50 protein-coding genes, 1 tRNA gene and 1 pseudogene (1 of these 52 cut by a window edge) are annotated in these 55,348 nt (G+C 68.4%); 24 read left to right on the forward strand and 28 right to left on the reverse strand.

Annotated elements, in window-relative coordinates; all coding sequences use genetic code 11:
• Window positions 1–142, forward strand: a pseudogene (locus AC1DJ5_RS11805) (IS30 family transposase); the annotation flags it as partial.
• Between the two features lie 179 nt (window positions 143–321).
• On the opposite strand, the gene AC1DJ5_RS11810 reads toward AC1DJ5_RS11805, so the two are convergent.
• Window positions 322–398 (reverse strand) — tRNA-Met (locus AC1DJ5_RS11810).
• Window positions 399–593: 195 nt separating this feature from the next.
• On the opposite strand from AC1DJ5_RS11810, the gene AC1DJ5_RS11815 reads away from it, so the two are divergent.
• A complete protein-coding gene (locus AC1DJ5_RS11815; RefSeq protein ID WP_477020719.1) occupies window positions 594–1,811 on the forward strand; it encodes a PQQ-dependent sugar dehydrogenase in 1,218 nt (405 codons plus the stop codon).
• 21 nt (window positions 1,812–1,832) lie between these two features.
• Here the strand turns inward: AC1DJ5_RS11815 and AC1DJ5_RS11820 are convergent, their stop codons facing one another.
• Complete coding sequence (locus AC1DJ5_RS11820) at window positions 1,833–2,420, reverse strand: hemerythrin domain-containing protein (RefSeq protein ID WP_477020720.1); 588 nt, start codon at window positions 2,418–2,420, stop codon at window positions 1,833–1,835.
• 294 nt (window positions 2,421–2,714) lie between these two features.
• Between AC1DJ5_RS11820 and AC1DJ5_RS11825 the strand changes: the two genes are divergently transcribed.
• Together AC1DJ5_RS11825 and AC1DJ5_RS11830 are read left to right on the forward strand one after the other, a co-directional pair.
• Complete coding sequence (locus tag AC1DJ5_RS11825; protein WP_477020721.1) at window positions 2,715–3,920, forward strand: acetyl-CoA C-acetyltransferase; 1,206 nt, start codon at window positions 2,715–2,717, stop codon at window positions 3,918–3,920.
• 16 nt (window positions 3,921–3,936) lie between these two features.
• Window positions 3,937–6,108, forward strand: a complete 2,172-nt coding sequence (locus tag AC1DJ5_RS11830; protein ID WP_477020722.1) for a 3-hydroxyacyl-CoA dehydrogenase NAD-binding domain-containing protein — start codon at window positions 3,937–3,939, stop codon at window positions 6,106–6,108.
• Between the two features lie 219 nt (window positions 6,109–6,327).
• Here the strand turns inward: AC1DJ5_RS11830 and AC1DJ5_RS11835 are convergent, their stop codons facing one another.
• The 3 genes from AC1DJ5_RS11835 to AC1DJ5_RS11845 form a co-directional block, all read right to left on the reverse strand.
• Complete coding sequence (locus AC1DJ5_RS11835; protein ID WP_477020723.1) at window positions 6,328–7,149, reverse strand: TIGR02186 family protein; 822 nt, start codon at window positions 7,147–7,149, stop codon at window positions 6,328–6,330.
• On the reverse strand, window positions 7,149–8,072 hold the full coding sequence (locus AC1DJ5_RS11840) for a sulfite exporter TauE/SafE family protein (RefSeq protein WP_477020724.1): 924 nt from the start codon (window positions 8,070–8,072) through the stop codon (window positions 7,149–7,151). Before AC1DJ5_RS11840 ends, AC1DJ5_RS11835 begins: the two co-directional genes overlap by 1 nt.
• A gap of 131 nt (window positions 8,073–8,203) precedes the next feature.
• Window positions 8,204–10,978 (reverse strand): SEL1-like repeat protein, encoded by a 2,775-nt coding sequence (locus AC1DJ5_RS11845; protein WP_477020725.1) that lies wholly within the window; start codon window positions 10,976–10,978, stop codon window positions 8,204–8,206.
• A gap of 220 nt (window positions 10,979–11,198) precedes the next feature.
• Between AC1DJ5_RS11845 and AC1DJ5_RS11850 the strand changes: the two genes are divergently transcribed.
• Window positions 11,199–11,411 (forward strand): hypothetical protein, encoded by a 213-nt coding sequence (locus AC1DJ5_RS11850; RefSeq protein ID WP_441454654.1) that lies wholly within the window; start codon window positions 11,199–11,201, stop codon window positions 11,409–11,411.
• A gap of 170 nt (window positions 11,412–11,581) precedes the next feature.
• Here the strand turns inward: AC1DJ5_RS11850 and argF are convergent, their stop codons facing one another.
• The 4 genes from argF to AC1DJ5_RS11870 form a co-directional block, all read right to left on the reverse strand.
• The gene (gene argF / locus AC1DJ5_RS11855; RefSeq protein WP_477020726.1) at window positions 11,582–12,499 is read right to left on the reverse strand and encodes an ornithine carbamoyltransferase; all 918 of its coding nucleotides are present in this window, start codon (window positions 12,497–12,499) and stop codon (window positions 11,582–11,584) included.
• Window positions 12,500–12,667: 168 nt separating this feature from the next.
• Window positions 12,668–13,843, reverse strand: coding sequence for an acetylornithine transaminase (locus AC1DJ5_RS11860; protein ID WP_477020787.1), 1,176 nt, complete (start codon window positions 13,841–13,843; stop codon window positions 12,668–12,670).
• A gap of 147 nt (window positions 13,844–13,990) precedes the next feature.
• Window positions 13,991–14,914 carry a M28 family metallopeptidase gene (locus tag AC1DJ5_RS11865; RefSeq protein ID WP_477020727.1) on the reverse strand — a complete coding sequence of 308 codons (924 nt, stop codon included), beginning with the start codon at window positions 14,912–14,914 and terminating at the stop codon, window positions 13,991–13,993.
• Between the two features lie 51 nt (window positions 14,915–14,965).
• A complete protein-coding gene (locus tag AC1DJ5_RS11870; protein WP_441454657.1) occupies window positions 14,966–15,790 on the reverse strand; it encodes an ABC transporter permease in 825 nt (274 codons plus the stop codon).
• Between the two features lie 233 nt (window positions 15,791–16,023).
• Here AC1DJ5_RS11870 and gcrA point away from each other — a divergent pair, with 233 nt between their 5' ends.
• Window positions 16,024–16,560 (forward strand): cell cycle sigma 70 cofactor GcrA, encoded by a 537-nt coding sequence (gcrA, locus tag AC1DJ5_RS11875; protein ID WP_441454658.1) that lies wholly within the window; start codon window positions 16,024–16,026, stop codon window positions 16,558–16,560.
• 173 nt (window positions 16,561–16,733) lie between these two features.
• On the opposite strand, the gene apaG is transcribed toward gcrA, so the two are convergent.
• Window positions 16,734–17,141, reverse strand: coding sequence for a Co2+/Mg2+ efflux protein ApaG (gene apaG / locus AC1DJ5_RS11880; protein WP_477020728.1), 408 nt, complete (start codon window positions 17,139–17,141; stop codon window positions 16,734–16,736).
• Between the two features lie 104 nt (window positions 17,142–17,245).
• On the opposite strand from apaG, the gene AC1DJ5_RS11885 reads away from it, so the two are divergent.
• A complete protein-coding gene (locus AC1DJ5_RS11885; RefSeq protein ID WP_441454660.1) occupies window positions 17,246–18,280 on the forward strand; it encodes a 2'-deoxycytidine 5'-triphosphate deaminase in 1,035 nt (344 codons plus the stop codon).
• Between the two features lie 177 nt (window positions 18,281–18,457).
• Here the strand turns inward: AC1DJ5_RS11885 and AC1DJ5_RS11890 are convergent, their stop codons facing one another.
• Window positions 18,458–19,063: a TlpA family protein disulfide reductase gene (locus AC1DJ5_RS11890; protein WP_477020729.1), complete on the reverse strand. Its 606-nt coding sequence runs from the start codon at window positions 19,061–19,063 to the stop codon at window positions 18,458–18,460.
• Between AC1DJ5_RS11890 and argH the strand changes: the two genes are divergently transcribed.
• From argH to lysA, 3 genes are read left to right on the forward strand one after another with little or no spacing between them, the layout of a single operon-like run.
• Entirely contained in the window at window positions 19,062–20,465 is a 1,404-nt protein-coding gene (gene argH / locus AC1DJ5_RS11895) for an argininosuccinate lyase (protein ID WP_441454662.1), read from the forward strand. The genes AC1DJ5_RS11890 and argH overlap by 2 nt on opposite strands.
• A complete protein-coding gene (locus AC1DJ5_RS11900; protein WP_441454663.1) occupies window positions 20,462–20,695 on the forward strand; it encodes a hypothetical protein in 234 nt (77 codons plus the stop codon). The genes argH and AC1DJ5_RS11900 overlap by 4 nt, the downstream gene beginning before the upstream one ends.
• 33 nt (window positions 20,696–20,728) lie before the next feature.
• Window positions 20,729–22,009 (forward strand): diaminopimelate decarboxylase, encoded by a 1,281-nt coding sequence (gene lysA, locus AC1DJ5_RS11905; RefSeq protein WP_477020730.1) that lies wholly within the window; start codon window positions 20,729–20,731, stop codon window positions 22,007–22,009.
• A 362-nt stretch (window positions 22,010–22,371) separates the two neighbouring features.
• Here lysA and AC1DJ5_RS11910 read toward each other — a convergent pair whose 3' ends face one another.
• Together AC1DJ5_RS11910 and AC1DJ5_RS11915 are read right to left on the reverse strand one after the other, a co-directional pair.
• The gene (locus tag AC1DJ5_RS11910; RefSeq protein WP_441454665.1) at window positions 22,372–22,911 is read right to left on the reverse strand and encodes a phosphoribosyltransferase; all 540 of its coding nucleotides are present in this window, start codon (window positions 22,909–22,911) and stop codon (window positions 22,372–22,374) included.
• Complete coding sequence (locus AC1DJ5_RS11915; RefSeq protein ID WP_477020731.1) at window positions 22,904–23,815, reverse strand: DUF3426 domain-containing protein; 912 nt, start codon at window positions 23,813–23,815, stop codon at window positions 22,904–22,906. The genes AC1DJ5_RS11910 and AC1DJ5_RS11915 overlap by 8 nt, the downstream gene beginning before the upstream one ends.
• A gap of 75 nt (window positions 23,816–23,890) precedes the next feature.
• On the opposite strand from AC1DJ5_RS11915, the gene AC1DJ5_RS11920 reads away from it, so the two are divergent.
• Genes AC1DJ5_RS11920 through AC1DJ5_RS11935 form a run of 4 tightly spaced genes read left to right on the forward strand, consistent with a single transcriptional unit; the run spans window position 23,891 to window position 26,835 of the window.
• Window positions 23,891–24,616, forward strand: a complete 726-nt coding sequence (locus tag AC1DJ5_RS11920; RefSeq protein WP_477020732.1) for a cell division ATP-binding protein FtsE — start codon at window positions 23,891–23,893, stop codon at window positions 24,614–24,616.
• Window positions 24,613–25,494 carry a cell division protein FtsX gene (locus AC1DJ5_RS11925; protein WP_477020733.1) on the forward strand — a complete coding sequence of 294 codons (882 nt, stop codon included), beginning with the start codon at window positions 24,613–24,615 and terminating at the stop codon, window positions 25,492–25,494. The genes AC1DJ5_RS11920 and AC1DJ5_RS11925 overlap by 4 nt, the downstream gene beginning before the upstream one ends.
• Window positions 25,495–25,503: 9 nt before the next feature.
• A complete protein-coding gene (locus AC1DJ5_RS11930; RefSeq protein ID WP_477020734.1) occupies window positions 25,504–26,133 on the forward strand; it encodes a YdcF family protein in 630 nt (209 codons plus the stop codon).
• On the forward strand, window positions 26,134–26,835 hold the full coding sequence (locus tag AC1DJ5_RS11935) for a lysophospholipid acyltransferase family protein (protein WP_477020735.1): 702 nt from the start codon (window positions 26,134–26,136) through the stop codon (window positions 26,833–26,835).
• A 6-nt stretch (window positions 26,836–26,841) separates the two neighbouring features.
• Here the strand turns inward: AC1DJ5_RS11935 and hisC are convergent, their stop codons facing one another.
• The 5 genes from hisC to AC1DJ5_RS11960 form a co-directional block, all read right to left on the reverse strand.
• Entirely contained in the window at window positions 26,842–27,945 is a 1,104-nt protein-coding gene (gene hisC, locus AC1DJ5_RS11940) for a histidinol-phosphate transaminase (RefSeq protein WP_477020736.1), read from the reverse strand.
• Window positions 27,946–27,968: 23 nt separating this feature from the next.
• The gene (locus tag AC1DJ5_RS11945; RefSeq protein ID WP_477020737.1) at window positions 27,969–28,649 is read right to left on the reverse strand and encodes a hypothetical protein; all 681 of its coding nucleotides are present in this window, start codon (window positions 28,647–28,649) and stop codon (window positions 27,969–27,971) included.
• Window positions 28,649–29,713 carry a DUF2125 domain-containing protein gene (locus AC1DJ5_RS11950; protein WP_477020738.1) on the reverse strand — a complete coding sequence of 355 codons (1,065 nt, stop codon included), beginning with the start codon at window positions 29,711–29,713 and terminating at the stop codon, window positions 28,649–28,651. Before AC1DJ5_RS11950 ends, AC1DJ5_RS11945 begins: the two co-directional genes overlap by 1 nt.
• Window positions 29,714–30,185: 472 nt before the next feature.
• Complete coding sequence (ybaK, locus tag AC1DJ5_RS11955; RefSeq protein WP_477020739.1) at window positions 30,186–30,659, reverse strand: Cys-tRNA(Pro) deacylase; 474 nt, start codon at window positions 30,657–30,659, stop codon at window positions 30,186–30,188.
• A 234-nt stretch (window positions 30,660–30,893) separates the two neighbouring features.
• On the reverse strand, window positions 30,894–33,569 hold the full coding sequence (locus AC1DJ5_RS11960; protein WP_477020788.1) for an ATP-dependent DNA helicase: 2,676 nt from the start codon (window positions 33,567–33,569) through the stop codon (window positions 30,894–30,896).
• 272 nt (window positions 33,570–33,841) lie between these two features.
• Between AC1DJ5_RS11960 and AC1DJ5_RS11965 the strand changes: the two genes are divergently transcribed.
• The gene (locus AC1DJ5_RS11965) at window positions 33,842–34,801 is read left to right on the forward strand and encodes an alpha/beta fold hydrolase (protein ID WP_477020740.1); all 960 of its coding nucleotides are present in this window, start codon (window positions 33,842–33,844) and stop codon (window positions 34,799–34,801) included.
• A 66-nt stretch (window positions 34,802–34,867) separates the two neighbouring features.
• On the opposite strand, the gene AC1DJ5_RS11970 is transcribed toward AC1DJ5_RS11965, so the two are convergent.
• The 4 genes from AC1DJ5_RS11970 to AC1DJ5_RS11985 form a co-directional block, all read right to left on the reverse strand.
• Window positions 34,868–35,299 carry an SH3 domain-containing protein gene (locus tag AC1DJ5_RS11970; protein WP_477020741.1) on the reverse strand — a complete coding sequence of 144 codons (432 nt, stop codon included), beginning with the start codon at window positions 35,297–35,299 and terminating at the stop codon, window positions 34,868–34,870.
• Between the two features lie 132 nt (window positions 35,300–35,431).
• The gene (locus tag AC1DJ5_RS11975; protein WP_441454677.1) at window positions 35,432–35,860 is read right to left on the reverse strand and encodes a hypothetical protein; all 429 of its coding nucleotides are present in this window, start codon (window positions 35,858–35,860) and stop codon (window positions 35,432–35,434) included.
• 110 nt (window positions 35,861–35,970) lie between these two features.
• Complete coding sequence (locus AC1DJ5_RS11980) at window positions 35,971–36,909, reverse strand: pirin family protein (RefSeq protein ID WP_441454678.1); 939 nt, start codon at window positions 36,907–36,909, stop codon at window positions 35,971–35,973.
• A 199-nt stretch (window positions 36,910–37,108) separates the two neighbouring features.
• On the reverse strand, window positions 37,109–37,597 hold the full coding sequence (locus AC1DJ5_RS11985) for an Lrp/AsnC family transcriptional regulator (RefSeq protein WP_441454679.1): 489 nt from the start codon (window positions 37,595–37,597) through the stop codon (window positions 37,109–37,111).
• Window positions 37,598–37,745: 148 nt separating this feature from the next.
• Here AC1DJ5_RS11985 and AC1DJ5_RS11990 point away from each other — a divergent pair, with 148 nt between their 5' ends.
• From AC1DJ5_RS11990 to lpdA, 5 genes are all read left to right on the forward strand, one after another.
• Window positions 37,746–38,975, forward strand: a complete 1,230-nt coding sequence (locus tag AC1DJ5_RS11990; protein WP_477020742.1) for a thiamine pyrophosphate-dependent enzyme — start codon at window positions 37,746–37,748, stop codon at window positions 38,973–38,975.
• 2 nt (window positions 38,976–38,977) lie between these two features.
• Window positions 38,978–40,099 carry an alpha-ketoacid dehydrogenase subunit beta gene (locus AC1DJ5_RS11995; protein ID WP_477020743.1) on the forward strand — a complete coding sequence of 374 codons (1,122 nt, stop codon included), beginning with the start codon at window positions 38,978–38,980 and terminating at the stop codon, window positions 40,097–40,099.
• Between the two features lies 1 nt (window position 40,100).
• Entirely contained in the window at window positions 40,101–41,783 is a 1,683-nt protein-coding gene (locus AC1DJ5_RS12000) for a 2-oxo acid dehydrogenase subunit E2 (RefSeq protein WP_477020744.1), read from the forward strand.
• Window positions 41,784–41,851: 68 nt separating this feature from the next.
• On the forward strand, window positions 41,852–42,139 hold the full coding sequence (locus tag AC1DJ5_RS12005) for a GIY-YIG nuclease family protein (RefSeq protein WP_477020745.1): 288 nt from the start codon (window positions 41,852–41,854) through the stop codon (window positions 42,137–42,139).
• A gap of 52 nt (window positions 42,140–42,191) precedes the next feature.
• Window positions 42,192–43,586, forward strand: coding sequence for a dihydrolipoyl dehydrogenase (gene lpdA / locus AC1DJ5_RS12010; RefSeq protein ID WP_477020746.1), 1,395 nt, complete (start codon window positions 42,192–42,194; stop codon window positions 43,584–43,586).
• Window positions 43,587–43,783: 197 nt separating this feature from the next.
• Here lpdA and AC1DJ5_RS12015 read toward each other — a convergent pair whose 3' ends face one another.
• Window positions 43,784–44,161, reverse strand: coding sequence for a DUF1801 domain-containing protein (locus AC1DJ5_RS12015; RefSeq protein ID WP_441454684.1), 378 nt, complete (start codon window positions 44,159–44,161; stop codon window positions 43,784–43,786).
• Window positions 44,162–44,282: 121 nt separating this feature from the next.
• On the opposite strand from AC1DJ5_RS12015, the gene AC1DJ5_RS12020 reads away from it, so the two are divergent.
• The gene (locus tag AC1DJ5_RS12020) at window positions 44,283–44,639 is read left to right on the forward strand and encodes a hypothetical protein (RefSeq protein ID WP_477020747.1); all 357 of its coding nucleotides are present in this window, start codon (window positions 44,283–44,285) and stop codon (window positions 44,637–44,639) included.
• Window positions 44,640–44,654: 15 nt separating this feature from the next.
• Here AC1DJ5_RS12020 and AC1DJ5_RS12025 read toward each other — a convergent pair whose 3' ends face one another.
• Together AC1DJ5_RS12025 and clpB are read right to left on the reverse strand one after the other, a co-directional pair.
• On the reverse strand, window positions 44,655–46,154 hold the full coding sequence (locus tag AC1DJ5_RS12025; protein WP_477020748.1) for an AlbA family DNA-binding domain-containing protein: 1,500 nt from the start codon (window positions 46,152–46,154) through the stop codon (window positions 44,655–44,657).
• Between the two features lie 68 nt (window positions 46,155–46,222).
• Window positions 46,223–48,811 carry an ATP-dependent chaperone ClpB gene (gene clpB / locus AC1DJ5_RS12030; protein ID WP_477020749.1) on the reverse strand — a complete coding sequence of 863 codons (2,589 nt, stop codon included), beginning with the start codon at window positions 48,809–48,811 and terminating at the stop codon, window positions 46,223–46,225.
• A gap of 212 nt (window positions 48,812–49,023) precedes the next feature.
• Here clpB and AC1DJ5_RS12035 point away from each other — a divergent pair, with 212 nt between their 5' ends.
• Together AC1DJ5_RS12035 and AC1DJ5_RS12040 are read left to right on the forward strand one after the other, a co-directional pair.
• A complete protein-coding gene (locus AC1DJ5_RS12035; protein ID WP_441454687.1) occupies window positions 49,024–49,470 on the forward strand; it encodes a BA14K family protein in 447 nt (148 codons plus the stop codon).
• 118 nt (window positions 49,471–49,588) lie between these two features.
• Window positions 49,589–50,233 (forward strand): LysE family translocator, encoded by a 645-nt coding sequence (locus AC1DJ5_RS12040; protein WP_477020750.1) that lies wholly within the window; start codon window positions 49,589–49,591, stop codon window positions 50,231–50,233.
• A 21-nt stretch (window positions 50,234–50,254) separates the two neighbouring features.
• On the opposite strand, the gene AC1DJ5_RS12045 is transcribed toward AC1DJ5_RS12040, so the two are convergent.
• Window positions 50,255–52,501 carry a TonB-dependent receptor domain-containing protein gene (locus AC1DJ5_RS12045; RefSeq protein WP_477020751.1) on the reverse strand — a complete coding sequence of 749 codons (2,247 nt, stop codon included), beginning with the start codon at window positions 52,499–52,501 and terminating at the stop codon, window positions 50,255–50,257.
• A gap of 186 nt (window positions 52,502–52,687) precedes the next feature.
• Between AC1DJ5_RS12045 and AC1DJ5_RS12050 the strand changes: the two genes are divergently transcribed.
• A complete protein-coding gene (locus tag AC1DJ5_RS12050) occupies window positions 52,688–54,340 on the forward strand; it encodes a serine hydrolase (protein ID WP_477020752.1) in 1,653 nt (550 codons plus the stop codon).
• 164 nt (window positions 54,341–54,504) lie between these two features.
• On the opposite strand, the gene AC1DJ5_RS12055 is transcribed toward AC1DJ5_RS12050, so the two are convergent.
• Both AC1DJ5_RS12055 and AC1DJ5_RS12060 read right to left on the reverse strand, forming a co-directional pair.
• The gene (locus AC1DJ5_RS12055) at window positions 54,505–54,909 is read right to left on the reverse strand and encodes an SPFH domain-containing protein (protein ID WP_441454691.1); all 405 of its coding nucleotides are present in this window, start codon (window positions 54,907–54,909) and stop codon (window positions 54,505–54,507) included.
• A gap of 79 nt (window positions 54,910–54,988) precedes the next feature.
• Window positions 54,989–55,348: the end of a DUF4893 domain-containing protein gene (locus tag AC1DJ5_RS12060; RefSeq protein WP_477020753.1), read on the reverse strand. The gene runs 363 nt beyond the window's last position; the window shows 360 of its 723 coding nt (coding positions 364–723); its start codon lies beyond the right edge, outside the window — the gene reads right to left on this strand; the stop codon is at window positions 54,989–54,991.

The following is a 55,348-nucleotide window of genomic DNA, read 5'->3' on the forward strand; positions in this document are numbered from 1 at the left end:
GCCCCACGGAACCGACCTGTCCCTCCACAGCCAGGCCCAGCTCAGCGCCATCGCCCGACAGCTCAACGAACGGCCAAGAAAGACCTTGCTCTATCGGACGCCAGCGGAGACCTTCGCTGCGTGTGTTGCAGCGATCAGTTGAGCCCACCACCCATTGCCGATATTCAGCGCGCCCGCTTTCGGCACCGGGCATTGATGAAATCAATGCATATGGCCGTTGCCATCGCAAATAATACCGATCGAAACGCTCGGCCTGTGTGGGTGTAAAGCTGCAGTTCGCCCGAAAAGCTGCACTTCACTGATTTCATTAAAGAAAACCAGTGGTGGTTGGAGGCGGGATCGAACCGCCGACCTGTGGGTTATGAATCCACCGCTCTAACCATCTGAGCTACCCAACCCCTTACGGGACCCCGCGCAAGTCGTTGACGACCGGAGCGCGCGAGAGGCGTGCGTATATCGCCGCCTTCCGTCGGGTTCAAGCCGCTTAAGCGCGGAAATCACGCCGGAGGAACTGTCGCGGGCGGATTCAGCTCGCACGCGGAACCGTGAGGCTTCATTCTGGCGGCGACACATCTGCCGTTCAGGAGAGCCCCATGCGTCCGACCTTCCTCGCCGCTTCCGCCTCGCTCCTCGTTCTCGCCGCCGCCTGCGGGGCCAATGGCCAGGATCGGCCCGGCGCGCCCGTCGAGACCCGTCCCGCCAACAATCCGGAGCAGAAGCCCGCCTTCGAAGGCCAGACCCGGGCGCCGGGCGTGCGCACCGAAGCCGCCTTGACGCACAGGGTGGTGGCGTCCGGCCTCGTCCATCCGTGGGGCCTGGCCGTGCTGCCGGACGGCCAGTGGCTGGTGACCGAACGGCCCGGCCGCCTGCGCGTGGTCAGCAAAGAGGGTCAGATCGGCGAACCGATCACCGGTCTGCCCGCCGTCGATGCGCGCGGCCAGGGCGGTCTGCTGGACGTCATCCTGGGCCCGAGCTTCGGCCAGGACCGGATGATCTACTGGAGCTACGCCGAGCCTCGGGAAGGCGGCAACGGCACCGCCGTGGCGCGCGGCCGCCTGTCCGAGGACCTGAGCCGGATCGAAAACGTGCAGGTCATCTTCCGCGCCCAGCCGACCTACGACGGGGACAAGCATTTCGGTTCGTCGCTGGCGTTTGCGCCGGACGGCAAGCTGTTCATCACCCTGGGCGAACGCTCCGACAAGCCGATGCGGCCCCAGGCCCAGGACCTGGGCTCGCACATGGGCAAGACCATCCGCATCAACGCTGACGGCAGCGTCCCATCCGACAATCCTTTCGTCGGGCAGACGGGCGCGCGGCCGGAAATCTGGTCGCTGGGCCACCGCAACATGCAGGGCATCGCCGTCCAGCCGGGGACGGGCGCCATCTGGACCGTCGAGCACGGCACGCGCGGCGGCGACGAGATCAATCTGGATCGGGCCGGCAAGAACTACGGCTGGCCCGGCGTCGCCTACGGCATCGAATACAATGGCCAGCCCATCCCGGCCGTCACGGCCAAGGAAGGCACGGAACAGCCGGTCTATTACTGGGACCCGGTGATCGCGCCGGGCGGCATGACCTTTTACAGCGGCGCCATGTTCCCCGGTTGGCAGGGCAACCTGCTGGTCACCGGCCTGGGCGGCAAGCAGTTGGCGAGACTGGTGATCCAGAATGACCGCGTCGTCGGCGAGGAGCGGCTGCTGACCGACCTGAACGCCCGCATCCGCGACGTGGCCGTGGCCGCCGACGGCGCTGTCTGGGTCATCACCGACGAGGACGACGGCAAGCTGGTCCGGCTCGCCGTCGCCCGGTAGGTCCGCAACGGTTGCGGGCGGTCAGCGCGCCTCCCGCATCTCCATCCCCGGTCGGCCGCCGGCGCGCATCATCGGCGCCTTGGCCATGGCGAAGGCGTTGTCCTCGCCATGGAAGACATGGGTCTCGGCCGGGATTTCGGGATGCCCCTTAAGCTGAGCCATCGCGCTTTTCTTGCGCGCGCGCATCCGCTCAGCCAGATCGTCCATGTCCAGGCCCGCGGCGCGGGCCTGGGCGAACATGCCGTCCGAGCGCGTCTCCTCTTCCTTGACGTGGTGCTTGATCATCTCGAACAGCACCTTGACCTTGGCGTCGTAGAAGGCCTCGTCCGGGCCGCCCGCCTCGATGTCGTTGATCAGCCTCTTGGCCGAGTCGTGCTCGACATAGGCCTCGTTCATCAGATCCTCTTCGATCCGGCTGCGACAGGCGGGATAGAAGATTTCCTCCTCGATGATGGTGTGGACCTTCAGTTCCAGGCAGACCTGCTCGGCCAATGCCTGCTTGCGGTCCTTGCCCCGCGCCTTCTCGAAACTGGCGAAGATCTCCTCCACCTTGCGGTGGTCGGCCTTCAGCATGGCGACGGCGTCCATCTCTTCATAGGTCTGGGTCACGGCGGTCCTCCTGGGGGTGATTGCCACCTGAGGGAAGGCAACCCGCGCCAGGTCGTTCCTAACGCCCAGCTAGATGCGAGACATTCGCGACAAAGCCTCACGCCGGTTGTTACTTGACGTTGACGTAAACGTAGGGTTTCTGAGCCCCAAGTTTCAATTCCAGACCCGTCCCTCAAGCCGCAAGCCGCCGCCCGGCGAGCGATAGGGACCCTAGAAAGTCCGACCTGTCCCTCATGCAGCGAGCCGCCGTGCGGCAAGCGGTAGGGACCCTAGAAACAAAGAGAGACGCACCTCATGGCCGACGCCTATATCTACGACGCGGTGCGCACCCCGCGCGGCAAGGGCAAGAAGGACGGCTCTCTGCACGAGATCACCGCCCTGTCGCTGGCCAGCCAGGTGCTGCAGGCGCTGCGCGACCGCAACGGCCTGGACACCTCGAAAGTCGACGACGTCATCCTCGGCTGCGTCTCGCCGGTGGGCGAGCAGGGCGCCGACATCGCCCGCACCGCCGTGCTGAACGCCGGCTGGGCCCAGACCACGGCCGGCGTCCAGGTCAACCGCTTCTGCGCCTCGGGCCTGGAAGCCGTGAACATGGCGGCCGCCAAGGTGAAGTCCGGCGAGGCCGACTTCGCCGTCGGCGGCGGCGTCGAGGCCATGAGCCGCGTGCCGATGGGCTCGGACGGCGGGGCCTGGCCGGTCGATCCGTCCAGCGCCTTTGCGACCTATTTCGTGCCGCAGGGCGTCTCGGCCGACATGATCGCCACCAAGTGGGGCTTCAGCCGCGCCGACGTGGACGCCTATTCGGTCGAAAGCCACAAGCGCGCCGCCCAGTCCTGGGCCGAGGGCCGCTTCAAGAAGTCGGTCATCCCCGTGCTGGACCAGCTGGGTCTGGTGCGCCTGGACCATGACGAGACCATTCGTCCGAACACGGACATGCAGACGCTCGGCGCGCTGAACGCCTCCTTCGCCATGATGGGCGAGATGGCCTTCGACGCCGTGATCAACCAACGCTACCCCGAGGTCGAGCGCGTCAACCACGTCCACACCCCCGGCAACTCCTCGGGCATCGTCGACGGTTCGGCCGGCGTCCTGATCGGTTCGCTGGAAGCTGGCAAGGCCCTGGGCCTGAAGCCGCGCGCCAAGATCCGCGGCGCCGCCTCGATCGGCTCGGAGCCGTCGATCATGCTTACCGGCCCGGAGTTCGTGACTCACAAGCTGCTGGGTCGCCTGGGCATGAAGTCGACCGACATCGACCTCTATGAACTGAACGAAGCCTTCGCCGCCGTCGTCCTGCGCTACATGCAGGCGCTCGACATCCCGCACGACAAGATCAACGTCTGCGGCGGCGCCATCGCCATGGGCCACCCGCTCGGCGCCACCGGCGCCATGATCACCGGCGTGGTGCTGGACGAGCTGGAACGCTCGGACAAGGAGACCGCCCTCATCACCCTGTGCATCGGCGGCGGCATGGGCACCGCCACCGTCATCGAACGCGTCTGATCGGGAGCGACTGACCATGGAAAACTTCAAGATCGACGTGGACGCCGACGGCGTCGCCCTGATCACCTTCGACGTCCCGGGACGCTCGATGAACACCCTGACCTCGTCCGTCATGGCCGAGATTCCGCAGCTGGTGGAGCGCATCAAGACCGACGACGCCATCAAGGGCGCGGTCCTCACCTCGGGCAAGACGTCGGGCTTCTGCGCCGGCGCCGACCTGGGCGACATCGCCGGCGGCATGATCGGCGGCGCCAATCTGCAGGACGCCTATGACGCGGGCTGGAAGATGAACGGCGCCCTGCGCGCGCTGGAAACCTGCGGCAAGCCGGTGGCCGCGGCCATCAACGGCCTGGCGCTGGGCGGCGGTCTGGAACTGACGCTGGCCTGCCACTATCGCGTGGTCGAGAACGACAACAAGATCCAGCTGGGCCTGCCCGAGATCAAGGTCGGCCTCTTCCCCGGCGGCGGCGGCACCCAGCGCCTGACGCGCCTGATCGGCGTGCAGGCGGCCATGATGGCCATGACCGAGGGCAAGTCCTTCCGTCCCAACGACGCCAAGGGCGCCGGCATCGTCCACGAGATCGTTGAAAAGGGTCAGTCGGTCGCGGCCGCCAAGGCCTGGATCAAGGCTGGCGGCAAGGCCGTGCAGCCGTGGGACGACAAGGGCTTCAAGCTGCCCGGCGGCGGCCCCTACCACCCGGCCGGCATCCAGAACTTCCTGGTCGGCAATGCGATGATCCGCAAGCAGACCTACGGCAACTATCCCGCCGCGACCAACCTGATGAAGGCCGTTTACGAAGGCGTTCAGGTGCCGATGGATGCGGCTCTGCGCATCGAGACCCGCTACTTCATCAAGACCCTGATGACGCCGCAGGCCCAGGCCATGATCCGCAGCCTCTTCCTGTCCAAGCAGGAACTGGACAAGGGCGCGGTGCGCCCGGCGGGCGTGCCCAAGTCCGATCCCCGCAAGGTTTCCGTTCTTGGCGCCGGCATGATGGGCGCGGGCGTGGCCTATGTTCAGGTCATGGCCGGCATCGAGACCGTCCTGATCGACCAGACCCAGGAAGCCGCCGACAAGGGCAAGGCCCACGTCGCCGAGCTGCTGCAGAAGCGCCTGTCGCGCGGCCAGATGACCCAGGAGAAGTTCGACGCTGCCCTGGCTCTGGTCACCGCCACCACCGACTACGACCACATCAAGGGATCGGACCTGGTCATCGAGGCCGTGTTCGAAAACCGCGAGATCAAGGCCGACGTGACCAAGCGCGCCGAGGCGCAACTGGCTGAAGGCGCCGTCTTCGGCTCCAACACCTCGACCCTGCCGATCACCGGCCTGGCCGAGGCCTCGGTCCGTCCCGAGGACTTCATCGGCATCCACTTCTTCTCGCCCGTCGACAAGATGATGCTGGTCGAGATCATCCTCGGCGAGAAGACCGGCCCGGCCGCCATCGCCAAGGCCATCGACTATGTCCTGAAGATCAAGAAGACGCCGATCGTCGTCAACGACAGCCGCGGCTTCTACACCTCGCGCTGCTTCTCCACCTTCCTGATGGAAGGCATGGCCATGCTCGAGGAAGGCTATGCCCCGGCCCTGATCGACAACGTCGGCCGCATGACCGGCATGCCGCGCGGCCCGCTGGAGATGCACGACGACGTCGCGCTCGACCTGTCCTACAAGATCGCCAAGCAGACCGCGATCGACCTGGGCGACGCCTATGTCCCGGCCGAGGGCGCCGACATCGTCGCCAAGATGGTCGAGGGCGGTCGCTATGGCCGCAAGAACGGCAAGGGCTTCTACGACTATGACAGCAAGCCCAAGACCCTGTGGGCGGGCCTGTCGGAACTGGCCCCGGTCAAGATCGACGACTCCACGCCGGAGATGGTCGAGGAGTTGAAGACGCGCCTGCTCTATCGTCAGGCCGTCGAAGTCGCCCGCTGCTGGGCCGAGGGCGTCATCGACGACCCCCGTGAAGCCGACCTGGGCGCCATCCTGGGCTGGGGCTTCGCGCCCTGGTCGGGCGGCCCGATCACCCTGATCGACCAGACCGGACTCAAGACCTTCGTCGAGACCGCCGACCGTCTGGCCGCTGCGTACGGCGACCGCTTCAAGGTCCCCGAACTGCTGCGCGCAATGGCCGCCAAGGGCGAGACCTTCTACGGCCGCTTCGCGCCGGAGAAGAAGGCGGCCTGATCTTCACATCAGGCTGAAAATGGAAAGGGCGGCTCGCAGGAGCCGCCCTTTCTTCTTTGAGGCGCCCCCTTCCCCTCCCGCTCATCCCGGCGGACGCCGGGATCCAGTCCTTTGGACGACGGGCCTGTGCGGTCGAAGGAGCGAGAAGCTCCACTGCGCGGGCTCGGCTCTTACTGGATCCCGGCGTCCGCCGGGATGAGCGGAGGTTGAGGGTCAGCCCTACCTGCTTCTGAACACCCGCGACGCCGCATAACCCGTCAGCGCGGCCAGGATCACGCACAGCACGCCGTAGGACCACGGCCGCGCGTGGGCGAACTCATAGATGTCGCGCTCCAGACCGACCTTCGCGACCGTCAGGGTCAGGTTGGACACCGACACCGGCGCCCCGTCCTGAAACAGCCAGACCTCGGCGTAGTATGTGCCGGTCGGCGCTACGGTCGGCAGTTTCACCTCGGCGCGGAACAGGCCCCTGTCGACGAACTGGACCCCGTTCGGATCCGTGTCGTAGAGGGCCGCCGCCTCCTTCAGCCGGATCACGGCGCGGCGCCAGTCGAGGTAGTTTTCGCCCAGACGGCTGACCACCACGTCGCGCACGCCGTAGCGGGTGACGGTGCGGCTTTCCTGCGGCGCATCGATGCGCAGGTGGTCGACGCCGACGCCAAGACGGCGCAGTTGGCCGAAGTCCGCCACGTCCGACAGGGGCCGGGTCGAGGCTGTCATGTAGAAGCCGGGCGCGCCCTCGAACAGGACCGGCCGGCTGTTCAGCCAGACGCCCATGTTGCGGGTCTTCTTGACCAGACGCACCGGAGCGTCCGGCCCGCGCACCACCACCACCACGTCGGCGGGGACGTCAGTCGGATTGAACACCGCGCCGTAGAGGACGATAGAGGCGCCGCGGAAGCTGGAATCGACCTGGACCTGGGCGTCGGTCAGGGCGGCGGCGACGCGCACCTCGCCCTCGGTGGCGACCGAACGCTCGACCGTACCGACTTCGGCGGGAACGACGACGGGCGCGGGCGCGGGCGGCAGGGCCTGGAACATCAATCCCCCACCCCCGGCGCCAGGAGGAAGAGATCGGTCGGCCGCACGAACAGCTCCAGCCCCATCTGGATGCCGACCAGCAGGACGATCAGCCCCAGGGCCGCGCGCATTTCCTCGGCGCGGAACCGGCCCGACAGCTTGGCGCCGAACTGGGCGCCGACCACGCCGCCCAGCAGCAGGATGGTCGACAGGACGATGTCCACCGTCTGGTTGCGCCCGGCCTGCAGGACGGTGGTGATGGCGGTCGTGATGATGATCTGGAACAGGCTGGTGCCGACCACGACGCTGGCTCGCATCCGCAGCACATAGAGCATGGCCGGGACCAGGATGAAGCCGCCGCCCACCCCCATGATGGCCGACAGGATGCCGGCGAAGACGCCCAGGCCGAAGGGCGGAATGGCGCTGATGTAGAGACCCGAGCGGGGGAAGCGCATGCGGAACGGCAGACCGTACAGCCACATGGGGCGACGGCGTTCCTTGCGCGGCGGGGTCTCGCCCCGCACCCGATGTAAGATCTGCGTCAGGCTTTCGTACAGCATCATGCCGCCGATGGAGCCGAGGAAGATCAGATAGGACAGGGCCACGACCAGGTCGGCCTGGCCCAGCAGGCGCAGGTAGCGGAACAGTTCAACCCCGGCCAAGGCGCCCAGGGCGCCGCCGCCGGCCATGATGCCGCCGATGCGATAGTCGACCGCCTTCATCCCCGAGTAGCGGATGACGCCGGATGTGGAGGAGGCGACGACGTGGCTGGCCTGGCTGGCGACCGCCACGGTCGGGGGGATGCCCATGAAGACGAGGACGGGCGCCATCAGGAAGCCGCCGCCGATGCCGAACAGACCCGAGACAAAGCCGACCAGCGCGCCCAGCAGAACCAGGAACGGCCAGTTCACCGAAACCTCGGCGATCGGCAGGTAAATATCCACGGCACGCGCCTTCGGCTGGAAGGGAACGCAGAACAGCGCCGGCAAGGCGACTAGGCTCCGGTCTTAGCGGCGGCGGCCGCGAACCGCCACCCCCGCCCTGCCTTTCACCTCGGCCCGTTACGCCAAGGCTGTCAGGCGACCGGCTCGACGGTGAAGGCGTCGGCGGCTTCGCGCGCGACGCGGCGCGTCTCGGCCGAGGTCGCGGGCGTCAGCCGCTGCACCGCCGCCAGCGCCTGCTGGTCGCCGCGCCGGGCCGCGATCATGTACCACTTGAAGGCTTCGGTCGCGTTCGCGGCCACGCCTTCGTCGCCCTTTTCGTAGAGACGGGCGACGTTGTACTGGCTGTCGACGCGACCAGCCTCGGCGGCCTTCTTGAGCCAGGTCAGGGCCTCGACGCGGTTCCGCGCGCCGCCCTCGCCGTCGTACAACTGCATGGCGTAATAGTGCATGGCCCGGGCCTCGCCGCCCTCGGCCGCGCGCCGCGCCCAGGTCCGCGCCTCGGCCGGATCGGGCGCAAGGCCCGCGCCGCCTTCCTGATAGAGGCCGGCCAGACGCAGCTGCGCCCCCGCATGACCCAGGTCGGCCGCGCGCTTCAGCGTCTCCAGCCCGCTGTCGTCGCCGTTGTCGAGCAGTTGCACCGCCCGGGCGAACAGGGCCGCGCCCTCGGTCGCGGCCAGGTCGGGCGACGGCACGGCGTCGGTCGGCGCGGCGTCCAAGGCCACGGCCACGGCCGCCAGAGGCGCCGCGCTCGGCGTCGCGTCGATGGGCGTCCGGCCCGTCCCGGGCAGGGTCAAGGCCAGACCATTGTCCTCGGCCACCTGAACGAAGGCGTAGCCGCCGCCGACCAGCATCACCGCCACGGCGGAGGCGCCCAGCGCCTTGCGGATGGTCGAGCCTTCGCGCGACGCCTGCTTGTCCAGACGCTCCTGCAGCTTGGACTTTCCGCCCCGCTTCAGCTTCAGGCCGAACGCCTGGCGCGGCTCGTCGGCGGCCGGCGCCAGGGCGGCGCGGGCGGCGTCCAGCGTGTCGCGGGTCGAGACCGCGCGCCCCGCCGCGGCCCCGGCCTGCAAGGCGGCGGGGTCGATGAAGTCGTTTTCGGCGGAGAAGCCGTCGTCGGCGGCCGGCCCGTCGACCAGCGGCGGCAAGCCGCCGACCGGCGTCTCGTCCAGAACGTCGCTGACGTCGGCGCCGCCGAAATCGTCGAAGCCCGCTTCAAGCATGAGATCGGTCGAGATCGAGCCGAAGCGCGCCCGTTCCGGGGCGGAGCCGAACGGCGCGGGCGCGACGGGCTCCACCTCGAGGGGGTCGATGAAGGCCGGCTCCGGGTCGGGGATCGCCGGCGCGGGGAAGGGCGCGGCGTCCAGCGCGCCGCCCAGAGCATCATCGGACCAGTCGTCTACCGGATCGGCGAAGGCGGCGGCGCGCCAGTCGCCGCTCGGGCTTTCGGCCGGGCTCCACGGCGTCGGCTCGGGACTTTCCAGCGGGGTCTCGCGCCGGACGGCGCGCGTCCCGCGCTGCTCCATGCTGTCGCGGGCCTCGGCCAGAAGGCGGGCGGTGCGCTCCTCGCTCTGACGCATCCGTTCGGCCAGATCGCCCGAAACGCGGTCGTAGCGCTGCTCGATCTTGTCGGTGTTCTCGGCCAGGCGACGACCGATATCGTCGAGCGCCTGAGCCGACCGACGTTCGGACTGGGCGATGCGTTCGCTGAGGCGGTCCGAAATGCGGGTGATCTCGCCGCCCAGCCGCTCCAGCGCCAGGGCGTGCTGGTCGTCGGACCGGGTGATGCGCTGGTCCATCGCCTGGACGTAGCGGCCCATGTCACGGTCCAGCTTTTCGTTCAGGGCCTTGCCGAGAGCGTCGACCTGTTCGGCGGCGGGACCGCCGGCCTCGACCTTTTCGACCCGGGCGTTCAGGTTTTGGGCGATGCGCAGCACCTCGCGGCCCATGGCCTCGACCGCGTCGGCCGAGCGCTGCTCGGCGGCGCGGGTCTGGTCGCCGACCGCGGCCAGGGCGCGCTCGATGCGCTCCACCCGCCCCTCGGTCTCGGCCACGTCGAGGCGGCGCATCATCTCGCTGCGGCTGCCCTCGACCTGACGGGTCAGGGTCTCGGCCAGCTTCTCGAAGCGGGCGGCCTCGCGGGCGTGCTCGGGCTCGACCCGGCTCTCGGCGTCGCGCAGACGCAGGTCCAGCGCGGCGAAGGACCGCTCCAGCCCCTTCAGGGCCTCGGAGGTGCGGACCTGGGCCTCGTCCAGACGCGCGCCGACCTGGGCCAGGACGTCGCTGCCGACGCCGGGGCCGGCGGCCTTCTCGACCGCCTCCATGCGTTCGCGCAGGTCGCCGATCGTGGTGCGCTGGCGCTCGTCCAGATCGAACAGGCGGCTAGAGACGGCGCCGAGCGCGGCGTCCAGCTTGGCGAAGCCTCCCTCGGTCTTAGGGCCGGTTTCCTGCTCGAAGCGGCGCAGGCGCTTATGGCCCTCGCGCAGTTCCTCGGCGATGTCGTCGATGCGGCGGGCGTAGCTCGCGCCGACGTCGTCCTGTCCGTCCAGACGGCGGACCAGACCGGCCACGGCCTGATCAATGCCCTGGATGGCGACGGTCGAGCGGCGCTCGGCGGCTTCCAGCCTACCGGCGATGACTTCGATGGAGGCCCCGACCCGGCTCGGCCCCTCGTCCTCGAGGCCATAGACGTCGTCGAGGCGCCGCGAGCGGCTGCGGCGGTCATAGGGATCGGGAATGGGCGTGCGGCGCGGCAGGGGCGTGACGCTCTCGTCCTCGTCCGGCTCGTCCATGATCATGGAGTTCAGCCATTCGCCCAGGGTCATGCCCGAACGGCGCGCGAGGTCCTTGGCGATCTCGCGAGCCTTGGGGTCGATCCCCTTCACGCTCCACGGCGCTGCTGCGCTCACTGATTCGCCTCCCGACCCATAGGGTGACGCTACCGCTCCAGATCAAGCGTGTAAACGTGTCGTTAACCGCTACATCTGGCGCCCGGCGACGGAACCGCCCGTGACGCTTGCTCGCGGTCCGCCGCTTTTCACGCCGACATGGTTAACGTCGCGTTTAGATTCATCTTCTCGCAAGAATTCGGCTTGCGAAGCGGCGCCTTAGACGCCACCTGCCCTCGCCATGAGCCCTTCGCTGACCCTCATCCTGCTGGCCGCCTCAAGCGCCGTCGCCGTCTTTTCCGGCTGGCGCGGCGCCCGGCCGCCGGACCTGGCGAAGGGGCCGCGCATGGCGCCGTGGCGCTTCATCATGCTGGCTGCGGCCGCGCTGGCGGTGCTGCTGCTGATCCACCTGGCCTCGGTGCTGGGGGGTCGGACCTTCCCCACCGCCTACTGACGCACAGCTAACGGCGGCGACGCCGCTCCACCGCTGCGCGGTCCCTCCTCCCCACAAAGCGGGGAGGAAAGGCGACGGCCCTCAAGCAGCGCGAAGCGCGTTAGGGCCCAAAGGGGCGACGGCCCTCAAGCAGCGCGAAGCGTTAGGGCCGAAAGAATGAGCAGGCGCCGTCAGGCGCCTGCGAAACACCAGGCCAGGACCGCTTTCTGGGCGTGGATGCGGTTCTCGGCCTCGTCCCAGATCAGCGATTTCGGCCCGTCGATGACGGCGTCCGTCACCTCTTCGCCGCGGTGCGCCGGCAGGCAGTGGAGGAAGACGGCGTCGGACGCGGCCAACTCCATCAGGGCCTCATCGACCGTATAGGGCTCGAAGGCCGCCAGACGCGCCTCGTAGTCCTGATCCCCCATCGACACCCAGGTGTCGGTGACGACCACGTCGGCGCCGGCCACCGCCTCGCGCGGGTCGCTGGTCAGGAAGACGTGGTCGCCGCCTTTCTCCAGATCGCGCAGATCGGGGTGATATTCCGCCGGGCAGGCGACGTTGAGCTGGAAGCCGAACTTGGGCGCCGCGTGCATGAAGCTGTGGCAGACGTTGTTGCCGTCGCCGACCCAGGCGATGGTCTTGCCCGCGACCGGCCCCATATGCTCCTCGATCGTCAGCAGGTCGGCCAGGATCTGGCACGGGTGGCTGCGGTCGGTCAGGCCGTTGACCACCGGAACCGTCGAGACACGGGCGAAGCGTTCGACATCCTCATGATCGTTGGCGCGGATCATCACGGCGTCGACCATGCGCGACAGGACCTTGGCCGTATCCTCGACCGGCTCGCCGCGCCCCAGTTGCATGTCGGACGCCGTGGCGATGATGGCCGAGCCGCCCAGCTGACGAATGGCCGCGTCGAAGCTGAAACGGGTGCGCGTCGAGTTCTTCTCGAAGATCATGGCCAGGACGCGGTCCTTGCCCGGCGCATCGGCGTCGGGACGCCCCTGGGGCCAGCCCTTGCGCGCCTGTTTGCGGGCATGGGCGTCGTCCAGAATGGCGCGCAGATCAGCGGCTTCAAGCCGGTGAATATCGAGGAAGTGACGGACCATGGCGAAACCTCTCCCTCCCCGTCCTGGGGAGGGTGGTCCCGCAGGGACCGGGTGGGGACGGCCTCTGGAAACCTGAAAATGAAGGGACGTCGTCCCCACCCGCCTCGCCCCCAACTCAAGTGGATGGGGGCTCGGCCACCCTCCCCATGAAGGGGAGGGAGAAAGCACTTACGCCGTCAGCTGGGCGCGAGCGAACTCGCAGGCCGTTTCGAACTTCTCGACAGCCTCGCGGGCCTCTTCGAGGGTGATGTTCAACGGCGGCAGGATGCGGACCAGGTTGTCGCCGCCGCCGGCGACCAGCAACTTTGCCTCGTCGCGGGCCCAGCCCATGAAGTCGCGGTTGTTGGGGACCAGCTTGACGCCCAGCAGCAGACCCTTGCCGCGCACCTCGACGATCACGTCGGGGAAGCGTTCCTTGAGGCCGTGAAGCTGCTGCTTCAGATAGCCGGCGACCTCGTTGACGTTGGCGATGACGGCGTCCGACGACACCTCGGCGAAGGCGGCCTGACCGACTGCCATGGCCAGGGGGTTGCCGCCGAAGGTCGAGCCGTGCGCGCCGACCGTCATCCCCTTGGCCGCTTCGGCCGTGGCCAGGCAGGCGCCGATGGGGAAGCCGCCGCCGAGCGCCTTGGCGATGGCCATGATGTCGGGCGTCATGCCGGCCCATTCGTGGGCCCACAGCTTGCCGGTCCGGCTCATGCCGCACTGGACCTCGTCGAAGATGATCAGCACGCCGTACTGGTCGGCCATGTCGCGCATCCAGCGCAATTCTTCTTCCGGCGTGGCGCGGCAACCGCCCTCGCCTTGCACCGGCTCCAGGATGATGGCCGCCGTGGTCGGGTTCTCGAAGGCGGCGGTCAGGGCTTCCTTGTCGCCCCAGGTCAGCTGGTAGAAGCCTTCCATCTTGGGCCCGAAGCCCTCGGTGTAGCTGGGGTTGGCGGCGGCGTTGATCGCGCCATAGGTGCGGCCGTGGAACGAGCCGTCAAAGCCGTAGATGTCGATCCGTTCCGGCTGGCCGTTGGCCGAGTGGAATTTACGCGCCGTCTTCAGCGCGCATTCGACCGCCTCGGTGCCCGAGTTGGTGAAGAAGACCACGTCGGCGAAGGACTTCTGGCACAGGGCGTCGGCCAGGGCGTCCTGGCCCGGAATTTTGAAGATGTTGGAGACATGCCACAGCTTCTCGGCCTGGTCCTTGACCGCCTGAACCAGCTTGGGGTTGGCGTGGCCCAGGGCGTTGGTCGAGATGCCCGAGACGCAGTCCAGATACTCGGTTCCGTCGGTCGCCCACAGTCGGACGCCCAGGCCGCGCTCCACTTCCAGCGGCGCGCGATTGTAGACACCCATCAGATGACCGGACACTGGGCAGACTCCATAAAGCGAGACGGCCCCGACGCCCAAATCTGGAGAGACAAGGGCGACGGGACCGCTTCAAAAAGGGTGATCGACTTGTCGGGCGCTATTCCCGCTTAGTCAACACCGCGCCGACCGCCGTCAGCGCAGTTGCGCGTCCAGCTTCAGGATCAGGGCGGCGTAGGTGGCGCCGGCCGTGGCGATGGTCGCGCCCTCGACAGCCTCGACGGCGTCGTCCTTGGAGTGGATCAGGCGGAAGACCTGGGGCGTGAAGCCCTCGGCCAGGCCGTTCGTCTTGCCGCCGTTGAAGGCCAGCCACATCTGGTGGGCGCCGACCTGATCCTGGAAGCCCAGCGACACCACCGGCGCGCCCGCCGCCGAGAAGGCGCGGTCATCGGACGGCGGATACTCGGGGAAGCCGACGCACTGCAGGGCGCGTTCGGCGCACAGTTCCTGCACCGCGCGGGTGACGAAGGCCGACTGCGCCCCATTGTTCTGGCCGTACATCATGGTGTCGCCATAGGCGGCGACGTCGGAGTTCACCACGGCCGCCACGTTGGCGATGCCGTGCGCCTCGATCCATTTGCGCGCCCCGATCAGGCCCAGTTCTTCCTGATCGAAGAAGATGACGCGGACGCGGTGGGTCAGCGGCCCATCTGCCTGAATTTTGTTCTTGAGGATCCTGGCTGCCTCGATCACGGAGACCACGGACCCGGCGTTGTCGATCACGCCCTGCGACATGGTCCCGTCGCGCAGCTTCACCGCGTCATAGTGGGCGGTCAGCAGGATTTCCTTCGGGCCATCCCCGAGGGTGACGACGACGTTGGAGCCCTGCATCGGAGCGCCGCGACCGCCGCCCGCGAAGGTCTCGACGGTCGGGCTGAACCCGGCGGCGCGCAGCTGGCCCAGCAGGACATTCATCCGCTCGGCGTTGGACGGCTGGACGTAGGCGGCGACCTGCGCCTTCAGCGCCCCGGCGTCGCGCGCCCCATCTTGCGCAAAGGCGGGCGTGGACAGAAGCGCGGAGACCGCGACGGCGGACGCGAAAACGGATCGAAACAGCATGAAAGACCTCCCATCCCCCTCCCCAGGGGGCGTTTGGTCCTGCCTAACGGCTCAGCTCTTCAGACGCCAGCCCGAGCGGAACACCAACCAGCAGGCCGCGCCCATCAGCACGGTCAGCACGCCGCTCATGACGATCCCGATCATCAAATTCCCCTCGGCGTGGCCGATGAAGCCCGACCGGAAGCCGTCGATCAGGTAGAAGAAGGGATTGAAGCGGCTGATGCTGGCGAAGGGCTCCGGCAGGCTGTCGATCAGGTAGAAGGTGCCCGACAGGAAGGTCATCGGCATGACCACAAAGTTCTGCACCGCCGACAGGTGGTCGAACTTCTCGGACCACAGACCCGCCAGCACGCCCATCATCCCCATCAGCAGGGACGCGATCAGGCCGAACCAGACGATCAGGAACAGGTTGGCCACGCCCAGCTTGGCGAAGGGCAGGACGCAGAGCGCGGTCACCAGGCCGACCGCCACCCCGCGCGTCGCAGCCCCCAGGGTGAAGCCGATGGTCAGTTCCAGCGGGCTGAGCGGCGGGGTCAGGAAGTCGGTCGCCGTCCCCATGATCTTGGCCTGGATCAGGCTGGACGAGGCGTTGGCGAAGGCGTTCTGCAGGATGGCCATCATGATCAGGCCGGGGGCCACGAACTCGGCGAAGGGGGTGCCGTGCAGCGGCGGCCGCGCGCCCTTCAGCGCCACCACGAAGACCAGCATGTAGAGCAGGGTCGTCACCACGGGGGCCGCCACCGTCTGGGCGCCCACCTTCCAGAAACGGCGCACCTCGCGCAGGTAGAGGGTGCGCAGACCCACCCAGTTGATCCCGTCGTAGCGACGCGGTTGGGGCAGGCCGGAAGGGCGGGTAGAGGCGAGATCGGTCTTCATGGCCGCCCAGATGCGCCCGCCAAGCTGGTTTCGCAAGGCGCCCGACGTTCGTCGAGCGAACTCAAAACTGAGTCAAAACGGGACATTAACCACACTACATGTGGTTTCTGTGGACAGCTGAATTGCCACATCTTGCGTGTTTTAAGGGCTGCTTTACGATTAGTAGCAGGTCGAGGCAGGGAAACCCGCCGGCGACCCAAGATATTGAATCCGACTTCCCCGGGAGGGTGGCCATGACCGCAGGCTGGACTGAAGACCGCGTCGGCGCGCTGAAGAAGCTCTGGCTGGAAGGCCAATCGGCCAGCCAGATCGCCAAGACCCTGGGCGGCGGCGTGACCCGCAACGCCGTGATCGGCAAGGTGCACCGCCTGGGCCTGTCGGGCCGGGCCGCGCCCTCGCAACCGGCGCGCACCACGTTCCGCGCCGCCCGTCCGCGCCCCGCCGCACCGGCCGCGCCGGTTCAGGCCCCGTCGGCCCCGCGCCGCATCGAGGCCGCCGCGCCCCGTCCGGTCATGGCGGTCCAGCCTTCGGCCCCCGCGCCCATGCCCGAACTGCCGGGCACGGCCACGGTGATGACCCTCGGCGCCCACATGTGCAAATGGCCGATCGGCGACCCGTCGTCGCGCGAGTTCAGCTTCTGCGGCCGTCGCGCCACGGAAAACGTCTATTGCGGCGAACACGCCCGCGTCGCCTACCAGCCGCAAGTCCGTCGCGGCGCGACCAAGGACGGCGCCACCGAACTGGCGCGTTCGCTTCGCCGTTACATCTAAGGGCGCTATCGCTCGCGACGCGGTCGCTCGCTGCTTGAGCGCCCGCATCTAGCTTCTCCCGTCCGGTTCGCTGGACGGGAACAAGGCTGGGGCTGCGGTTCATCCGGGTTGACGCAGCCCTATCGCCCTCGCCGCCTGGCGGGGGTTTTTCTTTGGGTGGAAGGTCGCCGCCCCTAGTTCAGCACCCGCCGCGCATCCGGCACGTCCAGGCTGAAGGCCGGGATGGCCGCCTCGAACATCCGGCCTTCGACGTCGGTCATGTAATAGGCCCCGACCATCGAGCCGGACGCCGTGCCCAACGGACAGCCGGAGGCGTAGGAATAGCTGTCGCCAGCCTCGATCACCGGTTGTTCGCCGACCACCCCCGAACCACGCACCTCCTCGATCCGACCGAAGGCATCGGTGATGGTCCAGCGCCGCGCCACCAGTTGCACCGATGCGCCGGTCAGGTTGACGATCTCGATCTGATAGGCCCAGACCCAGCGCCCGCCCTCGGGGTCCGACTGGCCCGCCAGATAGGAGGGGCGGACGCGGACGACGACGCCTTCGGTCTCGGCGGTATAGGCAGGAGCGGCGTGCATAGGCTATATGCAGCCCGCCGACCTCGGGGTTCAACCCGTCTGTCGCGTCGGATGTCGCATTCCGAAGCGAGACAGGCGGAAAAATCCGTGTGAGACAGGACGGCATGAGCATCTTCGAGATTCCCTCCCAGCCCGGCATTCTGCCCTTTCAGAGCATCGAGACCCTGATCGCGACCGGCGCGATCCGGTCCGACACCCCCTTCGATCACGATCAGGTGCAGCCGGCGAGCCTGGATCTGCGGCTGTCGAACCAGGCCTGGCGGGTGCGCGCCTCCTTCCTGCCCGGCCAACGCAAGGTCGAGGACCGCATCGCCGACGTGGCCATGCATGCGGTCGACCTCTCGGGCGGCGTGGTGCTGGAAAAGGGCTGCGTCTATATCGCCCGGCTGCAGGAGCGGCTCAGCCTGCCGCGCGGCCTGAACGCCCGCGCCAACCCCAAGAGCTCCACCGGCCGTGTGGACGTCTTCGTCCGTCTGCTGACCGATCAGGGCGGCAGCTTCGACGACGTGGACGAGGGCTATGACGGCCCCCTCTATCTCGAGATCGCGCCCCAGACCTTCTCCATCCTGGTCCAGCCCGGCACCCGCCTGAACCAGCTGCGCCTCAAGGCCGGCGACCCGCCCAAGCTGGAGACCCGCAGCGTCGGCGTCGATCTGGAAGCGGGCGAAAGCGGCATCGTCGGCTTCCGCGGCCGTCGCCACGCCGGGGTCGTCGACATGGACCACATCGACGGCCACGACCCGCGCGACTTCTGGGAGCCGCTGATCCTGCGCCGCGACGAACTGCTCCTGGATCCGGGCGAGTTCTACATCCTGGCCTCGCGCGAAGCCGTCGAGATCCCGGTCGACCAGGCCGCCGAAATGACCCCGATCGACCCCTCGGTCGGCGAATTCCGCGTCCACTACGCCGGCTTTTTCGACCCGGGCTTCGGCACGGACGAGGCCCACGGCGCCGGCTCCAAGGGCGTGCTGGAGGTTCGCACCCACGACACCCCCTTCCTGCTGGAACACGGTCAGATCGTCGCCCGCCTGGTCTATGAGCCGCTGACGGAACGCCCGTCGCGCCTCTACGGCGAAGGCGGCAGCCACTACCAGAGCCAGGGATTGAAACTGTCGAAACACTTCCGCCCCTGGGGCTAACTTCCTTCTCCCCTTGTGGGAGAAGGTGTCATGCGAAGCATGACGGATGAGGGGTGTCGGCGCTGTCGCTTCTCGTTGGTCAGGCAAAAGATAGCGCCGCGATCATCCGACCGCGGCGCTTACACCCCTCATCCGAGCACCTGCGGCGCCCACCTTCTCCCTCAAGGGGAGAAGGATCTACTTCTCGGCCAGCAGGGCGTCGACCAGAGCCGTCGCCTCCTTGCTGGCCCAGTCGGCCTCGCCGGTCAGGACGGCGCGGACATTGCCCCGGCGGTCCAGCAGGATCGTCTGGGGCATGGCCCCCTTGCCGGGAAACTCGAACGGCAGCTGGAATTTCGGATCGGCGTAATAGGTCAGCGGCGGGTGCTCGGCGATGAAGGCGCGGGCCTCGGGCACGGCCTTGTCCACGTCCATGCTGACGGTCACGACCGCGAAGTCGTTGCGCCCTTCATAGTGCTTGGCCAGCGCCGCCAGGGTCGGCATCTCGATCTTGCAGGGCGCACACCAGGTGGCCCACAGGTTGACCACCGCCACCCTGCCCTTGAAGTCGGCAAAGCGAACATCGCGGCCCTCGGCGTCCTTGAAGACATAGTCGGGCGCAGGCGCAGGGGCCGGCGTCACCAGCTTGGACAGCGAACCCTGGGCGTAAACGGCCAGAGCGGATGACGCGGACTCTTTGCCCCCGCCGTGCCGATTGGCGTATAGCAGCGCCGCGCCGCCGATCACCCCGATCAGCAGCAACGCCGTCGCCACGCCCGCCAAAGTCCGTTTAGAGCCGCTCATGTCCGACACGCCTTCCAACACCCCGCAAGGTCAGTCTCTATGGGGCGGGCGCTTCAGCGCCAAGCCCGCAGACATCATGCAGGCCATCAACGTCTCCATCGGCGTCGACAAACGCCTGTGGGCGCAGGACCTGGCGGGCTCGCGGGCGCATTGCCGCATGTTGGCCAAGCAAGGCATCATCGCCCAGGCCGACGCCGAGGCCATCCTGGGCGGGCTGGACGTCATCGAGGGCGAGATCACGGGCGGGACCTTCCCCTTCCGCGACGCCTATGAAGACATCCACATGAACGTCGAGGCCCGCCTGTCGGAGCTGATCGGCGAGCCGTCGGGACGTCTGCATACGGCGCGCAGCCGCAACGATCAGGTGGCGACGGACTTCCGCCTCTGGGTCCGCGACGCCTGCGACCGCACCGTCGAACAGCTGAAGGCCCTGCAAGCGGCCCTGCTGGACCGGGCGGAACAGCACGCCGGCGACCTGATGCCCGGCTTCACCCACCTGCAGACGGCCCAGCCGGTGACCTTCGGCCACCACCTGATGGCCTATGTCGAGATGTTCGGCCGCGACGCGAGCCGCTTCAATGACGCCCGCACCCGCATGAACGAGAACCCGCTGGGCGCCGCCGCCCTGGCCGGGTCGCCCTTCCCCATCGACCGCCACATGACGGCGCAGGCCCTGGGCTTCGACCGGCCGATGGCCAACTCGCTGGACGCCGTGTCGGACCGCGACTTCGCCCTGGAAAGCCTGGCCGCCGCCTCGATCGCGGCGGGCCACCTGTCGCGTCTGGCCGAGGAGATCGTGGTCTGGATGACGCCGATGTTCGGCTTCGCCTCCCTGCCCGACGACCTGACCACCGGCTCGTCCATCATGCCGCAGAAGCGCAACCCCGACGCCGCCGAACTGGTGCGGGCCAAGACGGGCCGGATCATGGGCTCGCTGGTCGCCTTGTCGACGGTGATGAAGGGCCTGCCGCTGGCCTATTCCAAGGACATGCAGGAGGACAAGCCGCCGGTGTTCGAGGCCTTCGACGCCCTCGATCTGGCGCTGACCGCCATGACGGCCATGGTTTCCGCCATCATCCCCAACACGCCGCGCATGGCCGCCGCCGCCGGCGCCGGCTTCTCGACCGCCACCGACCTGGCCGACTGGCTGGTGCGCGAACTGAACCTGCCCTTCCGCAAGGCGCACCACGTCACCGGCGCCGCGGTGAAGCGGGCCGAGGCCCTGGGCGTCGGTCTGGGCGATCTGCCGCTGGAAGAATTGCAGGCCCTGGACGCGGGCATCACCAAAGAGGTGTACAAGGTTCTGACGCCCGAAGCCTCCTGCGCCAGCCGCCAGAGCTTCGGCGGCACCGCGCCGGAACAGGTCCGCGCGCGCATCGCCGATTGGAGAAACCGCCTGTGAAAAAGACCCTGATCCTCGCGGGCGCCGCCGCCCTGATGCTGTCGGGCTGCGGGCGCATGGCCGACCTGGAAGCCCCAGGCGCGACCCCGCGCCAGACCGAGCGCGCCCCGCGTGACGCGGACGCGCCCGAAATGCCCGACCCGGCGACGCTCAACCGCCCGCCCAGCGAGGTGCCGATCGACAACGGCTCGCCTACTCCCTTCAGCAAGCCGCCCACCCCGCGCGCCTGACCCTGCCTCTCTAGCCCCAGGACTCCTCGCCCGGTGCACTATTTCGACCTGAAGGACGGCGTGCTCCACGCCGAGGGCGTCTCGCTGGAGACGCTGGCGGCGGAGGTCGGCACCCCGACCTATGTCTATTCCTCGGCCACGCTGCGCCGTCACTACGGCCTGCTGCGCGACGCCTGCGCCGCGCATCGGGACGCCTTGGGCGACGCCCTGATCGCCTTCGCGGTCAAGGCCAACTCCAACCTGTCGGTGCTGGCGACGCTGGCGAAGCTGGGCTGCGGCGCCGACACCGTGTCCGAGGGCGAGATCCGTCGGGCGCTCAAGGCCGGCGTTCCCGGCGAACGCATCATCTTCTCCGGCGTGGGCAAGAGCGACGCCGAACTGGCCTTCGCCATCGAGGTCGGCGTGCGCCAGATCAACGTCGAATCCTCGGCCGAACTGGACCGGCTGATCGCCGTGGCGGCGGCCAAGTCCGCGTCTCCGGCCATCGCCATCCGAGTCAATCCCAAGATCGGCGCCGGCGGCCACGCCAAGATCACCACCGGCGGCGCGAGCGACAAGTTCGGCGTGCCGGTCGAGGAGGCGCTCGACCTCTACGCCCGCGCATCACGCTCGCCCCACGTCACCCCCGTCGGCCTGGCCTGCCATATCGGCAGCCAGATCACCGATCTGACGCCGCTGGAGAACGCCTTCCGCGTGCTGCGGGAAATGACCGAGACCCTGCGCGCCGACGGCTACAGCGTCACCCGCCTCGACCTCGGCGGCGGTCTGGGCGTGCCCTACTACGGCGACGCGGAGACCGCCTCGCCCGCCGACTATGTCGCCATGGCGGCGCGGGTGCTGGACGGCCTGGGCGTCGAGGCGGCGTTCGAGCCGGGCCGGCTGATGGCCGCCAATGCGGGCGTGCTGCTGAGCCGGGTCATCCAGGTCAACGAACGGACCGATGGGCGGCGCTTCCTGGTGCTGGACGCGGCGATGAACGACCTGATGCGCCCCGCCCTCTATGACGCCTTCCACGACCTGAAGGCCGTGGCGCCGCGCGACGGCGAGATGGTCCCCTATGACGTGGTCGGCCCCGTCTGCGAGACCGGCGACACCTTCGCGCGCGACCGCGACCTGCCGCCGTTCGCAGCGGGCGATCTGGTCGTCTTCATGAGCGCGGGGGCTTACGGCGCGGTGATGAGCGGCGAATACAACACCCGTCCGCTGGCGGCCGAGGTTCTGGTCGATGGCGAGCTCCACGCGGTCATCCGCCCGCGCCCGACCTATGAGCAGATGTTCGCGCGCGAACCCCTGGCGGAGTGGCTGCGAGACTAGGGTTTCCGCTCACATCGACCCCCGCCAATCCCAATGAACCAAAGGGATTGAACGGTTCTGAAGCCGATATTCCAGCCTGGGTCACGGAGCGCGCCACACTACGCGCGGTCTTTGACATCACCGCCCGCCGCCGCCCGTTTCAGGACTTCGGCTCGCTCCGTCCCTTCTCCCGATGGGAGAAGGTGGCCCGCAGGGCCGGATGAGGGTTGTCGGCATCCTTCGGCGAAGCCGCCGCGCGTCGGCTCACGCCGACTGACCACCCTCACCCTTTTGCCTCAGCGAATCGCCTTCGCCTCGGGCGCTCCCGCATTGCACGAATTGCACTGTTTTTTTCATTCCACAGTGCAACTGGGGTTCGCGCCCTAATCCAGCGCGCAGATATCCGGCAGGCCGCGCAGGCCGCCGCGATGGTCCAGGCCGTACCCGACGAGGAAGCGGTTGGGGGCCTCCCAGCCGACGAAGTCCGGCTCGGGCGCGCGCGCCTCGGGCCAGGGCTTGCGGGCGAAGACGCAGGTCAGGACTTCTGACGCGCCCGCTTCCTTGGTGATCCGCACCGCCTCGGCCAGCGACAGGCCGGTGTCGAACACGTCGTCGAGGATCAGCACCCGCTTGCCCGCGATGGGGCGCTGGAAGGGGGCATAGACGTCGATCTTGCCGCGGCTGGTCGTCTCGTCGCCGTAGGAGGCCAGCCACAGGGCATCGAAGCGGACATGGCGGCCTTGGCGCGACAGGGCGCGGGTCAGGTCGGCGGCGAACCACAGCCCGCCGGTCAGCAGGACGGCGGCCACCGTCTCGTCGTCGATGACGGGAGCGATACGCCGCGCGAGATCGGCGACGATCGCCTCGATCTCGGATTGCGGCAGGAGAACCGTGGGGGCGGGCGCCGGGTCTTGATCAGCCATTCACGGCGGATAGCCCCTGGGCGGGGCCGCTGTCGAGGGGGGTCGCGTCGCGCGGCGTCAGATCAAAGGCCGTGGCGCGACGCAGGCCTTCGCCCTGCGCGGGCGGAGCACGGCGGGCGGGAGGGCGGGTCGAGCGCGCGTCGGCCTGTTCGATGCGGGGCGCGGGCGGCGGGGCGGCGGCCTTCGCCGTGCGCCGGGGCTCCATCACGAAATCAACGCCGACGCCCGACGCCTTGCGCTCGGGGTCGGGGATGACGACAGCGAAGCCCAGCACCTTGCCCGGTAGGACGGGGGCCGCCTCCAGCCGGACGATGCGATGGCCTATCTCGGCGCCGCCGGCGTCCAGAAGGGCGACGCGCACCGGCGGGGCCACGACTTCATTGTCGCGAATATTACGCAGGGCGCCCGAAACCATGACCTTGCCGGGATCATTCGCGGCGGTGCGGGCGCCGACGACCTCGAACTCCAGCCCGGCCAGGTTCACCGGCGCGCCGACGACCTTGTAGACGGCGGCGGCCTGCGGCCAGGCCTGGACGATCTGCAGCCGGAAGACGAAGGCGGCGCCGATCAGCGCCAGGAGGATCACGGCCAGCGCGGCCCAGGCGGCGCCCTGCGCAGCGGCGCGGCGCATCCGGCGCTTTTGCTCGGCCTTGGCGCGGAAGGCGCGCGGAAGTTCGGGGGCGGGGGTCTCGGCCAGACTGTCGGGGGTTTCATCGTGCTTGCCGAAACCGGCCGCCTCGACGACAGGCTCCTCCGTGGCGGCGGACAGCTCCAGAGGCTCGTCCTCCAGGCTCACGCGCCAGTCGTGGCCGCAGGATTTGCAGCGCACACGACGGCCGTTCGGACCGATCGCTTCATCGGGAACGAAATAGCTGGTGGCGCAGGCGGGGCAGGTCAGTATCATGTCGGCTGACTGCGAGGCTCGACGCCCCCTCCTGTCGAGGCGCCCGCAACGCCCCCGGTCCAATACGAAAAACTGATGCCACACTCGACCCGACGCGCCGCCGACCCCGATTCCGCGCCCGACACCGTCCGCCTGCGGGGCGTGGGTTTCGGCTATGCGGACAGGCCCGGCGTCCTGCGCGACATTAACCTTAGTCTGACGCAGGGCTCTTTCCACTTCCTTACCGGACCGTCGGGGGCGGGCAAGTCTTCGCTTTTGCGGCTGCTGACCCTGGCCGAACGGCCCCAGGCGGGACGAATCAGTCTGTTCGGACGCAACGTCACCGACCTGCCGCGCGGCGGCGTGCCTGCGTTCCGGCGGCGGATGGGGGTGGTGTTTCAGGATTTCCGCCTGCTGGACCATCTGTCGGCCTTTGAAAACGCCGCCCTGCCCCTGACCCTGGCGGGCGAGCGCCGGGCCGATCACGCCGCCGACGTGGCCGAAATGCTGCGCTGGGTCGGCCTGGGCGAGCGCATAAACGCCCTGCCCCCGGCCCTGTCCGGCGGCGAGAAGCAGAGGCTGGCCATCGCCCGCGCCGTCATCACCCGACCCCGCCTGATCCTGGCCGACGAACCCACCGGCAGCGTCGACCGGGCCATGGGCGAGAAGCTGATGCGGCTGTTCCAGTCGCTGAACAAGCTGGGCGCTACCGTCCTGATCGCCAGCCACGACGAGGCCCTGGCCGAACGCGTCGGCGCAGCCGTGCTGCGGCTGGAGGGCGGACGCCTGACCCAGATGGAACCGACGGGAGAAGCCGCGTGATCCACGCCCTGTTCACCCGCGGCCCGGGTCTGCTGTCGCGCGAGGCGGGCGGCGAGCGCTGGCTGATCGTGGTCATCGCCGTCCTGTGCTTCCTCGCCTCCATCACCGCCGTCGGGGCCCTGGCCGCCGACCGCGCCGCCCACGGCTGGGCCCGCCAACTGCGGGCCGAGGCCACGGTTCAGGTCCGCCCCCGCGTCGACGAGACCGGCCCTACCGCCGCCGCCCGCGCCGCCGAGACCCTGGCCGGGGTCAAGGGCGTGGCCGAGGCCGAGGCCATGGACCGCAAGGCCGCCGAGGCCCTGCTGCGGCCCTGGGTCGGCGAGGCGGCCCTGCCCGACCTGCCCCTGCCCTATCTGGTCACGGTGCGGCTGGACCCGAAGTCACCCGCCAGCGCCCCAACACTCAGCCGCGCCCTGGCCGAGGCGGGACTGGACGCCAGCGTCGACGACCACAGCCTTTGGCGCGGCGAGGTCGAGCGGGCGGCTGGCGTCATCACGGCGCTGGCGGGGGCGGCCTTCCTGATGATCGCCACGGCGACGGCGGCGGCCATCGCCTACGCCACCCGCGCGGGGCTCGCGGCGCAGCGGTCGGTGATCGAGACCCTGAGCCTGAACGGCGCCTCGGACGGCTATGTCGCCGGTCTGTTCCAGCGCCGCTTCGGCGGGCTGGCGGCGGCGGCGGGGGCCATGGGCGCGGGCGTCGCCGCCCTGCTGCTGGGCCTGCTGCGGCTGATCGGCGGCGAGGGCGGGCTGACCCCGGCGCTGCCCCTGGCCTTTTCCGACCTGCTGATCCTGATCGCCTGTCCTGTGCTGGCCTTCGGCGTCGCCCTGCTCGCCGCCCGCTTCACGGCGCTGGCGAAGCTGGGCGGTCGTGGCTAGTTAAGCATCATGAAGTTCCTGACGCTGATCGCCGTGGTGGCGCTGATGTGGCTGGTGGGGTTGTTCGCCTTCGCCGAGCGCGTGCGCAGCCTGACGCCCGCGCCCGAGCCCGTGCGCGCCGACGCCATCGTCGCCCTGACCGGCCCCTCGGCCGAGCGCGTCAACGCCGCCATCCGCCTGCTGGAGCAGGACAAGGGCCGCCGGGTGCTGATCTCGGGCGTCAACCGCGACGTGCGTCGTCAGGAACTACGCGCCCTGACCCCCGGCTCGACCAGACTGTTCAACTGCTGTGTCGATCTGGGCTTCGAAGCCGAGAACACAGTCGGCAACGCCCAGGAGATCGCCGCCTGGGCCCGATCCAAGGGCTATCACAGCCTGATCGTCGTCACCTCCGACTACCATATGCCGCGCAGCCTGCTGGAAATCCGCGGCGCCGCGCCCGGGGTCAAGCTGACGCCCTACGCCGTCTCGACCCCGTCGCTGGACAATTCGCGCTGGTGGCGGGCCGCCGTGACGGCGCGACGGATGACGCTCGAATATATGAAATACCTGGCCGTGTTGGGCCGCGAGGGGATGCACCGGCTGACCGGCGAGCACCCGGAACGATCAGCGCCGCCCTCCCAGCCCGAGGTCGCCTGAATGACCACCATCCGCTCCCTGATCTTTGTCGTCTGGCTCTATCTGTCGATGGTGATCTTCGCCGTCGGCCTGTCGCCGGCCCTGCTGATGCCGCACGGCGCCGCCGTCTGGGTCATCAAGTCCTGGTCGAAATTCGTCCTGTTCGGCCTGCGCTGGATCGCCGGGATCAAGGTCGAGGTGCGCGGCCTGGAGCATCGCCCGACCGGCGCCGCCCTCTTGGCCTGCAAGCACCAGGGGATGCTGGACGTCATCGCCCCCTTCTCCTTCCTCGACGACACCTGCTTCATCATGAAGAAGGAGCTGATGGCCCTGCCCTTCTTCGGCTGGTTCGCCTGGAAGACCAAGATGATCGCCGTGGACCGTTCGGCCCATTCCAAGGCGCTGAAGGACATGGTGCGTCAGGCCCGCGCCCGTCACGCCGAGGGGCGCCAGATCCTGATCTTCCCCGAGGGCACGCGCGGCGAGATCGGCGCCGCCCCCGACTACAAGCCCGGCATCGCCGCCCTGTATCGCGACCTGAACAGCCCCTGCTGGCCCATCGCCACCAATTCGGGCGTGTACTGGCCCGCCCACGGCTTCCGCCGCTATCCCGGCACCATCGTCTTCGAATTCCTGCCGCCCATCCCGGCGGGTCTGAAGCGGGCCGAATTCATGGCCGAGCTGGAACACCGCATCGAAACGGCGTCCACAGCCCTGCTCTGATCCGGATCAGGTGGCGGCGAACTCGCTGAGGGCGTCGAGCACGGCGCGGTTCTGGTCTTCCGTGCCGATGGTGATGCGCACGCAGTCGGGCAGGCCGTAGCCGCCGACCGGGCGGACGATGATGCCCTTGGAGTTCAGATAGTCGCTGGCGGCGGCGGCGTTGCGCTTGTCGTCCGGGAAGCGGACCAGGACGAAGTTGCCCGCCGAGGGGAAGACCTCGAAGCCGAAGCCGCGAATGGCCTGGGTCATGCGCGGGCGCCAGTCCAGCACCAGATCGCGCGAGGCCTTCTGGTGCGCCTCGTCGCCAAGAGCAGCGGTGGCGGCGTCCAGCCCCGGCACCGAGACGTTGAATGGCAGGCGGATGCGGTCGATGGCCTCGGCCACCTCCAGCGGGGCGTAGCCGAAGCCGATGCGCAGGCCGCCCAGGCCGTGGATCTTGGAGAAGGTGCGGGTGACGACGATGTTGGCGGCGTCGCGGGCCAGACCGAAGCTGGTCTCCCACTCCGGCTCGACCACGAACTCGGCATAGGCCTCGTCCACCACCAGGATGATGTGCGACGGCAGGGCGGCGTGCAGGCGGCGGATCTCCTCGCCCGAGTTCCAGCTGCCGGTCGGGTTCGACGGGTTGGAGACGTAGACGATGCGGGTCCGCTCATCGACCTGTTCGAGGATGGCCTCGACCTCGGCCTTCATGTTCGGCTCGGGGGCCAGCTTGACCTCGGCGCTGCAGGCCAGGGCCGAGATGCGGTAGGCGAGGAAGCCGTACTGGCCGGTGACGATGTTGTCGCCGGGCTGCAGATAGGTCTGGTTCAGCAGGGCGAAGACCTCGTCCGAGCCGTTGCCGAAGATCAGGCGCTCGCCCTCCAGACCATGGTGGGCGGCCACGGCGTCGCGCAGCTTGGTCGCGCGGCCGTCGGGATAGACGTGGATGTTCTTCAGCGCGGCGGCATAGGCCTCGCGCGCCTTCTCGCCGGCGCCGAGGGCGTTCTCGTTCGACGACAGCTTCATCGGCTCGGCGAAGCCGGCGATGGAGCCCTTGCCGCCGACATAGGGGGCGATGTCGAGGATGCCGGGCTTGGGGGCGGGCGCGGTCTTGGTCGCGTCGGTCATGGGCGTCATCCTCGGAAGCATGGTCAGTAAACGGGGGCGGCGCCGATGACGCCGCTCATCTGGCCGGGGGCGTCGATCAACCGCCCGTCCTCGGCCTGCACATAGCCTGTCAGAACGAACAGCTTCAAGCCGCCGCCCGCCGCCAGGGGGCCGGCGATCAGACCCGCCTCGCCAAGGGCGGCGACGATGCGGGCGTCGGACGCGGCGCTGTCGGTGACCCAGAAGGTGCGGTCGTCGCCGGTCGGGCCGGGGGCCTCGGTCGAGACCAGCAGGGCGCGGGGCGAACCGGCAGCGTCGTCCGGCAGGGCGGCGACGACCTTGAGCATCGGCAGGGCCAGCAGCCTGGCCCACCAGGGTCGGGCCCCGAGGTCGATCAGGGCGCGGCCGCCTTGCCGCGCGGTCAGGAGAGCTTGATCCGGCTCGGCGACCGGGCGGCCGATCAGGCCCCAACGGTCGGCGGCCAGCGCCTGCGACAGCGGCCCGCAGGTCGCCAGCGCCGGACCCGTCGCGGCCTCGATACGGCCGAGGACGGCGCGCAGGGCCGGGCGTTCCGTCGCCGGAATGTCGCGCAGCAGCTCGCGCAGGGCGATGGCGTCGGCGTCGGCCGAGCCGCGCGGGCCAGCCTGGATGCGGGCGCGGGCCGCCGCGATCAGGGCGCGGTCCAGGGCCAGACGCTCCGCGTCCTCGGGCGGTTCGACCAGCATCAGAACAACTGCGGCGCAGGGGCCAGGGCGAAGGGCCCCAGATAGGTGCGGCCGTTCTTGAAATTCAGCACCAGATCGACGGCCTGGCCCTCGGTCCCCGTCCCGCCTTGCGGCGTAGCGGCGGCAGCCCGGGCGGCGGCGGCGCGGTCCATCGCCCCGCCCTGCTGGGCCCCGGCCAGACCGACGATGGCGGCCAAGGGCTTCTCGGCACGCAGGAAGACCTCGCCTTCCAGACGGCCCTTGTCGTCCGCCGACAGGGCAGGGCTGGACAGGAAGGTCTTGCTCTCGCCTGCGCCCAGTTGACCCTTCACCTCGACGAAGCGGCCCCCGGCGGCGGTCCAGGCCGACAGCAGGCCGGCGGCGTCCGCGCCCTTCAGCGCGCTGGCCTTTTCGATCACGGCCTCGACCTGGGCGTCCAGCTTGCCCGACTGGGTCAGGCCCTCGACCGGACCATGGGGGCGGCCCTCGCCGTCCACCAGACGGAACAGCACGTCCACGTCGTCGGTCGGCGCGTTCGAGCCTGCGAGGTGGGGGCGCATGTAGAACTGGATCAGGCCCGCCTTGGACAGGGGGAAGGGCTCGGCGTCGGGCAGGGCGGTGAAGACCGGCTTGACCAGTTCGACCACGACATTGGGCCAGCGCTGGGTCAGGCCGTGCAGGCTCATGCGGATGGTCTCGGCGCGGATCGCGACCTTGCCCTTGGCCGCACGCGTCAGGACGAGGCCGTCGGGCGCGGCGATGACCCATTTGGCCGGGTTGTAGGCGTTGGCCTCGGCCACGATCTCGGGGGCGGCCACGGCATGGCCCGAGGGGGAGATGACATCGACATGCTTCATCGCCACCCGCGCCCGCAGCGGCCAGCCCGTGGTGGTGACGCCCGCGTGTTTTACGGTCCAGCCCGACTGCTCCAGCCGGGCGATGCGCCCCTCCAGCTTCGTCTCGATCTGCTGCGTCAGAAAGAACCACCAGCCGGTCCAGAGCGCCAGGCCGACGAAAGCGATGGCGAAGGGGATGATCAGTCCCTTGCGGCTGTGATGCACGGGGGCGGCGTGGGCGTCGGTCATGGAGTCTCCGGTGTCGACGCCTCACATAGACCAAGGACCGAGGCGGGACCAAGGATCAAGGCGTGGAGGCCGCCGGGGGGATGGCGCTTGTACGGCGCCAGAAAAAAACAGTGCAATTCGTGCAATGGCGGAGGGGGCGTATCCGCGTCCTTCTCCCGTTGGGAGAAGGTGGCTCGAAGGGCCGGATGAGGGTCGTCGGCGTCGGTCGGCGTAAGCCGTGGCGCGGCGGCTTACGCCGACGGTTAGGTGAGCCCCTCACCCTTTCGCCTGGCGGATCGCCTTCGGCTCTCCGAGGCTCAAGCCCTCTCCCGCCGGAAGAGGGACGGGGGAGCGGTGATGTCAAAGACCGGACGCTCAATCTTGCACGGGGCGTGAGGCGGGCTGGAACTCTCGCTCCGGGATCGGCCAATCCTGATGTTTCATGGGGATTGGCGCGGGTCGATAGGCGCAACGTCCGCAAGGGAGGCGCGGATCAGGCCGTCAAATCGGCCAGTTTCGCCTCCGCCGCCCGCGCGGCGTCCTCAGGGGCGAGGCCCAGCAAGAGGCCGCGCTGGCCGCCGTTGATCAGGATGCGGTCGAACAGGATGGCGGTCTCGTCCATCACGGTCGGCACGGCCTTGCGCTGGCCGAAGGGACTGACGCCGCCGACCTTGTAGCCGGTCAGGCGTTCGGCGTCGGCGGGCTTCATCATCTGGGCCGACTTGCCGCCGATGGCCGCCGCCAGCTTCTTCATGCTGACCTCGCAGTCGGACGGGACGATGACGCAGGCGGGCTTGCCGTCCACCAGGGTCATCAGCGTCTTGAACACCTGCTCGGGCGCCCAGCCCAGCGCCTCGGCCGCCTGCAAGCCCACGCGCGGGGCGTCGGGGTTGTAGGCGTAGGGGAACAGTTCAAAGGCGACGCCGGCCTGGGTCAGGGCGAGCGTGGCGGGGGTGGTTTTGGACATGGGCTTCAGTCAGCTTGAGGCGTGACGCTCTAGATAGACGATGACGCGACAGGGTGCAGCGCTCATCTCTTTCGTCATCCTCCGGCAAGCCGCGCAGCGGCGCCGACCGGGGGACCCAGCGGCGCCCTTAGGGCGAAAGATGCGGGCGCCGCGCTTGCAGTGAAGGTCGCCTTCGGCGCCGCTGGGTCCCCCGGTCTCGCTCCGCTCGCCGGAGGATGACGAAAGAAAGAGGCTTCAGCTTGCCTCGAGCTTCAAGAAGCTTTTGGTCAGCTCCACCGCCTCGGCCAGACCCATGCGCTGGACCTCAGCGCCGGGGGGCAGGCCGGCGAACAGGCGGGTCGGACAGGCGGCGTCCAGCATCAGGAAGACCCCCTTGTCGTCGGCGCGACGGATCAGACGGCCAAACGCTTGCGCGATGCGGCCGCGCGCCAGGGCGTCGTCATAGCCCTTGCCGCCGAAGCGTTCGCGCCGCGCCTTGTGCAACAGGTCGGGACGCGGCCAGGGCACGCGGTCGAAGGCCAGCACGCGCAAGCTGCGCCCCGGCACGTCGACCCCGTCGCGCACGGCGTCGGTGCCCAACAGACAACTGTCCTGTTCGGCGCGGAAGACGTCGACCAGAGCCCCGACCTCCAGCGGATCGACGTGCTGGGCGTAGAGGGGGACGCCGGCCTTGGCCAGGTCCGGTCCCAGTCGCTCATAGACGGTCTTCAGCCGGCGGATGGCGGTGAACAGGCCCAGGCCGCCGCCGCCCGCCGCCAGGAACAGCTCGCGCATGGCCGCCGCGATCTGGCGCGGGTCGTCCTTCATCAGGTCGTTGACGACGATGATGCGGCTGTTGGCGGCGTAGTCGAAGGGGCTGTCCACCTTCAGCGTCCGCGCCGGTTCGATCAGGCGGGCCGCGCCGGTGCGCATCCGGGCCAGCGAGAACGGGTCGTCGGCCGCTGGGTCCGACAGGGTGGCCGAGGTGATCAGCACCCCGTGGGCGGGCATGATGACGGCGGCTTCCAGCGGCACGGTCGGGTCGATCCAGTGACGGCGCAGGGCGACGTCGTGGATGCGGCCGAAGGCGGCCTCGGCGCTCAGCCAGTCGACGAAATCGGGATCGGGTTCGTCGCCGCCCTCTTCCAGCGCCGCCAGCATGGAGCGCCAACCCGGCAGGGTCATGCGCGCGCGCCGGTCCATGCCGCGCAAGGCGCCTTCGATGCGGGCGCGGGCGGCGCCGTCCAGCTCGGCGGCCTCCTCGTCGAGGATGTCCTCGAGGTGGCGCGACAGGGCCAGCAGGGGCGCCTCGACGGCGGCGATGGCGCGGGCGGCGGCGCGGGCGGCCTCCAGCACCGGCTCGGTGGCGGGGCGCAGGGCGCACTCCAGCCCGAACTCGGTCCCGCCGGTCTCCTGACTGCGGGCGCGCAGCTGTTCCAGCGCGGCGACGAGGAAGGCCTCGATCGGGCCGATGGGGTTGATCTCGCCGGACGCCGGGGCGATGCGGCCCGAGACGCCCTCGCCCGGCAGGGCGGCGGCGGCGCGCATGGCGTCCTTCAGGGCCTGGGCGGCGGCCTCGTTGTCGGCGCACAGGTCGCCCAGACGCTGCTCCAGCCCGCGCCCGCGACGGCCGCGCCCCTCGGGGCCGCGGATCCAGCGGCGCAGCTCAGCGGCTTCCTGACCCGACAGGCAGGCGGAAAAGGCGCTGTCGGCGGCGTCGAACAGGTGGTGGCCCTCGTCGAAGACGATGCGTTTCAGCGCCGCCGTCTCGCCGTCCTGCTTCTGACTGCGCGCCGAGCGGGCGCCGTCGAAGGCGGCCTGGGTCATGACCAGGGCGTGGTTGGCCACGACCAAGTCGGCCCGGCGGCTGGCGCGGATGGTCTTCTCGACGAAGCAGAGGCGGTAATGCGGACAGGCGGCGTGGACGCATTCGCCGCGCCGGTCGACCAGATTGGCCGGGCTGGCCTGATGGCTGGGGGCGGCGGCGTAGAGGCCGGGCAGCCAGCCGGGATAGTCGCCGCCGGTCATGTCGCCGTCGCGGCTGTGCGCGGCCCAGCGGCTGGCCAGACCCATGCCGATCAAGTCGCCGTTGCCCAGTTGCGCCGCCTGCATCATGTCCTGAAGGTTCAACAGGCAGAGGTAGTTTTCGCGGCCTTTTCGCACCACCGTCTTCTTGCGGCGCTCGGCCTCGTCGGGCCACAGGGCGCGGCTTTCGCGGTCGATCTGGCGTTGCAGGGCGCGGGTGTAGGTCGAGACCCAGGCCGCCCCCGAATTGCGCTCGGCCCACAGGCTGGCGGGGGCCAGATAGCCCAGGGTCTTGCCGGTGCCGGTCCCCGCCTCGGCCAGCAGGACGCGCGGACGACCCTCTTCGTTTCGGGGCGAAAAGGCGTAGGCGGCCTCGGCGGCGTAGTCGGACTGGGCCGGGCGCGTCTCGTCCAGACCCGAGGCCTGCAGCAGCTTGTCCAGACGGATGCGGGCGCTCTCACTGTCGACGGGGGCCGAGCCGGCCTCGCCGCGCGGGGCCTCGTCCTCCCACTCCTGAAGGCGAGACCAGACGTCCAGACCCGTGCCGCGCTCGCGCCGGTCGCGCAGGGGTCCGGCCTGCAGCGCCGCCAGCACGCGCGAACCCCAGGACCAGCCCGCCCGGTCCAGCGTCCCGGCCAGGGTGTAGGCGTCCTCGCGTCCCGGATAGGCGGGGTCGGTCAGTTCGTTGAGCAGGTCGGCGGCGGCGTCGCGCAAAGCCTGGGCTTGCGCCTCGGCCCCCTTGGGCTCCGAACGGCCCAAGGCCAGGGCCAGTCCCGACGGCGAGGGCGCGCAGAATTTGGCGGGCCGCACGAAGGCATAGAGTTCCAGCACGTCCAGCATGTCGGTCGAGCGCGGCGGCGGGCTGAGCCCCAGACGGCGCGCGGTCAGGCTGGCGTGGGCGACCATGACGGCGCCGCCGGTGAAGACGCCTTCAGCCGCCCCGCGCCCGATCTTCTTCGCGCCAGAGGCGTCGCAGATCGCCCCCGCGCCCGGCGGGGTGGCCAGGGCGGGCGGCAGCTCGGCCCAGACCTTTGTCGCGGGCTGGACGGTGGAAGGGGCGGAGGCGTCGGTCACGCCCGATCCATAGCGCCCCGCGCGGCGAAACGGAACGGGAACGTGCGCCCCTCTCGCCAGAGGCCGAAAAGCGGGCCAGGCTGCGCCTGACAGGAGGACCGCCCATGCAGACCCGCCGCATCGCCACCGACGGCCTGACGCAACAGGTGATCGAAGCGGGAGAAGGCCCGTTGGTCCTGCTGCTCCACGGATTTCCGGAGCTTGCGATCAGTTGGCGGGCGCAGGTTCAGGCCCTGGCCGAGGCGGGCTATCGCGCCGTCGCCCCCGACATGCGCGGCTACGGCGGCACCGACAAACCGGCCGACGTGGAGGAGCACACGATCCTGCATCTGGTCGGGGACATGGTCGATCTGGTCCGGGCCTTGGGCGAGGAACAGGCGGTGGTCGTCGGTCACGACTGGGGCTCGGCGGTAGCCTGGCACTGCGCCCTGATGCGGCCGGATGTGTTCCGGGCCGTGGCCGGCCTGTCGGTGCCGTTCCAGCCGCGCCGGGCCAAGGGCCCGCCGACCGCAGCCATGGCGGCGATCACGAAAAGGGCGGGGCTGGGCGACCTCTACATCAACCGCTTCCAGTCGCCGGAGGCCCATGTGGCGCTGGACGCCGATCCGGCCACGGCCTTACGCAAGATATTCTGGGCCTATGACGGCGCCACCGCCGAGACGGACCAGTCGACCGGCTTCATGCCCGAGGGCGTATCCCTGCTCGACAGCATCTCCGACCAGGCGACCCTGCCGCCGTGGATGAGCGCGGCGCATTTCGCCGAATACGTCGCCGCTTTCACAGCGTCAGGCTTCAGAGGGCCGCTGGACTGGTATCGCTGCCTGGACCGCAACTGGGCCCTGACCGGCTTCCTGCAAGGCCAGAAGATCGCCCAGCCCGCCCTCTTCCTCGTCGGCGAACGCGACCCCGTCCGCCACTACGCCGGCCCGCACGAGGCAGCGCAGAAGGACTGGCTGACCGACCTGCGCGGCCAGGTCGTCCTGCCCGGCGCGGGCCACTGGCTGCAGCAGGAGCGGGCGGACGAGGTGAACGCGGCGCTGATCGGGTTCCTGCGCGGGCTTTAGGTCCCGGAAACGACAGAGGCCCGCCCCGGCGAACCGGAGCGGGCCTCGATCAATCAGCCCGGTCGATCAGGCGCGGCGGGCGTACTGGGCGCTGACCCAGCCCTGATTGCGGATGTGCAGCCAGTTGCCGCGAACCTGATCGACCTGAACGATGCGCCCGGCGCGGACCTGGCCGGCGCGTCGGAAGTGGGCGCCGGGGCCGCTGCGCAGGTTCACCGTCGAGGTGATGCGATAGCGACCGGCGCGGTTGGCCTGATGCTGACCCTGATCAGGGCGGTGCTGGGCGTTGTGGGACGGAGCCGGGGCCGAGGGGCGCTGCTGGACATGGGCCGGGCCCTGGTTCGGCCGCTGCTGCATATAGGGCTGCGGCGTCGACTGATGCTGGGCCTGCGGACGGTTCTGCGCTTGCGGCTGAGCCGAGGCCGCCAGCGGCGCCGAGACGGCGAAGACGCCGACCAGGGCGACGGACAGGATGGCGCGGGTGGATTGGATCGTCATGGGAGAGCCTCCGGTACATATGTACGGACCCTCAATGCGCCGCTGGGACTGAACGGCCCCAAACTTTGCAGTTATGTCCCGTTCATGGGCGCTGACGGCGACCCCTGGGGCCGCCGTCGCTGAAAACCGTCGTCAGGGCTGGCTTGCCCCCGGCTGCATCGGAGGCGCCAATTCCGTGCGGCTCGCATAGGCGCCCGTTGACGGCGGCTGGTTCATGCATTGCTTCTGCACCGCCGCCGACTGCAGGGCGTCGTACTCGCCCTTCAGGCGCCCAAGCTCTTCCTTCTTGTCGTTGCCGCCCGCGAGGAAAAACAGGGCTGGCCAGAACAGGACCAGACCGACGCCCATGGCCCAGGCGTCGTTGGAGGCCTGGCGGCGCTGATGGCCCGTGACCTCGTCGACGCGCTGGCCGATGCGCATCAGCTCCAGGCGGATCTGGTTGCAATCATAGCCTTGGTACTGCAGCGGCGAGACATAGGCCGCCGATATCTTGTCCGGCGCCGTGGCGCAGGCCGTCATGGACAGCGCCATCAAGGGCGCTGCGATCGTCTTCAGTCTCATAAGATCCCCCAAGGATTGAACGCTCGGCCCCTCGCCGAACGACAGAACCCTGGTATCCCAAATGAAACTAACGCCGCGTGAAGGCCCGCGCGTTCCGTAACAACCTCGCCCTAGACCGGGTCGGTCGGCTTGGGTTCGACGGGCTCCGGCGAGCGGGTGGCCAGGGCGGGTTCGTCCGGCAGGGGGATGAACTCCAGCGCGTCTTCAGCGGGCAGGCTCATGCGGCCAGCCTTCCAGTCGGCCTTGGCCTGATCCAGACGGTCCTGGGTCGAGGCGACGAAATTCCACCAGATCAGCCGCTCGCCCACCGGCTCGCCGCCCAGGACCATGACGCTGGAGGGTTGAAGCGCCGTAATGGTCGGCTCGGCCTGGGCCGACAGGACGACCATCTGACCCGCGTGGAAGGTGCGGCCGTCGACCTCGATCAGCCCCTTGGCCACGAACAGCGCGCGTTCGCTGTAACCGCCTTTCGCCCGCGGCGGCGGCGGCGCGGCGCGGACGCCCTGGGCCATTTCCCAGTGGACGTAGAAGAGCGGCGACTGAACCGGGGTGCCCGCCTTGGCGCCGAAGGCCTCGCCCGCCACCAGGCGCGCGAACAGGCCGTTGTTCTCATAGGTCGGCTGGGCGTCCTCGCCGAGGTGGGTGAAGGAGGGGGCGATCTCTTCCTTGTCGAGCGGCAGGGCGACCCAGGCCTGCATGCCGTGCATCCGCCCGCCTTGCGCCTTCTTCAGCGGATCGGTGCGTTCGGAATGGACGATGCCCGACCCGGCGGTCATCCAGTTCACCTCGCCGGGACGGATGGCCTGGGTGTAGCCCAGATTGTCCCGGTGCATGATCTCGCCCTCGAACAGATAGGTCAGGGTCGACAGGCCGATGTGCGGATGCGGCCGCACATTGATGGCGTCGGCGCCGGGCGCGAACTCGGCCGGCCCCATCTGGTCCAGGAAGATGAAGGGGCCGACCATCCGGTGCGAATGGAAGGGCAGGACCCGCCCGACCTCGAACCCGCCGAGGTCTTTCCTGCGCGCGTCGATCACCAGTTCGATCATGTCGGCTTCCCTGCACTACCTGAAGGCAAGATAGGGTCTGGTCGATGAGGCGGCAAACTTTCCTCCCCATTCCATGGGAGGTGGCGCGGACGCGCTGGCGTCCGTGACGGAGGGGCGACTCGACGGCTGGCGTTTACGCCGCCCCTCCACCACTTCGCGGTCCCCCTCCCCATAAAATGGGGAGGAAAGCGATCGGGTCTTAGCTGACGTGGGGGGTGATGATGCCCAGCGGCAGGGTGGTGACGTTCTTCACGCCGCGCGTGACGATATGGCTGGCGCAGTCGGAGACGATGCCCAGCGTCAGCAGCTTGTCGCGCAGGAACTGGTCGAAGGCGTGCATGTCCGAGGTGATAATGCGCAGGACGTAATCCTCGCGGCCGGTGATGGTGGCGCACTGCACCACTTCCGGCCAGTTGGCGACGGCGGCTTCGAAGATGTCGAGGTTCTCGCGCGAGGGCAGGCTCAGCTTGACGATGGCGTAGACTTCGAAGTCCAGGCCCAGCAGGGCCGCGTCCAGCAGCGTGACCCGCTTGCGTATCAGGCCGCTATCCTCCAGTCTCTTGATCCGACGCCAGCACGGCGAGGCCGACAGGCCGACGCGATCGGCGACCTCGGCGACAGACAGGCCGGCGTCCTGCTGCAGGATGTCGAGGATGCGGGCGTCGATTGGATCAAGTTCGTCGGCCAAATGCGTTTCTCCAAAAGGGGATTTTACGCAATAAAATACCTCAAATCAGCGTTTGGCAAGGGTATTTTTAGGAAGGCCAACAGAGACGCGCCATGCTATGCCCTCTTCATAGAGGAAACGCGGACGGATCAACCGGACGGGATGCATGATGAAGAATACACCCACCCTGTCGCTGCGCGTGCCGGAGCCCTCGGGCCGGCCGGGCGATGCGCCTGATTTCAGCCACTTGCAGTTCGATCCCGCCGGCGCCGTGAGCCGGCCCGAGGTGTCGACCGCCCCTTATGAGATGCGCGACCACGCCTTCCGTCTGGTGCGGGTGCTGGACGACGAGGGCCGGGCCGTCGGGCCCTGGGATCCGAAACTGGACCCCGAGATCATGCGTCGCGGCCTCAAGGCCATGATCCTGACGCGCGCCTTCGACGAGCGGATGCACCGCGCCCACCGTCAGGGCAAGACCAGCTTCTATATGAAGTGCACCGGCGAAGAGGCCATCGCGGTCGCCCAGGGCATGATCCTGAGCCGCGAGGACATGGGCTTCCCCACCTATCGCCAGCAGGGCCTTCTGATCGCGCGCGGCTATCCGCTGGCGAGCATGATGAACCAGATCTATTCCAACGCCGAAGACCCGATCAAAGGCCGCCAACTGCCGATCATGTATTCGGCCAAGGACTACGGCTTCTTCACGATCAGCGGCAACCTGGGCACGCAGGTGCCGCAGGCCGTCGGCTGGGCCATGGCCAGCGCCTACAAGGGCGACGACAAGATCGCCATCAGCTGGATCGGCGACGGCGCCACGGCGGAAGGCGACTTCCACAACGCTCTGACCTTCGCCGCCGTCTATCGCGCCCCGGTCATCCTGAACGTCGTCAACAACCAGTGGGCCATCTCGTCCTTCATGGGCATCGCCGGCGGGCTTGAGACCACCTTCGCCGCCAAGGCCATCGGCTACGGCCTGCCCGCCCTGCGCGTCGACGGCAACGACTTCCTGGCCGTCTGGGCCGCGACCCAGTGGGCCGAGGAGCGCGCGCGCACCAACCAGGGCGCGACCGTGATCGAGCTGTTCACCTATCGCGGCGCCCCGCACTCGACCTCGGACGACCCCAGCCGCTATCGCCCCGGCGACGAGGCCGAGAAGTGGCCTCTGGGCGACCCGATCGCCCGCCTGAAACAGCACCTGATCGCGATCGGCGAATGGTCGGACGAACAGCAGGAAGCCGCCGAGAAGGACGCCGTCGACCAGGTCCGCGCCGCCGGCAAGGAATCCGAGGCCATCGGCACGCTCGGCCAGTCGCGTCCCAGCGTGAAGACCATGTTCGAGGAAGTCTTCGCCACCGAAGACTGGCGCCTGGTCGAACAGCGCCGCGAGGTCGGAGTCTGACCATGACCCAGCAAACCTTCACCGACGCCGACCGCAACGACGGCATCGAGCCCGACATGGTCGATCAGAACCACGCGCCGAAGTCGGAGGCCCCGGCCAACGGCGTCGTGCCGATGAACATGATCCAGGCCCTGAACTCGGCCATCGACGTCAAGATGAGCGAGGACCCCAACGTCCTGTCGTTCGGCGAGGACACGGGCTATTTCGGCGGCGTCTTCCGCGTCACCGACCAGCTGCAGCAGAAGCACGGCCTGACCCGCAGCTTCGACGCTCCGATCAGCGAATGCGGCATCGTCGCCGCCGCCATCGGCATGGGCGCCTATGGCCTGCGCCCGGTCGTCGAGATCCAGTTCGCCGACTACATCTATCCGGCCTACGATCAGATCGTCTCGGAAGCGGCCAAGATGCGCTACCGCTCGGGCGGTCAGTTCACCTCGCCGATCACCATCCGCAGCCCCTACGGCGGCGGCATCTTCGGCGGCCAGACGCACAGCCAGTCGCCGGAAGCCCTGTTCACCCACATCGCCGGGCTGAAGGTCGTCATTCCGAGCAATCCCTATGACGCCAAGGGCCTGCTGACCGCCGCCATCGAGGACGACGATCCGGTCATCTTCTTCGAGCCGAAACGCCTCTACAACGGCCCCTTCGACGGCTGGCACGAGAAGCCCGTCTCGCCGTGGAAGACCCAGGCGCTGGCCCAGGTCCCGACCGAGAAATACGCCCTGCCGATCGGCAAGGCCCGCGTCATGCGCGAAGGCGCCGACGTCACCATCCTGGCCTACGGCACCATGGTCTGGGTCGCCCTGGCCGGCGCCGAGCACGCGGGCGTGGACGCCGAGGTCATCGACCTGCGCACCCTGGTGCCGCTGGACATCGAGACCATCGAAGCCAGCGTCAAGAAGACCGGCCGCTGCGTCATCGTACATGAAGCGCCCAAGACCTCGGGCTTCGGCGGCGAGCTGTCGGCCCTGGTGCAGGAGCGCTGCTTCTATCATCTGGAGGCGCCCATCGCGCGCGTGACCGGCTGGGACACCCCCTATCCGCACGCCTTCGAGTGGGAATACTTCCCCGGCCCGCAGCGCGTGGCCAACGCCCTGAAAGCCGTCATGTCGGGAGGCCGTTAAGATGGGTCGTTTCGTCTTCAAGCTGCCCGACGTGGGCGAAGGCACCGCCGAGGCCGAACTGGTCGCCTGGCACATTGCGGTCGGCGACAGGGTCGAGGAAGACCAGATCGTCGCCGACATCATGACCGACAAGGCCACGGTGGAAATCACCGCCCCGGTCAGCGGCAAGGTTCTGGTCATCCACGGCGAGCCGGGCCAGATGGTCCCGGTGCGCGGCCCCCTGGTCGAGTTCGAGGTCGAGGGCGCGGGCAATGCCGATTCTGCCCCCCTCTCCCTCGAGGGGAGAGGGGCCGGGGGTGAGGGTGAACTCGCCGCCATGGCCGACAAGGCGCCGGTGGCGCCGCCCGCGCCCACCACGAACCCGCCTGCATCCACCCCCACCCAACCCTCCCCCCTCGAGGGGGAGGGCTCGGCTAATTACGTCTTCAAGCTGCCCGACGTCGGCGAAGGCACGGCCGAGGCCGAGTTGGTCGGCTGGCACGTCAAGGTCGGCGACGCGGTCGAGGAAGACCAGATCGTCGCCGAGGTCATGACCGACAAGGCCACCGTCGAGCTGACCTCGCCCGTCTCGGGCGTGGTCGTCGCCCTGCATGGCGAGGCTGGACAGCAACTGCCCGTCGGCGGGCCGCTGGTCAGCTTCAAGGTCGAGGGCAAGGGCAATGTCGCCGCTGCTCCGGCTGCCGCCGCGCCCGTCGCCACGGCCGAGAAGGCCGCGCCTGCTCCGATGGCCAAGGCTGCTGCACCTGCGCCCAAGGCCGAGGCCAAGCCCGTCCCCGCCATGACCGGCCGCCAGCCGGGCGAGCGCGCCCTGGCCTCGCCCGCCGTGCGCAACCGCGCCCGCGACCTGGGCATCGACCTGGCCTTCGTGCCGGGCTCGGGTCCCGCCGGCCGCATCCAGCATGAAGATCTGGACGCCTTCGTCGCGCGCGGGGGCTCGCTGCCCGCCACCGCAGGCGGCACGGCCTCCTCGACCTACGCCCGCGCCGAAGGGACCACCGAGGTCAAGATCATCGGCCTGCGCCGCAAGATCGCGGAGAAGATGGCCGAGAGCGTGCGTCGCATCCCGCACATCACCTATGTCGAGGAAATCGACATGACGGCGGTGGAGGAGTTGCGGGCCCACCTGAACGCGACCAAGGCCAAGGACCAGCCCAAGCTGAACGTCCTGCCCTTCATCGCCCGCGCCATCGTCGTGGCCCTGCGCGATCAGCCCAGCATCAACGCGACGTACGACGACGAGGCCGGCGTCCTGACCCAGCACGCCCCGGTCCACCTGGGCATCGCCGCCCAGACGCCGAACGGCCTGATGGTGCCGGTGGTCCGCCACGCCGAGGCGCTGGACCCCTACGCCACCGCCCTCGAAATCGCCCGCGTCTCGGGCGCGGCCAAGGACGGCAGCGCCAAGCGCGAGGAACTGTCCGGCTCGACCATCACCATCACCTCGCTGGGAACGCTGGGCGGCGTGGTCCACACGCCGATCATCAACCACCCCGAGGTCGCCATAGTCGGGCCGAACAAGATCGCCGAACGCGTGGTGGTCAAGGACGGCCAGATGGTCGTGCGCAAGATGATGAACCTCAGCTCCAGCTTCGATCACCGTATCGTCGACGGGCATGATGCTGCGGTCTTCGTGCAGCGGATCAAGGGCCTGCTGGAGCACCCGGCCACGCTCTGGATGAACTAACCCCCGCACTGCCCTTCCGCTCATCCCCGCGGAGGCGGGGACCCAGGCTTTAGCTTCGGACCCCGCCCTTGGCCTTCTTCACCTACATCATGGCCAGCCGACGGAATGGGACGCTCTATACGGGCTCGACGGACGACATCGGTCTGCGCGCCTGGCAGCACAAGGAAGGGGCGGGGTCGAAGTTCACCGCCGAGCACGACGTGGAGAGACTGGTCTGGTTCGAGGCCCACGAAACCCGCGAGGCGGCGTTTCGACGGGAGCGGCAGATCAAGAAATGGAACCGTCGGTGGAAACTGCGGCTGATTGAAGAAATGAACCCCGGCTGGCGCGATCTCGTCGAGACGCTGAGCGCCTAGTCAAAAACCTGGGTCCCCGCCTCCGCGGGGATGAGCGGAAGTTGTTCGGATCATGCAGACCCTCAAGACCAAAGTCCTGATCATCGGCGCCGGCACCGGCGGCTATGTCGCGGGCATCCGTTGCGGCCAGTTGGGCCTCGACACCGTGCTGGTGGACGGCGGCGACGGCCTGGGCGGCACCTGCCTGAACGTCGGCTGCATTCCGTCCAAGGCCATCATCCACGCGGCGGGCAAGTATGAGACGGTGCTGAAAGCCGCCGGCGACGGCACGCTGGGCATCACGGCGTCCACCCCGGCCATCGACCTGTCCAAGACGGTCGAATGGAAGGACGGCATCGTCAAGAAGCTGAACGCCGGCGTCGGCGCCCTGCTGAAGAAGGCCAGGGTCAAGGTCATCAAGGGCTGGGCCGAGTTCTCGGACGCCAAGACCTGCCGCGTCGAGACCGCTGACGGCCCCATCCTCATCACCGCCGAACACGTCATCCTGGCCACGGGGTCGGAGCCGGTCGAGCTGCCCTTCCTGCCGTTCGGCGGCGACGTCATCTCCTCGACCGAGGCCCTGAGCCTGCCCGAGGTGCCGAAGAAGCTGGTCGTCGTCGGCGGCGGCTATATCGGCCTGGAGCTGGGCATCGCCTTCCGCAAGCTGGGCGCCGAGGTGGCCATCGTCGAGATGGCCGACCGGCTGCTGCCGCTCTACGACAAGGCCCTGACCGACCCGGTGCAGAAGTGGCTGGAAAAGCATGGCGTTGAACTCTTCCTCGGCGCCCGCGCGGGCGGTTTCGGCGACGGAAAGCTGAACGTCACCGACAAGGACGGAAACCCGATGCAGCTGGACGCCGACAAGGTGCTGGTCACCGTCGGCCGTCGGCCGCGCACTAAGGGCTGGGGTCTGGAGACCATGGGCGTCGCCATGGACGGTCCATTTGTGAAGATCGACAAGCGCTGCGCCACCTCGATGAAGAACGTCTGGGCCGTCGGCGACCTGACCGGCGAACCCATGCTGGCGCACAAGGGCTCGGCCCAGGGCGAGGTCGTGGCCGAGATCATTGCGGGCCATGACCGCGTGTTTGATCCCGTCACCATCGCCGCCGTCTGCTTCACCGAGCCGGAAATCGTCTCGGCGGGCCTGGGTCCGCAAGACGTCGAGGGCCGCGACGACGTCATCCAGTCCGTCTTCCCCTTCGCCGCCATCGGCCGCGCCCTGGCCATCGAGGCCGGCGAGGACGGCGGCTTCGTCCGCGTCATCGCGTCCAAGACCGACCACCGCATCCTCGGCATCCAGGCCGTCGGCCAGCACGTCTCGGAGATGTCCAACAGCTTCGCCCAGATGCTGGAAATGGGCGCCGTGCTGGAAGACGTGGCGGGCGTCATCCACGTCCACCCGACCCTGGGCGAGGCCTTCCACGAGGCCAGCCTGCGGGCGCTGGGCCACGCCATACACATTTAAGGGCGCTATCGCTCGCGACGCCGTCGCTCGCTGCTTGAGCGCCGCGTCTTCCTTCTCCCCTTGCGGGAGAAGGTGGCCCGTCAGGGCCGGATGAGGGGTCTCGCCACGCTGATAAGGGGCGACGAGTGAAACGTCGCGCCCCCCTCATCCGTCAGCCTTCGGCTGCCACCTTCTCCCGCAAGGGGAGAAGGACAGAGTCAGCGCGCCTTCTTCGCCGCGTTCGCCCCCGCCGCCGCGCGGATCAGCGCCTTGAAGGCCGCTTCGTTGATGGCCTCGCCTTCGTGCAGGTCGATGGCGCGGCGCGTGTTGCCCTCCAGACTGGCGTTGAACAGGCCCGCCGGATCGTCCAGCGACGCGCCCTTGGCGAAGGTCAGCTTGACGGCGGTCTTGTAGGTCTCGCCGGTGCACAGGATGCCGCCGCGCTCCCAGACCGGCACGCCGCGCCATTTCCAGGTCTCGACCACGTCCGGCAAGGCTTGATGGATCAGGGCGCGGACGCGGGCCAGGGTCTCGCCGCGCCAGTCAGCCAGCGAAGCGATGCGGGCGTCGATCAGGGCGGAGGGGTTCTCGGTCATGGCGGGAGTTTGCACCAAGAGCCGCCAAGAAGGAAAGCCAGTCGATCGTCGCGTCCGGCCGTGTCGCGCATCTTGCCCGAGGCGGCCAAAGGGGCGAGGCTTTCGAAAACGGGAGGCTTCAATGAGCGTCGAGACCCATTACCTGGCCGTCTTCACCAGCGACAAGACCGGCCCGCGCTGGCGGGCCTGGTATGCGATGACGGAGGCCCAACAGGCCGAGACGGCCCGCGTCGGCGTGGCCGCCGTCGCTGCCTGGGAAGAGGCGCACCGCGACTCCATCGTCTTTCAGGGCGGCCCGCTGGGCCCGACCAAGCGCATCGGCGACGACGGCGAAGTGACGGACGTGGTCAACCTGCTGACCGTCTTCATGGTCGTGCGCGCCGACAGCCACGAGGCGGCGGCCCGCCTGTTCGAGGGCCACCCGCATATGTCCATCTTCGTCTGCGACGGGGTCGAGGTGATGCCAATCCTGGGGTGAGGGATGATCTAATCCCTAGCCGCCCGAGCGTCGATAAACCAGTTCATCCATGCGACCTGCCGCAGCCTTTACGTATGACTGTAGATCGCCGCCATTCGCCGGCTGCCACGCAAACTCGAACCCCGCACGTAGAACCGACCACATAGCATCGACTTGCTCCGGCAATGGAGCCACAACCATGCGTAGCGCGGTCATGGCACGCCGCAGTTCCGTTGCCGTCTCGATCTTCAAGATTTCGCCATTAAGAATTTGGCCTCGCGGAATTTTGTATGTCTTTTGATATGGCTTACCGGCTGATGTCTTGCCTGAAAGCCGATCCAAGGCGCGTCTTCGCTTCGAAGGCGAAAGCCCTTCTGCTTCAACGATTTTCGCGGCCTCCTCGCAAGTAACCTTCGCCTCATCCAACCATCGAAACAACGGCATCCAGTCAGAGTGCGAGTTGATGGCTGCAAGGAAATACTGGAGCGGTTCGGCGACTGGCTCGCGACAGATAAAGTTCCGCGCCACCGACTGATCACTGGTAAACTGGCGCACGATCTTCGTAGCTTGTGCCACAGGGTCAATTTTGGCGTCAGCGATAATTCGGACAGCTGGCGAGCCGCCGACTTCCACGAACTCACCCTCTTTAATAACGCTGAGTTGATCCACGAATTCTTGAGAAAGCCGAACCTGCTCACGACCATTCGTCAAATCTCCGGTCTTAAGGTCGATGACAGCGACTTCGTCCGGAGTTCGGTCAGAAAAAATACTTAGATTGTCTAATAGCTCACGTTGCGCGCGCTTATCGCGATCGTGAAGGAGATCGCTCAGTTCACCAAAGCCGATCTCTGATGACTGCCCAGGGTATCGATAATATATCGCTCCCGCTCTAATTTTTTCTCCAAACTTTTTTGTAGCAACGACCGGCTTTCGGTCCGCTTCTGCGACAAAAATTACACCTACTGTTTTCCCCGCTACCTTAAATGTCGCCTTTTCAAAATGAGGCGTAGGCATCAAGCAATTCTTGATTGCTGTAGACCACCGGCTCAAGTCAGAATCGAATGTGTCCGTCGCCGACAGGCCGACAATTTTTCCAGTCTGATCCTCAATGCCACAGAAAATATATCCGCCTGAGTTGTTTGCCAACGCCGCTACCGCCCGCAGTATCTTCGAAAGCGTGTTCTCTTGAAATGAGAAGGAAGCCTTGAATTCGATCTGATCGTCTTCAATTCCCAATAGAGACACACCATCACCGCGAAGCTTGAGCAGCTTGGCTATTGTCGGAGCCCCGAGCGGATCGCTTTCTTCTCCCTCCCTAGAGCGAGTGAAAGATTCGACGAAGCGCTGCAACGTGTCGGCGCTTGCAGCCTCAACGTCTTCGCCAAAGCGGCCTAATTTGATTTCGCTATATGCAGCTGGGGTAAGAGTTCGATCAGGACGGTTGAAGTACGCGTGCATTTTATCGCGCGCGTACTTCTCAACCATCATCCGCTTAATGAGCGCGATTTCCCAGTCTTCAAGACCTCTTTGAGCCATGCAACCTCAGCGATTCGTCTAAGGCAACACTACCCGAAAGATCGTTGATTTGTGAAATAGATAGAACCCTAGTGCACCCTCGCCTTCCCGATCTCCAGCCCGTCCTCGCCCGCTGACACCGCCACCACGGACCCGTCCTCGATCTCGCCGGCCAGAAGCTTCTTGGCCATGGGGTCGACCAGGGTCTTCTGGATGACGCGCTTGAGGGGGCGGGCGCCGTAGACGGGGTCGTAGCCCTTGTCGGCGAGCCAGTTGAGGGCGCTGTCGTCCAGGGCCAGGGTCAGGCGGCGGTCGGCCATCAGCTTTTCGAGGCGCGCCAGCTGGATGCGGACGATGCCGCCCATCTGTTCGCGGCCGAGGCGGTGGAACAGGATGATCTCGTCGATGCGGTTCAGGAACTCGGGCCGGAAGTGGGCGCGGACCTGTTCCATGACCAGGGGCCGCACGGCCTCGACGTCCTCGCCCTCGGGCTGGTCGGCCAGATACTGGCTGCCCAGGTTGGAGGTCATGATGATCAGGGTGTTCTTGAAGTCGATGGTGCGGCCCTGACCGTCGGTCAGGCGACCGTCGTCCAGCACCTGCAACAGGACGTTGAAGACGTCGGGGTGGGCCTTCTCGACCTCGTCGAACAGGATGACCTGATAGGGGCGACGGCGCACGGCCTCGGTCAGGGCGCCGCCCTCGTCATAGCCGACATAGCCGGGAGGGGCGCCGATCAAGCGGCTGACGCTGTGCTTCTCCATGTATTCGGACATGTCGATGCGGGTGATGGCGTTGTCGTCGTCGAACAGATAGCCGGCGAGCGCCTTGGTCAGCTCGGTCTTGCCCACGCCCGTCGGGCCGAGGAAGAGGAAGCTGCCCAGCGGCTTGTTGGGATCGTTCAACCCGGCGCGAGCGCGGCGCACGGCGTCGGACACGGCTTCCAGCGCCTCGTCCTGACCGACCACGCGGCGGCCCAGTTCGTCCTCCATCTTGAGCAGCTTTTCGCGCTCGCCTTCCAGCATCTTGTCGACGGGGACGCCGGTCCAGCGGCTGACGACGGCGGCGATCTGTTCGGCGTCGACGACTTCGGGGGTCAGGGGGCCTTCGGCCGGTTTCTCGGCGGCTTCGGCCTCGGCCAGCTGGCGTTCCAGCTGGGGAATCTGGCCGTAGGCGATCTCTGAGGCGCGGCCGAGGTCGCCGGCGCGCTGGGCGGCGGCCAGTTCGGCGCGCAGGCGGTCCAGGGTTTCGCGCAGTTGCGCCCCCTGCCCGACCTTGTCCTTTTCCGACTTCCAGCGGGCGGTCATGGCGTCCGACTGGCCTTCGAGGTCGATGATCTCGTCCTCGATCTTCTCCAGACGCTGCTGCGAGGCGCTGTCGCTTTCCTTCTTCAGGGCCTCGCGCTCGATCTTGAGCTGGACCAGACGGCGGTCGATTTCGTCCAGGGCCTCGGGCTTGGAATCGACGGCCATGCGGACGCGCGACGCGGCCTCGTCGATCAGGTCGATAGCCTTGTCGGGCAGGAAGCGGTCGGTGATGTAGCGGTTCGACAGGGTGGCGGCGGCGACGATGGCGCTGTCGGAAATGCGCACCCCGTGGTGGACCTCGTACTTCTCTTTCAGGCCGCGCAGGATCGACACCGTGTCCTCGACGGTGGGTTCGGCGACGAAGACCGGCTGGAAGCGACGGGCCAGGGCCGCGTCCTTCTCGACGTGCTTGCGATACTCGTCCAGCGTGGTGGCGCCGACGCAGTGCAGTTCGCCGCGCGCCAGGGCGGGCTTCAGCAGGTTGGAGGCGTCCATGGCCCCGTCGCCCTTGCCGGCGCCGACCAGGGTGTGCATCTCGTCGATGAACAGGACGATGCCGCCCTCGGCCTGGGCCACCTCGTTCAGCACGGCTTTCAGCCGCTCCTCGAACTCGCCGCGGTATTTGGCGCCCGCGATCAGGCTGCCCATGTCCAGCGACAGGACCTTCTTGTCCTTCAGGCTTTCCGGCACGTCGCCGTTGACGATGCGCAGGGCCAGGCCTTCGACGATGGCGGTCTTGCCGACGCCGGGTTCGCCGATCAGGACGGGGTTGTTCTTGGTCCGCCTAGCCAGGACCTGGATGGTGCGGCGGATTTCCTCGTCGCGGCCGATGACCGGGTCGACCTTGCCGTCGCGCGCAGCCTCGGTCAGGTCGCGGGCGTAGCGTTTCAGGGCGTCGTAGCTGTCCTCGGCGCCGGCGCTGTCGGCGGTCTTGCCCTTGCGCATCTCGGCGACGGCTTCATCCAGCTTCTTGGGCGTGACGCCGGCGGACTTCAGCGCCTCGGCGGCGGCCCCGCCCTCCTTGGCGATGGCGGCCAGCAGGCGCTCGGTCGTGACGAAGGCGTCGCCGCCCTTTTTCGAGGCCTCCTCGGCGGCGCTGAAGACGCGCGCCGTGTCGCCGTCCAGATAGAGCTGGCCCGAGCCGCCCTCGACCTGGGGCCGCTTCTTCAGCAGGCCCTCGGTGACCAGTTCGACGGCGGACGGATCGCCGCCCGCCTGGTCGATCAGCTTGCGGGCCAGACCGTCGCGTTCCTCAAGCAGCACCTTCAGCAGGTGCTCGGGGGCGAACTGCTGATGCCGCCGGGCGAGCGCCAGCGACTGGGCGGATTGGACGGCCTGTTTGGCGCGGTCGGAATAGAGGTCGAGATTCATCGTCGTTCAGTCCCCTCGGAAGGCGGAATTCCATCACTGCGCCCTTCCGCGAAGCGGCGCCTTGAGTTGTGTCAAACGAGGTGGGTGTGGCGGATCAGCCACGCAAGGCCGCGCCCGCCTCGGGCGGGACGGCCGCACGAATATTTTGGGGGAGGGTCGATCCATCCTCGCCCCAGTCCGTTGCCGTGACCGGGGCACAATGGAGAACTGACATGAGAAGTGTTTTCGCCGCCGCCGCCGGACTGCTGATCATCGTGGCGGCGCCCTCGCTGGCGCAGCAGCCTCCGCCGCGCCCCGCCCCGGCCCCGGCCCCTGGCCACGCCATGCAGCCCGGCCAGACCATGACGCCGCAACAGCGCCCGGCGCCGGCGCCTTCGACCGCCCGCCCCCAGGCCATGCCCGGCCATATGGAGACAGGTCCGCGCCCCTATCAGGCGGAACCCGGCGGCATGCGCGGCGGCATGCACGGCGGCGAGATGAATTACGGCCGTTGGGAAAGCAGCTGGGGTCACCGTCCGCCCCCCCCGCCCGCGCATTTCACCCGTCATGACGACTGGTATCGCCACGTCCGCGCCTGCCAGCATCGTTACAAATCCTACAATCCGCGCACGGACATGTTCATGCCCCGTCACGGCCATAGGGCGCGCTGCACGCTCTAGCGCGTCTCTTTCCGTTTCCCCGAACGCCCGCCGCGATACAGCGGCGGGCGCGTGTGCAAGCACGCCGAGATTGAAGCGGGCGGCCTCCCGGGCCTAAGGCTGTCAGCGGGAGGCGAACATGGGGTTTCTGACAAACGGGCCGGTCGATCCGACCGTCGTCCTGCCGTTTCTGGCCGCCGTGGCGCTGATGGAGCTGACGCCGGGGCCGAACATGGGCTGGCTGGCGATCCTCTCTCTGTCGCAGGGACGGACGGCGGGATTGACGGCCGTGGCGGGGATCACACTCGGCCTGACGCTGTGGATGACCGCTGCCGCCTTCGGTCTGACCGAGGTAGTGCTGCTGTGGCCAGGGCTCTATCAGGCGATCCGCTGGGCGGGGGTAGGCTTTCTGCTGTGGCTGGCCTGGGACGCCTGGCGCAGCACCGGGGACGGCGCCGCCGCGATGCCGGCCGGGACGCGGCGACGCGCCCTGTTCCAGCGCGGGCTGATCGCCAATCTGCTGAACCCCAAGGCGGCCCTGCTCTACATCGTCCTGCTGCCGGGCTTCATCCGACCCGAGCACGGCTCCACCCTGGTTCAGGCGCTGACGCTGGGGACGTTGCATGTCCTGGTCAGCATCGCCGTCCACTCGACCATCGTCCTCACCGCAGCGCGCGCCGGAGGCGCCCTACTGACGCGCGCCCAAGGACCAACCCTGCGCGCCGCCATGACTCTGGGGCTGGTCGCCATCGCCGCCTGGACGGCCTGGGAGACGCGGATCTGAGGCGTGCGCTCGCGCCCGCCGTCAGCCCCCGGTCTGCGGAGCCGAGAAATCGAAGCTCGGGTCCTGGGGACGCTGCCGCCTGCCGAAGGTCCAGGTCAGGCCGATCAGCCCGGTGCGGCCGCCCATCCAGCGCTCGGTCCGGTCGCGGAACTCCGGCGTGTCCAGCGTGACCACGTCGCGGAAGTTGTCGAAGACATCGCGCACGGTGGCCTGCAGCGACAGGCTCTCGGTCAGCTTGCGGCGATAGCCCAGGTTGACCAGGGTGGTCGAATCCCGCGTGCCCTGGGCCAGAAGCTGCTCGCCGGTCCAGACGGTCGACACCTGGATGAAGTCGGCGCTGGTCGGCTGCCAGTTCAGGCTCAGACGGCCGCTGGCCACGTCGCTTGACCGGTTGGTTCCGCCCGGAATGTTCGAGGCGTCGATCTCCTGGCGGAACAGGTTGACGCTGGCGTTGTAGCGCAGGGTCGGATGCAGCCGCCCGTTGGCGACCAGCTCCAGCCCCAGATCGGTGCGGGCGCCCAGGTTCTCGGGCCGGGTCAGCAGGACGCCGCCGCCCAGATCGGTCGTCACCGGGGTGAAGGCCCTGGAGGTGTCCCGATAATAGAGGGTGGCCTGATAGAAGGTCTGCTGGACCCGACGCTGCCACATCAGCTCGAAGCTGTCCGTCTCCTGCTGCTTCAGGTCCGGGTTGCCCGAACTGTAATTGAGCGGGTCCTGATAGGTCAGGAAGGGATTCAACTCCGAGGGACGCGGCCGTTGCACCCGCCGGCCATAGCTGGCGCGCACCGACTGGCCGTCGGACAGGGCGTAGGAGACGTGCATCGTCGGATAGGCGTTGAAGTCGCTGGTCGAGCGCTTCATGCCCGAAGTCGTCTGATCCAGGTCCCGCTCCACCTGCTCCAGCCGTAGGCCGGCCTGGGCCGACAGCTTGGCGCCGAACGGACGCTCCCAGGTGGCGTAGAGGGCGTGGACCGCCTCGTCGACGTGGAAGTCGTTGGAAACCCGGGAATCCTGAACCAGCGTCGAGGGCGAGGGGCCACGGCGCACCCGGTTGTCGAGTTCCAGCGACACCAGCCGCAGGTCATAGCCGGCGCGCAACTTTCCGCCGTCCGCCATCGGACGCGTATAGGCGCTGGTCAGGCCCAACTGGTCGACGTTGTTGATCAGCTCGACCGTCTCAAAGGCGGGCGGAAGGACCGGCGCGAGCGTCTCGGTGAAGGCGTCGTTGGCGAAGCCGGCCCGCACGCGGTCCAGGCGCAGCTCGTTCGACCATTCGTGGCCCTGATCGTTGAAGCGGCGCAGCACGCGGCCCGTCGCGCCGACGAACTCGCCGGAATAGCCGCCGCTGGTCCGGCGCCGCCAGGCCGAACTCAGGCCGCCGGACGCGGCGTCGGCCTCATAGAGGTTCAGCGCGTCGGTATCGACGTCGATGTCGGTGTAGCGCAGCTCGCCGGTCAACTGGGTCTTGGCGTCGACGCGGTATTCGGCGCCCAGACGCAGATAGGCGTGGTCGGCGGCCCCCTCGATGGCCTGGGTCTGGCGCGCCTCCAGGAAACGACCGGACGGGGCGTCCAAGCGCGCGCGAAGACGATCCACCGTCTGGTCGAAGGGATCATGGCGCAGGCCGGCGTCGGCGGTCAGGGTGAGACGGTCGCGCGTGCGGGCGAGGTTGACGCCCAGGCTGTAGCGCCCGCTGTCCCCGACATTGGCCTGGACCGAGCCGGTCGTGGTCGCGGTCGTGGTCGCGCCCGGCTGCGCCTGAACCGGCTTGGTGATCAGGTTGATCACCCCGCCCGAGCCTTCGGGGCTGTAGGCCGCCGATGGATTGGTCATGACCTCAATGCGGCTGTAAGCGGCCGCGGGCAGGCTCTGCACCGCCTGGGCGCGGCTTTCGCCCGACAGCAGGGCCGATGGGCGGCCGTCGACCAGGATGGTCACGCCCGGATCGCCGCGCAGGCTGACGTTGCCGTTGGGGTCGACATCTACCGACGGGACGTTGCGCAGGGCCTCGGCCAGGGTTCCCGTGGCCGCCTGCAGATCATTGGCCAGGCTGTAGCTGACGGCGTCGATCGAGGTGCGCACGGCGTTGGCGCGCGCCGTGACGACCACATCCCCGATCTTGGCGGTCTGGTCCTGTTCAGGCGCCGGGGCCGGGCGCTGATCCTGGCTGGCCGCCGGCGGGGCCGACGGCGGCGTCTGCGCCAGCGCGCTCGCCCCCGGCAGCGCCAGCACCGAGCCCATCAGCGGAACGAGTGTGGATTTCAGCATGGCCTGCCCTCCCCAAGCGGAGGGCTTCATCGCCTCCCGAGCGGGCCTGCGCCTAACAGTCCGTCGCGGCCGGCCACAGTTACATCTTCGTCATACGTCCGGAATTTGCAGAGCGGCGCGCGCCGCCGCCTTGGCCCGGACGGCGGGCGGCGCTAGCGTCGCCGTTCAGTCTTCGGGAGCGTTTCCATGTCCATCCGCCTGTCGCGCCGCGCGGCGCTGATTTCGTCCGCCGTCGCCGCCTCGGGCGTCGCCCTGCCCACGACCGGCTGGACCCAGACCAGTTCCGACACGCGCAGCGACGACGAGATCGCCGCCGCCGCCGACGCCTGGGTGCAGCGCTGCATGGCGGCCTGGCCGGAGCAGCCCGCCGTCTCCCTGGCCCTGGTGCGCGACGGCAAGCCGGTGCTGACCAAGGGCTATGGCGTGCGCCGTCAGGGCAAGGCCGAGCCCGCCGACGAGCACACCCTGTTCGCCATCGCCTCCAACTCCAAGAACGTCACCGCCGCCTGCCTGGCCATTCTGGTCGACGAGGGCAAGGTGAAGTGGGACGCGCCGATCAAGACCTATCTGCCGGGCTTCACCCTGTCCGACCCGGTGATCGGCGCGCGCATCACCGTGCGCGACACGCTGAGCCACCGCGCCGGCTTCGGCTTGGGCGCCGGGGACCTGCTGTTCTGGCCCAACAGCGACCGAACCCGCGCCGAGGTGCTGGCCCAGGCCGCCTTCGTGCCGATCGAGGACGGCTTCCGCGCCGACTACCACTACTGCAACCTGATGTTCGTGGTGGCCGGCGCGGTGATCGAAAAGGTCTCGGGCCTCGCCTGGGAAGACTTCGTCCAGACCCGCATCTTCGACCGCGTGGGCATGAGCGAGAGCGTGCCGCTGGCGCGTCTGGCCGACCCCAAGAAGAGCGCCCTGCCGCACGCCCGCGTCGGGCCGCCGCTGCGCGGTAAGGGGCCGATGACCCAGATCGCCCATTCCATCGTCGAGGTGTGGAACTGGGATTCGGCGGCGGCGGCGGGCGGCATCTGCGCCAGCGCTGTCGACTGGGCCAAGTGGATCGCCGTGCGCCTGAACGACGGCAAGCTGGCCGACGGCACGCGCCTCTATTCCGAGGCCGCGGCGCGCGAGATGTACAAGCCGAACATCATCGTCTCTTCCTCGGCCGGGCCGACGGCGGAACTGCCCAACCGGGCCGTGGCCTCGACCTACGCCATGGGTCTGCAGGTTCAGGACTATCGCGGCGAGCGGCTGATCACCCACGGCGGCGGCTCGCCGGGCGGCATCTCGGCCACGGTCCTCATCCCCGGCCGCAAGGCGGGGTTCAGCGTCTTCACCAACGCCGAGGAGAGCTTCCTGCTGCGCGCCCTGCGCTCGGGCCTGTCGGACATCGTCATGGGCAAGGTCGACGTCGACTGGATCGCCGATTCCAAGAAGCGCGAGGCCGAAGGGACCGAGAAGTCGCTGAAGGCCGCCGTCGAGATCGACGCCAAGCAGGCGGCGGGGGCTGCGCCCTCCATGCCGCTGGAGGCCTATGTCGGGACCTGGCGCGATCCCTGGTATGGCGACATCGTCATCGAGCAGAAGACCGAGGGACGTGGCCGCAACAAGAAGACCGGCCTGTGGCTGGCCTTCACCCACACGCCCGCGCTGAAGGGCTGGCTGGAGCCCTATGACGGCGAGACCTTCCGCACCCGCTTCCCCGACAAACGGGAAGAGGACGCCTTCGTCACCTTCAGCATCCTGACCGCCAAGCCTGCGACCGCCACGCTCAAGGGCGTCTCGCCCGACATCGACTTCTCCTACGACTATCAGGACCTGCGGCTGACGCGGGTCTGAAAGCTCGCTTAATTCCTTCTCCCCTTGTGGGAGAAGGTGGCTCGCGAAGCGAGACGGATGAGGGGTTTCTGGCAGCTTATCCAGCTCTCCTTCATCCTCACTCGCAAGACCCCTCATCCGGCCCTGACGGGCCACCTTCTCCCACAAGGGGAGAAGGGCTTGGATTAGCGCGCCGCCTGGCCCCGCCCGGCTTCCAGGATCGGCATCCCGGCCTCGGTCGGCAGGTAGATGACCTGACGGTCGCCCTTGCCGGCGGTTTCCTGCAGCATGTTGATATAGGACCAGCGCAGGTAGTTTTCGGGACCGCCCAGCGACTGGGCCATGATGCGGTTGGCCTCGTTGGTGCCCTTGGCGCGTTCGATCTCGGCCTGGGCGGTCAGCTTGGCGGAATCCAGCGCGGCCTGGGCCTCCAGCACGCGGATGCGGCGGTTCTGCACTGCTTCTTCGAAGGCCGCCTTGCCCGCCATCTGCTTGGAATAGACGTTGTAGGTCGGGAGGCCGACCAGGACGACGGCGATCAGAACGCCGATGGCGATGACCGAACTGATAGTGAAACCCACGCTGCGCATATGCGCCTCCCCTGAATGAACAGCCGTCAGGGTGGACGCCGCCCACGCCGCCGGTCAAGGGCACCCGGTCAAGCCTGGGTCAGCGCGAGGCCGGGACTAGTTCGATCAGGTCGAGGTTGGACTCGTTCGCCGGCCACGGAACCGCCAGCCGCCAGCGACGCTCGCCGATCCGCTCGACCACGGCCACCATGTCGCGGTCGGAGCGCTGGCCATACGAGCGGGCGGCGGGTTCGGAGGCCAGCGACATCGAGCCGAGAAACACCATCTGGCGGTCATTCTCGGGGAACAGCAGGCCGGCGGGCCGTTGCGATCCGGTCAGTTTGGAGAATTTCAGGCCCGCAGGCGTCTGTTCGATGCGGCAGGCGAACCAGCCGTAGACGACATAGCCGAGCCCGCCCTCGCCGCCCTGTGATCCCAGCTTGACGGTGCGGCAGCGATA

Source organism: Brevundimonas sp. 01N35 (assembly GCF_056399785.1).

Excerpts from the sequence above, each read along its gene's own strand:
- AC1DJ5_RS11815 (WP_477020719.1), top strand. The coding sequence starts at position 594 with ATGCGTCCGACCTTCCTCGCCGCTTCCGCCTCGCTCCTCGTTCTCGCC.
- AC1DJ5_RS11825 (WP_477020721.1), top strand. The coding sequence starts at position 2,715 with ATGGCCGACGCCTATATCTACGACGCGGTGCGCACCCCGCGCGGCAAG.
- AC1DJ5_RS11830 (WP_477020722.1), top strand. The coding sequence starts at position 3,937 with ATGGAAAACTTCAAGATCGACGTGGACGCCGACGGCGTCGCCCTGATC.
- AC1DJ5_RS11835 (WP_477020723.1), bottom strand. The coding sequence starts at position 7,149 with ATGTTCCAGGCCCTGCCGCCCGCGCCCGCGCCCGTCGTCGTTCCCGCC.
- AC1DJ5_RS11850 (WP_441454654.1), top strand. The coding sequence starts at position 11,199 with ATGAGCCCTTCGCTGACCCTCATCCTGCTGGCCGCCTCAAGCGCCGTC.
- argF (WP_477020726.1), bottom strand. The coding sequence starts at position 12,499 with ATGGTCCGTCACTTCCTCGATATTCACCGGCTTGAAGCCGCTGATCTG.
- AC1DJ5_RS11860 (WP_477020787.1), bottom strand. The coding sequence starts at position 13,843 with ATGGGTGTCTACAATCGCGCGCCGCTGGAAGTGGAGCGCGGCCTGGGC.
- AC1DJ5_RS11865 (WP_477020727.1), bottom strand. The coding sequence starts at position 14,914 with ATGCTGTTTCGATCCGTTTTCGCGTCCGCCGTCGCGGTCTCCGCGCTT.
- AC1DJ5_RS11870 (WP_441454657.1), bottom strand. The coding sequence starts at position 15,790 with ATGAAGACCGATCTCGCCTCTACCCGCCCTTCCGGCCTGCCCCAACCG.
- gcrA (WP_441454658.1), top strand. The coding sequence starts at position 16,024 with ATGACCGCAGGCTGGACTGAAGACCGCGTCGGCGCGCTGAAGAAGCTC.
- apaG (WP_477020728.1), bottom strand. The coding sequence starts at position 17,141 with ATGCACGCCGCTCCTGCCTATACCGCCGAGACCGAAGGCGTCGTCGTC.
- AC1DJ5_RS11885 (WP_441454660.1), top strand. The coding sequence starts at position 17,246 with ATGAGCATCTTCGAGATTCCCTCCCAGCCCGGCATTCTGCCCTTTCAG.
- argH (WP_441454662.1), top strand. The coding sequence starts at position 19,062 with ATGTCCGACACGCCTTCCAACACCCCGCAAGGTCAGTCTCTATGGGGC.
- AC1DJ5_RS11890 (WP_477020729.1), bottom strand. The coding sequence starts at position 19,063 with ATGAGCGGCTCTAAACGGACTTTGGCGGGCGTGGCGACGGCGTTGCTG.
- AC1DJ5_RS11910 (WP_441454665.1), bottom strand. The coding sequence starts at position 22,911 with ATGGCTGATCAAGACCCGGCGCCCGCCCCCACGGTTCTCCTGCCGCAA.
- AC1DJ5_RS11915 (WP_477020731.1), bottom strand. The coding sequence starts at position 23,815 with ATGATACTGACCTGCCCCGCCTGCGCCACCAGCTATTTCGTTCCCGAT.
- AC1DJ5_RS11920 (WP_477020732.1), top strand. The coding sequence starts at position 23,891 with ATGCCACACTCGACCCGACGCGCCGCCGACCCCGATTCCGCGCCCGAC.
- AC1DJ5_RS11930 (WP_477020734.1), top strand. The coding sequence starts at position 25,504 with ATGAAGTTCCTGACGCTGATCGCCGTGGTGGCGCTGATGTGGCTGGTG.
- AC1DJ5_RS11935 (WP_477020735.1), top strand. The coding sequence starts at position 26,134 with ATGACCACCATCCGCTCCCTGATCTTTGTCGTCTGGCTCTATCTGTCG.
- hisC (WP_477020736.1), bottom strand. The coding sequence starts at position 27,945 with ATGACCGACGCGACCAAGACCGCGCCCGCCCCCAAGCCCGGCATCCTC.
- AC1DJ5_RS11945 (WP_477020737.1), bottom strand. The coding sequence starts at position 28,649 with ATGCTGGTCGAACCGCCCGAGGACGCGGAGCGTCTGGCCCTGGACCGC.
- AC1DJ5_RS11950 (WP_477020738.1), bottom strand. The coding sequence starts at position 29,713 with ATGACCGACGCCCACGCCGCCCCCGTGCATCACAGCCGCAAGGGACTG.
- ybaK (WP_477020739.1), bottom strand. The coding sequence starts at position 30,659 with ATGTCCAAAACCACCCCCGCCACGCTCGCCCTGACCCAGGCCGGCGTC.
- AC1DJ5_RS11960 (WP_477020788.1), bottom strand. The coding sequence starts at position 33,569 with ATGGTCGCCCACGCCAGCCTGACCGCGCGCCGTCTGGGGCTCAGCCCG.
- AC1DJ5_RS11965 (WP_477020740.1), top strand. The coding sequence starts at position 33,842 with ATGCAGACCCGCCGCATCGCCACCGACGGCCTGACGCAACAGGTGATC.
- AC1DJ5_RS11970 (WP_477020741.1), bottom strand. The coding sequence starts at position 35,299 with ATGACGATCCAATCCACCCGCGCCATCCTGTCCGTCGCCCTGGTCGGC.
- AC1DJ5_RS11975 (WP_441454677.1), bottom strand. The coding sequence starts at position 35,860 with ATGAGACTGAAGACGATCGCAGCGCCCTTGATGGCGCTGTCCATGACG.
- AC1DJ5_RS11980 (WP_441454678.1), bottom strand. The coding sequence starts at position 36,909 with ATGATCGAACTGGTGATCGACGCGCGCAGGAAAGACCTCGGCGGGTTC.
- AC1DJ5_RS11990 (WP_477020742.1), top strand. The coding sequence starts at position 37,746 with ATGAAGAATACACCCACCCTGTCGCTGCGCGTGCCGGAGCCCTCGGGC.
- AC1DJ5_RS11995 (WP_477020743.1), top strand. The coding sequence starts at position 38,978 with ATGACCCAGCAAACCTTCACCGACGCCGACCGCAACGACGGCATCGAG.
- AC1DJ5_RS12000 (WP_477020744.1), top strand. The coding sequence starts at position 40,101 with ATGGGTCGTTTCGTCTTCAAGCTGCCCGACGTGGGCGAAGGCACCGCC.
- lpdA (WP_477020746.1), top strand. The coding sequence starts at position 42,192 with ATGCAGACCCTCAAGACCAAAGTCCTGATCATCGGCGCCGGCACCGGC.
- AC1DJ5_RS12015 (WP_441454684.1), bottom strand. The coding sequence starts at position 44,161 with ATGACCGAGAACCCCTCCGCCCTGATCGACGCCCGCATCGCTTCGCTG.
- AC1DJ5_RS12020 (WP_477020747.1), top strand. The coding sequence starts at position 44,283 with ATGAGCGTCGAGACCCATTACCTGGCCGTCTTCACCAGCGACAAGACC.
- AC1DJ5_RS12025 (WP_477020748.1), bottom strand. The coding sequence starts at position 46,154 with ATGGCTCAAAGAGGTCTTGAAGACTGGGAAATCGCGCTCATTAAGCGG.
- clpB (WP_477020749.1), bottom strand. The coding sequence starts at position 48,811 with ATGAATCTCGACCTCTATTCCGACCGCGCCAAACAGGCCGTCCAATCC.
- AC1DJ5_RS12035 (WP_441454687.1), top strand. The coding sequence starts at position 49,024 with ATGAGAAGTGTTTTCGCCGCCGCCGCCGGACTGCTGATCATCGTGGCG.
- AC1DJ5_RS12040 (WP_477020750.1), top strand. The coding sequence starts at position 49,589 with ATGGGGTTTCTGACAAACGGGCCGGTCGATCCGACCGTCGTCCTGCCG.
- AC1DJ5_RS12045 (WP_477020751.1), bottom strand. The coding sequence starts at position 52,501 with ATGCTGAAATCCACACTCGTTCCGCTGATGGGCTCGGTGCTGGCGCTG.
- AC1DJ5_RS12050 (WP_477020752.1), top strand. The coding sequence starts at position 52,688 with ATGTCCATCCGCCTGTCGCGCCGCGCGGCGCTGATTTCGTCCGCCGTC.
- AC1DJ5_RS12055 (WP_441454691.1), bottom strand. The coding sequence starts at position 54,909 with ATGCGCAGCGTGGGTTTCACTATCAGTTCGGTCATCGCCATCGGCGTT.